The sequence below is a fragment of the Helicobacter pylori genome, assembly GCF_014496485.1.
Lineage (GTDB): Bacteria > Campylobacterota > Campylobacteria > Campylobacterales > Helicobacteraceae > Helicobacter > Helicobacter pylori_DD.
In genome coordinates this window covers 57672-115342 of the sequence record NZ_JACTAX010000003.1, presented here as the reverse complement: position 1 = coordinate 115342, position 57671 = coordinate 57672, and the positions used below count along the sequence as shown (strand labels likewise).

General features: G+C 39.1%; 58 protein-coding genes and 1 other RNA gene (2 of these 59 cut by a window edge). 22 read left to right on the top strand and 37 right to left on the bottom strand.

Going from position 1 to position 57671, the window contains the following annotated elements; all coding sequences use genetic code 11:
• The 5 genes from tyrS to IC572_RS02605 form a co-directional block, all read right to left on the bottom strand.
• Positions 1–722, bottom strand: partial view of a tyrosine--tRNA ligase gene (tyrS, locus tag IC572_RS02625; protein WP_187854974.1) — the 5' portion only. The gene continues 487 nt to the left of window position 1, outside the view; 722 of the gene's 1209 nt are visible here — the first part of the coding sequence; its start codon is at positions 720–722; the stop codon falls past the left edge of the window.
• A gap of 19 nt (positions 723–741) precedes the next feature.
• Positions 742–3072 carry a RelA/SpoT family protein gene (locus IC572_RS02620; protein WP_187854973.1) on the bottom strand — a complete coding sequence of 777 codons (2331 nt, stop codon included), beginning with the start codon at positions 3070–3072 and terminating at the stop codon, positions 742–744.
• Entirely contained in the window at positions 3059–3283 is a 225-nt protein-coding gene (locus IC572_RS02615; RefSeq protein ID WP_000712202.1) for a DNA-directed RNA polymerase subunit omega, read from the bottom strand. The genes IC572_RS02620 and IC572_RS02615 overlap by 14 nt, the downstream gene beginning before the upstream one ends.
• A gap of 41 nt (positions 3284–3324) precedes the next feature.
• Positions 3325–4047 carry a UMP kinase gene (gene pyrH, locus IC572_RS02610; RefSeq protein ID WP_001148056.1) on the bottom strand — a complete coding sequence of 241 codons (723 nt, stop codon included), beginning with the start codon at positions 4045–4047 and terminating at the stop codon, positions 3325–3327.
• 108 nt (positions 4048–4155) lie between these two features.
• Entirely contained in the window at positions 4156–4839 is a 684-nt protein-coding gene (locus tag IC572_RS02605) for an MqnA/MqnD/SBP family protein (protein ID WP_187854972.1), read from the bottom strand.
• Between the two features lie 130 nt (positions 4840–4969).
• Here IC572_RS02605 and acnB point away from each other — a divergent pair, with 130 nt between their 5' ends.
• From acnB to hofE, 4 genes are all read left to right on the top strand, one after another.
• Positions 4970–7528: a bifunctional aconitate hydratase 2/2-methylisocitrate dehydratase gene (gene acnB / locus IC572_RS02600; RefSeq protein WP_187854971.1), complete on the top strand. Its 2559-nt coding sequence runs from the start codon at positions 4970–4972 to the stop codon at positions 7526–7528.
• 81 nt (positions 7529–7609) lie between these two features.
• Positions 7610–7876: a hypothetical protein gene (locus IC572_RS02595; protein ID WP_000725285.1), complete on the top strand. Its 267-nt coding sequence runs from the start codon at positions 7610–7612 to the stop codon at positions 7874–7876.
• Between the two features lie 260 nt (positions 7877–8136).
• Entirely contained in the window at positions 8137–9426 is a 1290-nt protein-coding gene (locus tag IC572_RS02590; protein WP_187854970.1) for an IS701 family transposase, read from the top strand.
• Positions 9427–9518: 92 nt separating this feature from the next.
• Positions 9519–10886: an outer membrane beta-barrel protein HofE gene (gene hofE / locus IC572_RS02585; protein ID WP_187854969.1), complete on the top strand. Its 1368-nt coding sequence runs from the start codon at positions 9519–9521 to the stop codon at positions 10884–10886.
• A 6-nt stretch (positions 10887–10892) separates the two neighbouring features.
• Here the strand turns inward: hofE and IC572_RS02580 are convergent, their stop codons facing one another.
• The 3 genes from IC572_RS02580 to lolA form a co-directional block, all read right to left on the bottom strand.
• Positions 10893–11420, bottom strand: a complete 528-nt coding sequence (locus IC572_RS02580) for a hypothetical protein (RefSeq protein ID WP_079295514.1) — start codon at positions 11418–11420, stop codon at positions 10893–10895.
• Between the two features lie 46 nt (positions 11421–11466).
• Positions 11467–11852, bottom strand: a transfer-messenger RNA (tmRNA) gene (gene ssrA / locus IC572_RS02575).
• Between the two features lie 55 nt (positions 11853–11907).
• Positions 11908–12462: a LolA-like outer membrane lipoprotein chaperone gene (lolA, locus tag IC572_RS02570; RefSeq protein WP_187854968.1), complete on the bottom strand. Its 555-nt coding sequence runs from the start codon at positions 12460–12462 to the stop codon at positions 11908–11910.
• 145 nt (positions 12463–12607) lie between these two features.
• Here lolA and secA point away from each other — a divergent pair, with 145 nt between their 5' ends.
• The 3 genes from secA (at position 12608) to hofF (ending at position 18208) form a co-directional block, all read left to right on the top strand.
• Positions 12608–15205 (top strand): preprotein translocase subunit SecA, encoded by a 2598-nt coding sequence (gene secA / locus IC572_RS02565; RefSeq protein WP_187854967.1) that lies wholly within the window; start codon positions 12608–12610, stop codon positions 15203–15205.
• Positions 15195–16427 (top strand): ABC transporter permease, encoded by a 1233-nt coding sequence (locus tag IC572_RS02560; RefSeq protein WP_187854966.1) that lies wholly within the window; start codon positions 15195–15197, stop codon positions 16425–16427. The genes secA and IC572_RS02560 overlap by 11 nt, the downstream gene beginning before the upstream one ends.
• Before the next feature lie 281 nt (positions 16428–16708).
• On the top strand, positions 16709–18208 hold the full coding sequence (hofF, locus tag IC572_RS02555; protein WP_187854965.1) for an outer membrane beta-barrel protein HofF: 1500 nt from the start codon (positions 16709–16711) through the stop codon (positions 18206–18208).
• A gap of 415 nt (positions 18209–18623) precedes the next feature.
• On the opposite strand, the gene IC572_RS02550 is transcribed toward hofF, so the two are convergent.
• From IC572_RS02550 to IC572_RS02475, 16 genes are all read right to left on the bottom strand, one after another.
• The gene (locus tag IC572_RS02550; protein ID WP_187854964.1) at positions 18624–19856 is read right to left on the bottom strand and encodes a restriction endonuclease subunit S; all 1233 of its coding nucleotides are present in this window, start codon (positions 19854–19856) and stop codon (positions 18624–18626) included.
• A 98-nt stretch (positions 19857–19954) separates the two neighbouring features.
• A complete protein-coding gene (locus tag IC572_RS02545) occupies positions 19955–22015 on the bottom strand; it encodes a heavy metal translocating P-type ATPase (RefSeq protein WP_187854963.1) in 2061 nt (686 codons plus the stop codon).
• Between the two features lie 24 nt (positions 22016–22039).
• Entirely contained in the window at positions 22040–23560 is a 1521-nt protein-coding gene (locus tag IC572_RS02540; protein ID WP_187854962.1) for a YifB family Mg chelatase-like AAA ATPase, read from the bottom strand.
• A 5-nt stretch (positions 23561–23565) separates the two neighbouring features.
• Positions 23566–24090 carry a peptide deformylase gene (gene def / locus IC572_RS02535; protein WP_127957734.1) on the bottom strand — a complete coding sequence of 175 codons (525 nt, stop codon included), beginning with the start codon at positions 24088–24090 and terminating at the stop codon, positions 23566–23568.
• Positions 24091–24094: 4 nt separating this feature from the next.
• Entirely contained in the window at positions 24095–24682 is a 588-nt protein-coding gene (gene clpP / locus IC572_RS02530; protein WP_000540573.1) for an ATP-dependent Clp endopeptidase proteolytic subunit ClpP, read from the bottom strand.
• 20 nt (positions 24683–24702) lie between these two features.
• Positions 24703–26058: a trigger factor gene (gene tig / locus IC572_RS02525; protein WP_187854961.1), complete on the bottom strand. Its 1356-nt coding sequence runs from the start codon at positions 26056–26058 to the stop codon at positions 24703–24705.
• Between the two features lie 112 nt (positions 26059–26170).
• The gene (locus tag IC572_RS02520) at positions 26171–27007 is read right to left on the bottom strand and encodes an outer membrane protein (protein ID WP_187854960.1); all 837 of its coding nucleotides are present in this window, start codon (positions 27005–27007) and stop codon (positions 26171–26173) included.
• 28 nt (positions 27008–27035) lie between these two features.
• Positions 27036–27818, bottom strand: coding sequence for a flagellar sheath lipoprotein HpaA (hpaA, locus tag IC572_RS02515; protein ID WP_187854959.1), 783 nt, complete (start codon positions 27816–27818; stop codon positions 27036–27038).
• Between the two features lie 118 nt (positions 27819–27936).
• Complete coding sequence (gene moaC, locus IC572_RS02510; RefSeq protein ID WP_187854958.1) at positions 27937–28413, bottom strand: cyclic pyranopterin monophosphate synthase MoaC; 477 nt, start codon at positions 28411–28413, stop codon at positions 27937–27939.
• A gap of 9 nt (positions 28414–28422) precedes the next feature.
• Positions 28423–28953, bottom strand: a complete 531-nt coding sequence (mog, locus tag IC572_RS02505; RefSeq protein WP_001193317.1) for a molybdopterin adenylyltransferase — start codon at positions 28951–28953, stop codon at positions 28423–28425.
• A 12-nt stretch (positions 28954–28965) separates the two neighbouring features.
• Positions 28966–29403: a molybdopterin synthase catalytic subunit gene (locus IC572_RS02500; protein WP_187854957.1), complete on the bottom strand. Its 438-nt coding sequence runs from the start codon at positions 29401–29403 to the stop codon at positions 28966–28968.
• A complete protein-coding gene (locus IC572_RS02495; protein WP_000230569.1) occupies positions 29404–29625 on the bottom strand; it encodes a MoaD/ThiS family protein in 222 nt (73 codons plus the stop codon).
• Between the two features lie 77 nt (positions 29626–29702).
• On the bottom strand, positions 29703–30281 hold the full coding sequence (gene ribA, locus IC572_RS02490) for a GTP cyclohydrolase II (protein ID WP_000825011.1): 579 nt from the start codon (positions 30279–30281) through the stop codon (positions 29703–29705).
• 88 nt (positions 30282–30369) lie between these two features.
• The gene (locus IC572_RS02485; RefSeq protein WP_332246565.1) at positions 30370–31146 is read right to left on the bottom strand and encodes a DUF3943 domain-containing protein; all 777 of its coding nucleotides are present in this window, start codon (positions 31144–31146) and stop codon (positions 30370–30372) included.
• A gap of 151 nt (positions 31147–31297) precedes the next feature.
• Complete coding sequence (locus tag IC572_RS02480) at positions 31298–32332, bottom strand: bifunctional 3,4-dihydroxy-2-butanone 4-phosphate synthase/GTP cyclohydrolase II (RefSeq protein ID WP_187854955.1); 1035 nt, start codon at positions 32330–32332, stop codon at positions 31298–31300.
• A 176-nt stretch (positions 32333–32508) separates the two neighbouring features.
• Positions 32509–33369, bottom strand: coding sequence for a glycosyltransferase family 25 protein (locus IC572_RS02475; protein WP_078242946.1), 861 nt, complete (start codon positions 33367–33369; stop codon positions 32509–32511).
• An 81-nt stretch (positions 33370–33450) separates the two neighbouring features.
• Here IC572_RS02475 and IC572_RS02470 point away from each other — a divergent pair, with 81 nt between their 5' ends.
• The gene (locus IC572_RS02470) at positions 33451–34071 is read left to right on the top strand and encodes a M48 family metallopeptidase (protein ID WP_187854954.1); all 621 of its coding nucleotides are present in this window, start codon (positions 33451–33453) and stop codon (positions 34069–34071) included.
• 10 nt (positions 34072–34081) lie between these two features.
• Here IC572_RS02470 and IC572_RS02465 read toward each other — a convergent pair whose 3' ends face one another.
• From IC572_RS02465 to IC572_RS02440, 6 genes are all read right to left on the bottom strand, one after another.
• Complete coding sequence (locus IC572_RS02465; protein WP_187855027.1) at positions 34082–36478, bottom strand: TonB-dependent receptor family protein; 2397 nt, start codon at positions 36476–36478, stop codon at positions 34082–34084.
• A gap of 201 nt (positions 36479–36679) precedes the next feature.
• Positions 36680–37030, bottom strand: a complete 351-nt coding sequence (gene acpS, locus IC572_RS02460; protein ID WP_187854953.1) for a holo-ACP synthase — start codon at positions 37028–37030, stop codon at positions 36680–36682.
• 6 nt (positions 37031–37036) lie between these two features.
• On the bottom strand, positions 37037–37588 hold the full coding sequence (gene fliL / locus IC572_RS02455; RefSeq protein WP_000797032.1) for a flagellar basal body-associated protein FliL: 552 nt from the start codon (positions 37586–37588) through the stop codon (positions 37037–37039).
• 8 nt (positions 37589–37596) lie between these two features.
• Positions 37597–38199 carry a 16S rRNA (guanine(966)-N(2))-methyltransferase RsmD gene (rsmD, locus tag IC572_RS02450; protein ID WP_187854952.1) on the bottom strand — a complete coding sequence of 201 codons (603 nt, stop codon included), beginning with the start codon at positions 38197–38199 and terminating at the stop codon, positions 37597–37599.
• The gene (locus IC572_RS02445) at positions 38178–38504 is read right to left on the bottom strand and encodes a dihydroneopterin aldolase (RefSeq protein ID WP_187854951.1); all 327 of its coding nucleotides are present in this window, start codon (positions 38502–38504) and stop codon (positions 38178–38180) included. The genes rsmD and IC572_RS02445 overlap by 22 nt, the downstream gene beginning before the upstream one ends.
• Positions 38505–38984: 480 nt before the next feature.
• Complete coding sequence (locus tag IC572_RS02440) at positions 38985–40010, bottom strand: class I SAM-dependent methyltransferase (protein ID WP_187854950.1); 1026 nt, start codon at positions 40008–40010, stop codon at positions 38985–38987.
• A 108-nt stretch (positions 40011–40118) separates the two neighbouring features.
• Between IC572_RS02440 and IC572_RS02435 the strand changes: the two genes are divergently transcribed.
• The 7 genes from IC572_RS02435 to egtV all read left to right on the top strand — a co-directional run bounded on the left by IC572_RS02435 (position 40119) and on the right by egtV (position 45894).
• Positions 40119–40736: an MBL fold metallo-hydrolase gene (locus IC572_RS02435; RefSeq protein WP_000404711.1), complete on the top strand. Its 618-nt coding sequence runs from the start codon at positions 40119–40121 to the stop codon at positions 40734–40736.
• Entirely contained in the window at positions 40737–41504 is a 768-nt protein-coding gene (locus IC572_RS02430; RefSeq protein ID WP_187854949.1) for a HesA/MoeB/ThiF family protein, read from the top strand.
• Positions 41505–41519: 15 nt separating this feature from the next.
• Positions 41520–42293 carry a flagellar motor stator protein MotA gene (gene motA / locus IC572_RS02425; RefSeq protein ID WP_000366184.1) on the top strand — a complete coding sequence of 258 codons (774 nt, stop codon included), beginning with the start codon at positions 41520–41522 and terminating at the stop codon, positions 42291–42293.
• 2 nt (positions 42294–42295) lie between these two features.
• Positions 42296–43069 carry a flagellar motor protein MotB gene (motB, locus tag IC572_RS02420; RefSeq protein WP_115044103.1) on the top strand — a complete coding sequence of 258 codons (774 nt, stop codon included), beginning with the start codon at positions 42296–42298 and terminating at the stop codon, positions 43067–43069.
• Between the two features lie 5 nt (positions 43070–43074).
• Entirely contained in the window at positions 43075–43512 is a 438-nt protein-coding gene (locus tag IC572_RS02415) for a hypothetical protein (protein ID WP_000802458.1), read from the top strand.
• Between the two features lie 68 nt (positions 43513–43580).
• Positions 43581–45242, top strand: a complete 1662-nt coding sequence (gene egtU / locus IC572_RS02410; protein WP_187854948.1) for an ergothioneine transport permease/ergothioneine binding protein EgtU — start codon at positions 43581–43583, stop codon at positions 45240–45242.
• A gap of 1 nt (position 45243) precedes the next feature.
• Positions 45244–45894: an ergothioneine transport ATP-binding protein EgtV gene (egtV, locus tag IC572_RS02405; protein ID WP_187854947.1), complete on the top strand. Its 651-nt coding sequence runs from the start codon at positions 45244–45246 to the stop codon at positions 45892–45894.
• Between the two features lie 3 nt (positions 45895–45897).
• Here egtV and IC572_RS02400 read toward each other — a convergent pair whose 3' ends face one another.
• On the bottom strand, positions 45898–46077 hold the full coding sequence (locus tag IC572_RS02400; RefSeq protein ID WP_001847249.1) for a hypothetical protein: 180 nt from the start codon (positions 46075–46077) through the stop codon (positions 45898–45900).
• On the opposite strand from IC572_RS02400, the gene IC572_RS02395 reads away from it, so the two are divergent.
• From IC572_RS02395 to IC572_RS02365, 7 genes are all read left to right on the top strand, one after another.
• The gene (locus tag IC572_RS02395) at positions 46069–46530 is read left to right on the top strand and encodes a hypothetical protein (RefSeq protein ID WP_187854946.1); all 462 of its coding nucleotides are present in this window, start codon (positions 46069–46071) and stop codon (positions 46528–46530) included. The two genes, IC572_RS02400 and IC572_RS02395, sit on opposite strands and share 9 nt — an antisense overlap.
• Positions 46531–48315: an excinuclease ABC subunit UvrC gene (gene uvrC / locus IC572_RS02390; protein WP_187854945.1), complete on the top strand. Its 1785-nt coding sequence runs from the start codon at positions 46531–46533 to the stop codon at positions 48313–48315.
• 10 nt (positions 48316–48325) lie between these two features.
• Positions 48326–49591, top strand: a complete 1266-nt coding sequence (locus tag IC572_RS02385; protein ID WP_187854944.1) for a homoserine dehydrogenase — start codon at positions 48326–48328, stop codon at positions 49589–49591.
• On the top strand, positions 49592–49936 hold the full coding sequence (locus IC572_RS02380; RefSeq protein ID WP_187854943.1) for a YraN family protein: 345 nt from the start codon (positions 49592–49594) through the stop codon (positions 49934–49936).
• An 88-nt stretch (positions 49937–50024) separates the two neighbouring features.
• Positions 50025–50345, top strand: a complete 321-nt coding sequence (trxA, locus tag IC572_RS02375; RefSeq protein WP_000020204.1) for a thioredoxin — start codon at positions 50025–50027, stop codon at positions 50343–50345.
• A gap of 5 nt (positions 50346–50350) precedes the next feature.
• A complete protein-coding gene (gene trxB / locus IC572_RS02370; RefSeq protein WP_000564425.1) occupies positions 50351–51286 on the top strand; it encodes a thioredoxin-disulfide reductase in 936 nt (311 codons plus the stop codon).
• 357 nt (positions 51287–51643) lie between these two features.
• A complete protein-coding gene (locus IC572_RS02365; protein ID WP_187854942.1) occupies positions 51644–52465 on the top strand; it encodes a glycosyltransferase family 25 protein in 822 nt (273 codons plus the stop codon).
• Positions 52466–52682: 217 nt separating this feature from the next.
• On the opposite strand, the gene IC572_RS02360 is transcribed toward IC572_RS02365, so the two are convergent.
• From IC572_RS02360 to IC572_RS02335, 6 genes are all read right to left on the bottom strand, one after another.
• Positions 52683–52931, bottom strand: coding sequence for an RNA-binding protein (locus IC572_RS02360; RefSeq protein WP_000790557.1), 249 nt, complete (start codon positions 52929–52931; stop codon positions 52683–52685).
• Between the two features lie 323 nt (positions 52932–53254).
• Positions 53255–53935, bottom strand: a complete 681-nt coding sequence (locus IC572_RS02355) for a F0F1 ATP synthase subunit A (RefSeq protein ID WP_000401206.1) — start codon at positions 53933–53935, stop codon at positions 53255–53257.
• 121 nt (positions 53936–54056) lie between these two features.
• Positions 54057–55502, bottom strand: a complete 1446-nt coding sequence (gene guaB, locus IC572_RS02350) for an IMP dehydrogenase (RefSeq protein WP_001221704.1) — start codon at positions 55500–55502, stop codon at positions 54057–54059.
• A 9-nt stretch (positions 55503–55511) separates the two neighbouring features.
• The gene (gatA, locus tag IC572_RS02345; protein ID WP_187854941.1) at positions 55512–56873 is read right to left on the bottom strand and encodes an Asp-tRNA(Asn)/Glu-tRNA(Gln) amidotransferase subunit GatA; all 1362 of its coding nucleotides are present in this window, start codon (positions 56871–56873) and stop codon (positions 55512–55514) included.
• A 58-nt stretch (positions 56874–56931) separates the two neighbouring features.
• Positions 56932–57522, bottom strand: a complete 591-nt coding sequence (gene coaE / locus IC572_RS02340) for a dephospho-CoA kinase (RefSeq protein ID WP_187854940.1) — start codon at positions 57520–57522, stop codon at positions 56932–56934.
• Between the two features lies 1 nt (position 57523).
• A protein-coding gene (locus tag IC572_RS02335) for a spermidine synthase (protein WP_187854939.1) crosses the window boundary here: on the bottom strand, positions 57524–57671 show its end. It continues 641 nt past the right edge of the window; only the last 148 of its 789 coding nucleotides appear in the window; its start codon lies off the right edge, out of view; the stop codon is at positions 57524–57526.

Here is a 57671-nt window from a genome sequence, read left to right as displayed (position 1 = left end):
ACATAATTCCCCAAGCTTTTACTCATTTTTTGCACCCCATCAAGCCCTTCTAATAAAGGCATGGTGATGATAGATTGCTCTTTATTCAAGCCATAAGCTCGTTGCAAAAAACGCCCCACCAGCAAATTAAACTTTTGATCATTGCCCCCAAGCTCAATATCCGCATCCATCGCCACTGAATCATAGCCTTGCAACAAAGGGTATAAAAATTCCACGATGCTAATGGGGCGGTTTTCTTTGTAGCGTTTAGCAAAATCGTCCCTTTCTAGCATTCTAGCGACTGAAAACTTCGCGCACAATTCTATCATGCCCTTTGCGCCTAAAGCATCCAACCAAGTGGAATTAAAGCACACTTCGGTGTGTTTTTGATCTAAAATTTTATAGATTTGCTCTTCATAAGTTTTAGCGTTTTCTAAGACTTGCTCCCGGTTTAAGGGCTTCCTCGTTTCATTTTTCCCTGTAGGATCGCCTATCATAGCGGTAAAATCCCCAATCAAAAACTTAACCCTAGCCCCATATTGCTGCAATAAAGCCAGTTTTTGGATCAATACCGTATGCCCTAAATGCAAATCGGGAGCGGTAGGATCAAACCCGGCTTTAACGATAAAGCGTTCATTGGTTTCATAATATTTTCTCACCAGCTTTTCAATGTATTCTAATCCAATGATTTCATTAGCGCCTCTTTTGATCTCTTTTAAGGCCACACTGATTTTTTGTTCCATGTTTATCCCTTAATTAGGCTTATTGTAACTCATAAGCGTCATCTAGACTGGATAATTCTACAATCCTATCCTGATATTTGCGATTGATTAAAGCCCTCATCCAATCCGCCTTATCCGTGGCTATTTCAAAACTCACTTCGCAATGGCTAGAATATTTGTCTTTATAGCCTAAGTAAGACACGCCCACAATATTGCATTCATTCCTGTTTAAAAAAGTCAATAAACTCGCTAAAACCGACTTTTTTTCGCCTAAATAAAACATCATTTTATAAATCGTTCGATCCCGCTTGTGCCATTCTATATAAACCATCGGCGCTTTAGCGTCCACTTCCGCTATCGCTTTTTTGCAAAATTTATGGTGTGCAACCGCCTTTGGATCTTTCAAATCCGTTACGATCGCAATGATTTCATCGCCATATTTAGGGTAACAACAATCATTCAATAACACCTGTTTGATTTCTAAAGCGTTGCTTGAACAAACGCTAAAATGTTCCAATTCCTTACATTGCCATTGCCGGTTGGGGGTTAAAAAATTCAAAACATTGGTTTTAAAACCCAAATACCTCAAACCTCGAGTCCATAAACTCATCTCTTGGTATTCTAAAATCGCGTCTTCTTTTAAAGAAAACACCTTATTTTCAATCTCTTCAGTGAGTTTAGCCAAATTTTCAAAGCTTTTCATCGCTTCTGTTAAGGTGGTCTCCACCCCACAATCTGTTAATTTTTCTTCAAAGTTTTTATAATCCTTCAAATCCATGTCTTCAAAAACAGAGCGCCCAAAAAAAGTCGCTAAGATATTGATCATGCTCTTAGTGTCAATCTCTTTCAAGCGGTTTCTTCTTTGGATGCGCAAATGGTTTTTAGCCTTAGAAGTTTTAAGCTGATCCATCCAAATGAAACGAGGTATTACTTTATCGCCTTTAATGATTTTAACCACATCCCCACTCCTTAATTCTTGATTGAGTAAGGCTTTTTTACTATTGATATAAGCTTCCGTGGCCTTATCGCCCAAATCGCTATGCACCATGTAAGCGAAATCTAAAGCGATCGCCCCCACCGGTAAAGTGTAAGTGTCCCCATGAGGCGAAAAAACGACAATATCCTCACGATACAAATCGTTCTTAGCGAGTTCGTAAAATTCCTTAGGGTCGTTTTTTAGATCGCTGTCATGGTATTTAAAATTTTGCAACCACCGCATGCCCTCATGATGTTCTTCATTATCCACGCCCCCGGCTTTATACTTCCAGTGGGCTGAATTACCATACTCCGCCCCCATGTGCATATCAAAGGTGCGGATCTGCACTTCATAAACAGAAGATTCATCAAAAATCGTCGTGTGTATCGTCTTATAGCCATTTTCTTTGGGCAAAGCGATGTAATCTTTAAAACGAGAGACAATGGGCTTGAAATTCAAATGGATGATCCCTAAAACTTTATAACAATCAATCGGGTTTTTCAATAAAATCCTAATGGCTAACAAGTCTAAAATTTCATCAATATTAACCGCACCTTTCCGTTGCATCTTAAGATAGATAGAATAGGGGCGTTTCACCCTTGTAACGAGTTTGAAATCCGAATGGCTAAACCCGCTGTCAAAAAGCTTTTTTTCTAACTTGCTCGCAAAAGCGTTGAGTTTTAAGAGTAAAGACTGCTTGTTTTTGTGCAAATATTCCTTGATATTTTTATACTCTTCTGGATAAATATAATAAAAGCTCTTGTCTTCTAATTCATTTTTGATTGAAGACATGCCCAATCGGCTCGCTATGGGAGCATACACCGCTAGAGTTTCTTTAGAAATACGCACCTGCTTGTCATGAGGCAAGGCGTCTAAGGTGAGCATGTTGTGCAACCTGTCGCTAATTTTTACCACTAAGGCTCTTGGATCTTGTATCGCGCTAATAAGGATCTTTCTAAAAGTGAGCGCTGAAACCACCATTCTGGGATCTTGAGAGCTCACTCCTAATTCTTCTTTCCTGATTTCAGTGATTTTAGTGAGCGCATCCACTAAATTAGCCACATCTTGCCCAAATTCTCGCTCAATCGTTTCAATCTCACAAGGCGTGTCTTCTACCACATCATGCAAAAGCGCAGCGCACACCATCGCTTCATCGCCCCCACAAAACGCCACCACGCTTGCCACACAAATAGGATGGACGATATAAGGCTCGCCGCTCTTTCTGTATTGCCCCTTATGGCTTTTGGTCGCTAAATTTAGGGCGTTTTCAATTTTGGGCGTGAAATCAATTAAAGTCCTTAAGATTTCAATGCCACCCTTTGGGGTCGTAACTTTTTTAATAACATCAAGAATCCGTAAGAATCCGATATCAACGGATTTGTCAATTTCGTTCATCTATCCTGTCTATATCAATTTTCCCTTCAGCGATTTCTCTAATGGCAATATCCACTAATTTATGACGCTTAGGGTCCATATTCACTAAAGTTTTGGCTCCGGCGTTTAATTGCTTCACACGAGCGAAAACTAAATTATCTAGCATGTAGCGGTCGTTTCCGATATTTTTTAAGGCTTGAGCGACTAAACTCTCTGTTCTCTCTTTTTTCAAACTGATCCTTTTATTTTGAGCTCTATCCAATTTTAAAGGGCTTATTTTACCATAGAAAACACGCCTTGTTGGTGCTTGATCACTTGCAATAAATTCCCTTTTTTAAACATGTTACACACCACAATGGGGAGCTTATTGTCTTTAGCTAAAGAAATAGCGGTATCGTCCATCACTTCAATATCCCCTATCAAGGCATCGTTATAGCTTAAAGTGTCTAATTTTTTAGCGTCTTTGAATTTGTTAGGGTCTTTATCATAAATGCCATCCACTTTAGTCGCTTTAATGATTAAATCCGATCCAATTTCAATCGCTCTTAAAGTGGCGGCTGTATCGGTGGTGAAAAACGGGTTTCCCGTGCCAGCACCAAAAATCACCACCCTACCCTTTTCTAAATGCCTGATCGCTTTCCTGTAAATATAACTTTCACAAATCTCTTTAATTTCAATGGCGCTCTGCACTCTTGTGTCTAAACCGATATGTTCTAAAGCTTCTTGCATCGCTACCGCATTAATCACGGTGGCTAACATGCCCATATAATCCCCACTAGTGCGCCTGATAATCCCCCCTTGAGCCGCACTAACCCCCCTAATGATATTGCCTCCACCAATCACAATACCCACTTCAATATCGTTTTCCACTAAGCTTTTGATCTCTTTAGCGATGTGATCTAACACATGGATGTCAATCCCAAACTGGTTGTCCCCAGCTAACGCTTCCCCAGAAAATTTCACCAAAACCCGTTTGTTTTTTATTTTTGCTTGCATGATCCCTTCTTAATTAATTAATAAAATTTTAATAAAACTTGTGATTGTAACCTAATCTTGCTTAAAAACATCCTTTCTGAATTTTAAGCCTACATTCTCAGCGAATCGCTAAAACCGCTTGGGTTTTTGGATGCGTTTGAATAACAATTCACGATAGAACGCTTTAAGGCCTAGTTGTTCTTTTTTGCCTAAAGTGTAGTAAATTTTTTGCAAGTAGTTTAAAATATCTTGGCGTTTCAAGTTGGTTTTTAAAGCGGCTTCTTTAAGGATATAGTAAGGGATTTTTGTTTTTTGATGCTTGAAAGCTAAAGACAAACGCTTGTAAAAATCCTTGTTTTTATAGTAACACAAACGCCCAAAAACAAACGGCAAGCGTTTTTTTTCATACCAAAGAGCGGCTAAATCTATAAAATCTTTTTTAGGGTTGGAATAATAAAACTGCAGCGCTTTATTACCGATTAACACTTCGCCTTTTAACCCTAACACTTTAGAGAGAGCGTTTGAAGAAGCGCTTTCTTTGTCAAAAGCGTTTTTTGCATCCACAACCAGCACGCTTAAAACTTCTTTATAAGCGACAATGCCTAGAGAATAAGGATAAAGAGCGAATGAATAGCCGGCGATAGAAGAAATAAACCCCGCATCAATGCGCCTGAATAAAAAACTTTGATTGAGTTTGGAGGGGTAGGTTTTTTTAAGCCGTAAAAATTGTTTGAAATAACAAGGGGTGGGGTAGGATTTGATAAACACATCAAAAGGGAGCATGTTCAAATAATCAATTTTACCAAAACGCACTTAAAATCCTTTTTTGTATCGCATGGTAGCTAAAGTTTCTTACAACTTAACTAAAAGTAAAAAGAGTTTTGTTATCATGGGGCAAACGATTAGGGCATTAGCAAATAATGCTATTTAAAAAGGAGAAATGATGAAAGATTTTTTAGAAGATTACAAAAAAAGCGTTTCAGAAAGAGGAAGTGAGGGTATCCCACCACTCCCCTTAAGCGCTAAACAAGTTCAAGCCGTCGTTGAGATTTTAATGAAAGATCCCACAAACGCCGCTTTCGCTAAAGAATTACTCATTCACAGGGTAAGCCCTGGGGTTGATGAGGGGGCGAAAGTGAAAGCGGAATTTTTAGCCCAATTGTCTCAAAAAAAACTAGAATGTGCGCACATTAGCGCTTTAGAAGCGACCACTCTTTTAGGCACGATGCTTGGGGGGTATAATGTAGAGCCTTTGATTATGGGATTAGAAAGTCAAGATATAAACATCGCTAAAGAGAGCGCGAAAGCTCTAAAAACCACCCTTTTAGTCTATGGATCGTTTGATAAAATTGCGGCAATGAGCAAAACTAACGCTCTGGCTAAAGAAGTGTTAGAGTCTTGGGCGAACGCCGAATGGTTTTTGAATAAAGAGCCTTTGAATGAATGCATTGAAGCGTGCGTGTTTAAGATTGATGGCGAAACCAATACCGATGATTTAAGCCCAGCGAGCGATGCTTTCACACGAAGCGATATTCCTTTACACGCCAAAGCCATGCTAAAAAACCGGATTGAAAATTACGAACAACGCATAAAAGCCATTAAAACTAAAGGCGTTCCTGTAGCGTATGTGGGCGATGTGGTTGGCACAGGAAGCTCTAGAAAAAGCGCGACAAACTCTATCATGTGGCATTTTGGTAAGGACATTCCTTTTGTGCCTAATAAAAGGAGTGGGGGCATTGTGATTGGAGGGGTGATCGCTCCGATTTTCTTTGCGACTTGTGAAGATAGCGGGGCGTTACCCATTGTGGCTGACGTTAAGGATTTAAAAGAGGGCGATTTGATTAAAATCTATCCTTATAAAGGCGAAATCACGCTGAACGATAAGGTGGTTAGCACCTTTAAATTAGAGCCTGAAACTTTGTTAGATGAAGTTAGGGCTTCTGGGCGTATCCCTTTAATCATCGGTAGGGGTTTGACTAATAAGGCGCGTAAATTCTTGGGGCTAGGCGAATCGGAAGCGTTCAAAAAACCATCCGCTCCTAAAAGCGACGCCAAAGGCTACACTTTAGCCCAAAAAATTGTAGGGCATGCTTGTGGGGTGAAAGGGATCTTACCTGGTGCTTATTGTGAGCCAAAGGTTACCACCGTGGGCAGTCAAGACACCACAGGGGCGATGACTAGAGATGAGGTTAAAGAATTAGCGAGTTTGAAATTTGATGCGCCTTTTGTGTTGCAAAGTTTTTGCCATACCGCTGCTTACCCAAAACCTAGCGATGTGAGTTTGCATGCGAGCTTGCCTAGCTTCATCACTCAAAGAGGTGGTGTGGCGTTGCATCCGGGCGATGGCGTGATCCATACATGGCTGAATCGCATGGGATTGCCTGACACTTTAGGCACAGGGGGGGATAGCCACACCCGTTTCCCTTTAGGCATTAGTTTCCCGGCAGGGAGCGGGCTAGTCGCTTTTGCAGCCGTTACAGGCACGATGCCATTGAACATGCCAGAATCCGTGTTAGTGCGTTTTAAAGGGGAAATGAATCCTGGGATCACCTTAAGGGATTTAGTGAATGCGATCCCTTATTATGCCATTAAAAAAGGGTTACTCACGGTGGAGAAAAAGGGTAAAATCAATGTCTTTAACGGGCGTATTTTAGAGATTGAAGGCTTGCCTGATATTAAAATGGAGCAGGCTTTTGAACTAAGCGATGCGAGCGCAGAAAGGAGTGCGGCCGCTTGCGTGGTGCGTTTGAATAAAGAGCCGATGATTGAATACTTGAAATCCAATATCAAGCTCATTGATGAGATGATTGCAAGCGGTTATGAAGACAAAGAGACTTTGAAAAAACGCAGAGATGCGATGCAAGCTTGGGTGGATAATCCGGTATTGTTAGAGCCAGATAGTAACGCTCAATACGCCGCTGTCATTGAAATTGATGTGGCAGAAATCACTGAGCCTATTTTGGCTTGCCCTAATGACCCTGATGATGTCGCTACTTTGAGCGAAGTTTTAGCGGATACGACCGGCAAAAGACCCCACGCTATTGATGAAGTGTTTATTGGCTCTTGCATGACGAATATCGGGCATTTTAGAGCCTTTGGCGAAATCGTTAAAAACGCCCCCCCCAGTCAAGCACGCCTTTGGGTAGTGCCACCCAGTAAAATGGACGAACAAGAGCTGATTAATGAGGGCTATTATGCGATTTTTGGGGCTGCCGGGGCAAGGACTGAAGTCCCAGGCTGTAGCTTGTGCATGGGCAATCAAGCGAGGGTTAGGGATAATGCGGTCGTCTTTTCCACTTCCACGCGCAATTTTGATAATCGCATGGGTAGAGGGGCTAAAGTGTATTTAGGCAGCGCGGAGCTTGGGGCGGCGTGCGCTTTACTAGGGAGAATCCCCACTAAAGAAGAATACATGAATTTAGTGAGCGAAAAGCTAGAGAGCCAAAAAGACAAGATCTATCGCTACATGAACTTTAACTTAATGGAGAATTTCAGACTCTAGTTTTGTTTCCATTAAAAGGGAATGATCCCTTTTGTTTGGCTATGGCTGAGTGTTGAGAGAGGATAAAAAAGGAGAGTGGCGATGAAAAAAATCGTTGTGAGTTGGTGTGCAGCGTTGGCTTTTTTGAGTGCGGATCCAGAACAAGCCAATAAAGCGATCAGTAATGCGGATTTGATTAAAGAAATAAGGGATTTAAAAAAAGTCATCAGCGCGCAAAACACTGAGATCAACAATTTAAGAAAAGTGCAAGAAGTGTTGTCTGGACAATTAGGGGACATGCGTAAGGATATATTAAGCACTAGAGATTATTGCATTAGCTTAAGGCCTTATATCTATAATTGGCGCTAGGGGATCATCAAAGCATGAGAGCATGCGCCATTCAATGATGCAATCCCTTAATGGTTGAAAAATTAAAGTTGGGGGGTTTGTTTCTCGCTCTGTATCCTTGTAATGGGGATTTTATAGGGTTTGAGTGTTTAAAAGTGCGTTTGATCCCACACGCCTTAAAAAAATCCTCTTGTTAGATTGTAGGGGTAAAATCAGTCCCCTTTTAGGGTTAAATATTCTATAATAAAATTTTAGGAAATTCAGTTTAAAGATATTAAAAAATGCCATACGCCTTAAGAAAAAGATTTTTCAAACGCTTTGCGCTGATTGTTTCCACTTTTTGTGCGATAAGCTTGAACGCTAAAAGCTATCTGTTTTCCCCTTTGCCCCCAGCGCACCAGCAAATCATTAAGACAGAGCCTTGCTCTTTGGAGTGCTTGAAAGACTTGATGCTGCAAAATCAAATCTTTTCTTTTGTTTCTCAATACGATGACAATAACCATGATGAGAGCCTTAAAACTTATTACAAGGACATTTTAAACAAACTCAACCCTGCATTCATCGCTTCTCAAACCCCAACCAAAGAAAGCTATGAGCCTAAGATTGAATTAGCGATTTTACTGCCTAAAAAAGTCGTTGGGCGTTATGCCATTTCGGTGATGAACACCCTTTTAGCGTATTTGAACACCAGAAACAACGATTTCAATATCCAAGTCTTTGACAGCGATGAAGAAAGCCCTGAAAAATTAGAGCAAACCTATAAAGAAATTGAAAAAGAAAAATTCCCTTTTATCATCGCTTTATTGACTAAAGAGGGCGTGGAAAATTTGCTCCAAAACACGACGATTAGCACCCCTACTTATGTGCCTACGGTGAATAAAACGCAATTAGAAAATCATACCGAGCCTTCTTTGAGCGAGCGCTTGTATTTTGGGGGGATTGATTATAAAGAGCAATTAGGCATGCTCACAACTTTCATTAACCCTAATTCGCCCGTGATTGAATACGATGACGATGGCCTGATAGGCGAACGCTTGAGGCAAATCACGGAGTCTTTAAACGTTGAAGTCAAACACCAAGAAAACATTTCTTACAAGCAAGCCACGAGTTTTTCTAAAAATTTTAGAAAAAACGATGCGTTTTTTAAAAATTCTATTTTGATTTTAAACACCCCTACCACTAAAAGCGGTCTTATTCTTTCTCAAATAGGGCTTTTAGAATATAAGCCCTTTAAAATCCTTTCTACACAAATCAATTTCAACCCCTCTTTACTCTTACTCACCCAGCCTAAAGACAGAAAGAATTTATTCATTGTCAATGCCTTGCAAAATAGCGATGAAACGCTGATAGAATACGCTTCCTTATTAGAGAGTGATTTAAGGCATGATTGGGTGAATTATTCCAGCGCGATAGGGCTAGAGGTGTTTTTAAACACGCTAGATCCGCATTTTAAAAAGTCTTTTCAAGAAAGTTTAGAAGACAATCAAGTCCGTTACCACAATCAAATTTATCAGGCTTTAGGGTATTCTTTTGAGCCGATACAAAATGAAAGCGAAACAAAAAAAGAATGATATTGAGATAATTATTTGAATACTTTTATTTTTAATGGGTTTTTAATAAAATTGGAATATGATACGAGCGAAAATTAAACAAAGGTTATTCTGTGTTAAAATTTCAAAAATTATCTCTATTGTTTGTTTCCATTCTTTACAATCAAAGCCCTTTATTGGCTTTTGATTATAAGTTTAGCGGGGTAGCGGAATCCTTTTCTAAAGTGGGGTTTAACCATTCCAAACTCAATTCCAAAGAAGGGATTTTCCCTACAGCCACTTTTGTAACCGCCACGATCAAGCTTCAAGTGGATTCCAATCTGCTCCCTAAAAACATTGAAAAACACAGCTTAAAAATAGGCGTTGGCGGGATTTTAGGAGCGCTCGCTTACGATTCTACCAAAACGCTCATAGACCAAGCTACGCATCAAGTCTATGGCTCAGAACTTTTTTACTTCATAGGGCGTTGGTGGGGGTATTTAGGTAACGCTCCTTGGAAAGACTCCCGCATAGAATCTGACGCTCACACTCGTAATTATGTGCTGTATAATTCCTATTTGTTTTATTCTTATGGCGATAAATTCCACCTAAAGCTAGGGCGTTACCTTTCTAATATGGATTTTATGAGCGGTTATACGCAAGGCTTTGAACTGGATTATAAAATCAACTCTAAAATAGCGTTAAAATGGTTCAGCTCTTTTGGGAGGGCTTTAGCCGCGGGGCAATGGATACGAGATTGGTATGCCCCTATTGTAACTGAAGATGGCAGAAAAGATGTTGATTATGGCATCCATGCGGTGCAACTCTATTTTTCTAGCAAACATGTTCAAGCCACGCCCTTTTTTTATTTTTCACCTAAAACTTACGAAGCGCCCGGGATTAAAATCCATATTGATAACAACCCGAAATTTAGAGGTTTAGGGTTGCGATCTCAAACCCTTATCAATGTGATTTTCCCCGTTTATGCTAAAGATTTATACGATGTGTATTGGCGTAACTCTAAGATTGGCGAATGGGGCGCATCGCTTTTAATCCACCAACGCTTTGACTACAACGAATTTAACTTTGGCTTTGGTTATTACCAAAATTTTGGCAACGCTAACGCAAGGATTGGCTGGTATGGTAACCCGATCCCTTTTGATATAAGAAGTAACAGCATTTATGGTTTGGTTTTTAGTAACGCTGTTACCGCAGACTCTGTTAGCGGATATGTCTTTGGTGGGGGGGTGTATAGAGGGTTTTTATGGGGGATTTTAGGCAGATACACTTACGCCACTAGAGCGAGCGAAAGATCCATTAACTTGAACTTGGGTTATAAATGGAATTCTTTTTTTAGCGTTGATGTGAATTTACAATACTATGCGGTGAGCATGCACACTGGCTATAAGGTTAATGATCTCACTAGCCCTTTTGATAAAGCCTTTAAGGCGAATACACAAGACAGGAGTAACCTTATGGTTAGCGTGAAATTCTTTTTTTAAACCCTATCAATTAGGTTTGGTAGAATTGAGCCATTGTTTTTGGAAATCAATGGCTTTTCTCAACTCGGCTTCCAGCTGGGCTAAAACATCTTTTAAGGGCTTAACATTAATCAAATTGTCTTGCTTGAAAGAATCCAACTGTTTGTCAATTTGCAAAGCGGCATCTAGCGCGTCTTGGGGGAATACCGGCTCGCCTAAAGCCTTCTTAACCGCTTCGCCGATTTCAATCGTTTCAGAGCCTTGATGATCTTTTAAGTTAGGATTATTTTCTTTGTCCTTAGGCTTAGGCTCTAAAATCAAGCGCAAATGTTTGATTTTTTCATGCAAATCGCTAAGATCTTTTAAGTGATCGGTATTTCGCCCCCTATCCACCGCTTTTTCTAAAAGCTTATCGCTCAGGCTCACTAACTGATCGCTTAATTTCACGCTGTTAGCTTGAGCTTCTGTCACTTCATCAATATCAATCGCTGCTAAAGCGCTCACAAAATAAAAGGGCAATGCCCACCTTCTAAAACGAGAGAAAAACTTCTGCATTTACCTTCCTTAAATACGCTATAAAAATGATACTTTTTTAATAATATGGTGGAGCTGTGGGGAATCGAACCCCAGTCCAAAAATCTTGTCCTAAACACAAACTTCTACAATGCTTAGAAAATTGGTTAGTTTTTTAGCCTTAAAACTAGCTCTGGTCCAACTTTCTAAAACCTTGAGGTAGTTTCAAGAGTTCTTGTTTCTTAGTTTAAAAGGCGAACCACCTTTTAAAAGCGTCTAGCTTAAGGTTATGGAGCGATTAAAACGCTAGAAATTCTAATCAGTCCAGCTCCAAAAGGAGATTAACTCACGCAGCTTTAGCGTAAGCTGGAGCGTAATCTGCGTTGTTTACAGTTATTTTTGTTGCTGTTTTACAAGCAGCGCTTGGCATGCTATCTGCGCGACAAGAAATCTGTCGAAATCCAAGTCAGCCCCATGATTTTAAAAGCTTGGTTATTGTAACTAACTTTTATTAATGAGCGGCTAAAAATCATTGGCGCACAATATCAATATTTTCATCTTTAGGCTTAAAAACAAAGATTTCATCAGCAATGGTGGGGTTGATTTCTGCTTGAGAAAAAGTGATCGTTACAAGATTGTTCATTCCATCTTTAAATTCCAGCGAAAAAGGCTTGCCGTCTTTAAAAACCAAACGATAAGTGGTTTTGTTGATAGTCGTTTTAAACGATCCGTCATCTTGCTTTTTCAAGCGCTTGAGAATGGTGAAAAAATCCGTCTTGTCTTTTAAGGGTGTGATGGTCGCTTGAAACAAATTAGGCTCATAAATTACCACTTCTTTATCGTTCATGTAAATTTCTTTTTTTAAAGGCTTTTCATAAACCCATAAAGCCCAATTAGGGGCTTTAGCCTTTAAAACCCCGTAATAAACTAAAGGCTTTTCATTTTTTAAAACCTGCTTGAAATGCGCGCTAAAACTTTGCAAATGCTGCAAAACCTCTTCTTCTTTAGAAAGCGTTGAAGGATTTTTAGCATGAGCGACGCTTATAAAAATTAAAACCATTACAATCTTTAAAAAAGCTTTCATTATTCAAACCTTAAAACAATCTCTCATCTTTAATAAAACCCTTTATTTTACAAGACTTTTATTTTATCCATGCTAAAATGGGATTAAAAACTAACGCTTTATTATATTAAAATATTGAAGCACTTTTAATAAGGTTATTACTACTATGATAAAAGCAATCATTGGAAAAATCATTGGCACCAGAAACGATCGCTGGATCAAACAATACAAAAAACAAGTCCTAGCCATCAACGCCTTAGAGCCTGCTTATGAAAAAATGAGCGATGTTGAATTACAAAACGCTTTTGAAGAATTAAAAAAACGCGTGCGATCCACAGAAAAAGATTTGCAAGAAAAAACCCTTTTAGAAGTCCTACCTGAAAGTTTTGCTATCACTAGAGAAGCGAGTAAAAGGATCTTAAAGATGCGCCATTTTGATGTGCAACTCATTGGGGGCATGGTCTTAAACGATGGCAAAATCGCTGAAATGAAAACCGGCGAGGGCAAGACTTTAGTCGCTACTTTAGCGGTGGCTTTGAACGCTTTAAAGGGCGAGAGCGTGTATGTGGTAACGGTCAATGATTACCTAGCGCATAGGGATTCTAAAGAAATGGAGCCGTTGTATCATTTCTTAGGTTATAGCGTAGGCACGATCACTGCAAGCGTGCGCGATGATGATGAGCGCTTAGAAATTTATTCTAAAGACATTGTTTATGGCACTAATAATGAATTTGGCTTTGATTATCTAAGGGATAACATGAAATATTCTTTAGAACATAAAGTGCAAAAATCGCATGCGTTCGCCATTGTTGATGAGGTGGATTCCATTTTAATTGATGAAGCGAGAACCCCTTTAATCATTTCAGGGCCTGTGGATAGGCGCATGGAAAATTACAACAAGGCTGATGAAGTCGCTAAAAGCATGCAAGTGGAAACCGATTTCACCATAGATGAAAAAAACCGCGCGATTTTAATCACTGAAGAGGGGATTAAAAAAGCCGAAAACCTCTTTGGCGTGGATAATTTATACAAGATTGAAAACGCCGCCTTATCGCACCATTTAGACCAAGCTTTGAAAGCGAATTACCTCTTTTTTATTGATAAAGATTATATTGTAGCCAATAATGAAGTGGTGATTGTAGATGAATTTACCGGCCGCTTGTCTGAGGGGAGGCGCTTTAGTGAGGGCCTGCATCAGGCTTTAGAGGCTAAAGAGGGCGTGAGCATTAAAGAAGAGAGCCAAACCTTAGCCGATATTACTTTCCAAAATTATTTCAGGATGTTTTCTAAACTTTCAGGCATGACAGGCACGGCCCAAACCGAAGCCACAGAATTTTTAGAAATCTATAATTTGGAAGTGGTGTCTATCCCTACTAATCTAGCGATCAAGCGGAAAGATTTGAACGATTTGATCTATAAGAGTGAAAAAGAAAAATTTGACGCTGTGATCCTTAAAATTAAAGAATTGCACGATAAAGGTCAGCCCGTTTTAGTTGGCACGGCCAGCATTGAAAAGAGTGAAACCCTGCACACTTTACTCAAAAAAGAACGCATCCCTCACACCGTTTTAAACGCCAAGCAGCACACCAAAGAAGCTGAAATCATCAAAGACGCTGGGCTTAAAGGGGCGGTTACGATTGCGACTAACATGGCAGGCAGAGGCGTTGATATTAAACTCACTGATGAGATTAAAGAGCTTGGGGGGTTGTATATCATTGGCACTGAAAGGCATGAGAGCCGTAGGATTGACAACCAATTAAGGGGGCGAAGCGGGCGCCAAGGCGATCCGGGAACAAGCCAATTTTATTTGAGTTTAGAAGACAATCTGTTACGCATTTTTGGGAGCGATAGGATTAAGGGGGTGATGGAAAAATTAGGGCTTAAAGACGGCGAACACATTGAATCCAAGCTTGTTACAAGAGCGGTGGAAAACGCGCAAAAAAAAGTGGAGAACTTGCATTTTGAAAGCCGTAAGCATTTGTTAGAATACGATGATGTGGCTAATGAGCAACGAAAAAGCGTGTATAAATTTAGAGATGAATTATTAGATGCCAATTACGATATTAGCGCTAAAATCGCTGAAAACAGAGAATACGCGCTCAATCAAATCTTTTCTAAACTCAAAGCCTTTGACCATCAAAACCTGTCTGAAGAGGAACTTTTAGGGCTTAAAAACATCTTAAAAGAAGATTTTAACGCTCATGTTTCATTAGAAGATTTAAAAAAAGCCTCCCCTATTGAAAAATTTGTGGCTGAAAAATTAAAAAGCGATTATGAAAACAAAATGAAAGTTTTGGATAGCGAACAAAGAAGCCGGATTGAACGCATCGTGTATTTGCAGATTTTAGACAACGCATGGCGAGAGCACCTTTATACGATGGATAATCTCAAAACCGGTATTAATTTGAGAGGCTATAACCAAAAAGACCCCCTTGTAGAATACAAAAAAGAGAGTTACAACCTTTTCTTAGAACTCATTGAAGACATTAAAATAGAAGCGATCAAAACCTTTTCTAAGATCCAGTTTGAAAATGAGCAAGATTCTAGCGATGCGGAGCGTTATTTGGATAACTTTAGCGAAGAAAGAGAGCATGAGAGCGTAACTTACCGCCATGAAGAAACCTTAGATGAAGATTTGAATGTGGCCATGAAAGCTTTTTCTAAAACCCCTAAAAGAAACGAGCCTTGCCCTTGTCAAAGCGGTAAGAAATATAAAGATTGTTGCGCTAAAAGCGGGCCTAAAAAGGGCTTATTTGCCAAGTAGATCCTTAATCTTTTTCCTTATCAAGCGTTATTTGCGTTTTGATAAAAGCCAGCCATTTATTAGCATCACCGCTTTGTTAGCCTTTTTTGGCGTGGCGGTTGGCGTGATGGTTTTAGTTGTGGCTATGGCGATCATGAACGGCATGAGTAAGGAATTTGAAAAAAAGCTTTTTGTGATGAATTACCCCTTAACGCTCTATACCACAAGCCCTTATGGGATCAGCGAAGAAGTGGTTCAAGCTTTAGAAAAAAAGTTCCCTAATTTGCTTTTTAGCCCCTATTTGCAAACCCAAAGCCTAATCAAGAGCACGCATTCCATGAATGGCGGCGTGGTGTTTGGGGTTGATTTTTCTAAAGAAAGGCGCATCAATGAAGTTTTAAACGACGCTTTAAAAAACACCAATACAAACGATCTTTTTAAAAACCCTTTTAATTTGATCGTGGGGAAAAGCTTGAGATACAGCTTGAATTTAGATCTCAACCAAAAAGCCGATTTGTTTTTCACCGAATTAGAGCCAACAGGTCTCACGCTCTCCCCTATCATGAAGCGTTTTACTATCAAAGGCGATTTTGATTCAGGGCTAAAATCTTACGACATGAGCTACATGTATACTAGCCTTCAAGCCATAAGCGCGATCAGGAGGTTACCTTTAGGGCTTTATGATGGGGTGCATGTCTATTCTAAAACGCCCATGAAGGATATTGAAATTTTACGCAACGCTTTAAAAACCATCAACCATCATGGCATAGGCATTGAAGGGTGGTGGCAACAAAACGGGAATTTTTTCTCGGCTATGGAATTAGAAAAAAGAGCGTTATTTATTGTGCTAATGCTCATTATTTTAATGGCGTCTTTGAATATCATCAGCTCGCTTTTAATGGTGGTGATGAACAGACGTAAAGAAATCGCCCTACTCTTTAGCATGGGGAGCAGTCAAAAAGAGATTCAAAAAACCTTTTTTTATTTGGGTAATATCATTGGTTTGGGCGGTGTGATTCTTGGGGTGGTTTTAGCGTTTTTAAGCATGTATCTTTTAAGCGTGTTCCCTATCATCTCGCTCCCGGCGGATGTCTATGGTATTAACACCTTGCCTTTAGATTTGTCTTTAATGGATTTTACGCTCACTCTAATAGGCTCTGTGATTATCGTAGCCCTTTCTTCTTATTACCCGTCTAAAAAAGCTTCTACTATTGACGCTTTAAGCGTATTAAGGAATGAATAAATTAAAAAATTAAATAATATTGAGATTAAATAAGGCTTTGAGTGTCTGTATTTTACTAACAAAGAAAAATTTTATTCTCAAAATTAAAAAAAACCATAATATTATGCTAGTATTAACGCACGACTTAGTTAAGAATTAACTTTGTAAGTCGGACTTCGTAGCAAAAAGGACGAAAGATGAACAGACTGATTAGATGTTTAAGATCTGTAAGAAAAAATTTTCTTTGAACGGTGTTGGCTTACTCTATTTAGAATTTTTGGTTTATACTAAAGGTTAAACACATGAACTATAAGGTTGCATCTGCTAAAAATATCGCAACGCTTCTTTTTTTATTCTCTTCTCAAAGTGAAGCTCTTGATTTGGGTAAAATCGCTAAAATTAAAGCGGGTGCTGAAAGTTTCTCTAAAGTCGGTTTCAATAACAAACCTATCAACACTAATAAAGGGCTTTACCCTACCGAAACCTTTATGACGGTCATGGCTTACATGCAAGTGGATTTTACGGAACTCTTGCCCAAAAGCGCTACGGCTAACGGGCACCATTTAGATGGGAGTCTTGGGGGTTGGGGGGGTGCTGTAATTTATGATACCACTAAGGATTTTATTAACGAAGTTACAGGGAAAACCTATGGGGCTATGGCGTGGAACTATGTGGGCTATTGGGGCGGTCTTGTGGGGCAAAAACCATGGGCTAGTTGCGGGTTAGCCACAGGGAATTTAACCCAAGGCCAATACGATAAGATGACTCAAGCTGAAATGACGCAGTTGTCTAATCAAGAAGCTTTAGAGGCTTCCACTTGTGCAAAAACCTATGCCGATCACACGAGAAACTATGTGATTTATAACGCTTACTTGCGCTACAACTACAAGGATATTTTTGAAATTAGGGGCGGAAGATACGAATCCCCAGCGGATTATATGAGCGGTTACAACCAAGGCTTGGACATGACCCTAAACTTAGGGAATTTCAAATTCTGGTGGTTTAGCTCTTTTGGTCGTGGTTTTGCCTATAATGAGTGGCTTTATAATTTCTATTCGCCTAAAACCTACACCCTTAAAAACGGGCAAACCATAAACCCTGGGGTGCATGCCTTTTATATCATTTGGAATTACAAGGGTTTCAGCATTCAGCCTTTTGTCTATTTTTCACCCTTTAACGAATACGACCCTAACTTTACGATCACTTATGATAGCAACCCCACTTTTACCGGATTAGGGTTTCGCTCTCAAACGGATATTACCGTGCTTAATCCCTTTTATGCTAAAAGATTTTGGGACACCTATCAATTTGGCATGCCAGCCGGTAAGAACGCGCACAGCTTGATGATCAAACAAAAGTTTGAATGGAATGAATACAATTTTGGTTTTGGGATTTATAAATCCTTTGGGAACGCTAACTGGATGATAGGCTACCATGGTAACCGCTTGGGCTTTGACTTTTGGACGAACACCGTTTATGCAAACACCCTTAACTCTTTGTCTTACATGATGGATGCGAACGCTTTCACCGTGTTTGCCTTTGGCGGTGGGGTGCATAGGAAATTCCTTTGGGGTTTATTGGGGCGTTTGACTTATGGACCTAGGGCTAATGAGCAAGTCTTATCGCTCAACTTGGGCTATAAATTCACTAAAAATTTCTCAGCCGACATTAAATTTGAATATTATAATGTGTTGATGCATCAAGGCTATAAAATGGGGTGGAATGGGCCAAAATTAGACAGCCAACCCGCCACCGATCAAGACAGGAGCCACATTTTTACCGAAATCGTGTGGAAGCTTTAAACCCTCTTTAAATAACAACCCTTTAAGGGTTGGCTAAAAACGCCCAGCCATAAAACAGCCATTAAAAACCGCTTTATCGCCTATTTTAGGGCTTGTTTTTAAAAAGCGTTAGAATTTTAAACTTTTTTATTTCATTACGCTATGGGTATTTTTAACTCTGTGATACTAAAACTTTTTAAAATGGGCTTTTTTTGCTTTGTCATTTTAAAACTCATTTTAAAAATATTTAAAACTCATTTTATAAGGGGATAGGGTGGTATTTTGAAATAACTCTCCCCTTACAACCCCTTTAAGTATCCCCCTAACCCCAAGAAGACTGCCTTAAGAAATTATCGCTTGATTAAAATCAAGCTCTTTTATTATTGATTTTAAAAATACTTTTAGCCTTTTTTAGGTTTTATTCTTGTTGTAAAACTTATTTGTTTAAAACCCTGATTTTAGCGCTCATTAAATCGTGGTTTAAAGCTTTTTTGATGTTTTCAAATTGGCGTTTTTTGTTTTTAAGGCTAATGATTTCATTATCCAAAGCGCTTAAAACGTTAGCGATAGCGATTTGTTCGTTTAGAGGGGGTAAAATAAGGCAAGCATTATTAAAACCACTCTTTGATAAATTGTATCGTGTTGAACCTTGTGCTAAATTTTCAAAAGCTTTTCTGCCTATTTCGCTATTAATTAAGTATGATAAAAACAAGCTATCAACTGCCTTGTCAAATATTCTAAAACCAAAACAAAAACTATTCAAAAAGACTTGGTCTATATCATCTAAAAGCACGGCACACATGCCTACTTCTTTTGGAGTTTCTGAAGAAGTATTAAAAAATAAATCATATTTTTTAAAGGAATTTTGTTTTTCATTTGGGTATATTTTTACATTTTCTAGTATAGAAGTATCTATTATGACATTATTTAAAACATTCAAAAATGTAATATATTTAGCATTGCCATTGATAAAATCTTGCTTTGTTTTTCCTGCTAATCCACTTATAGTTATTCCTATATCCCCAAGCCTTACTTTTTGCCAAGCTTGATTGAAGCCTTTCAAGCGTTTTCTTTGGCTCAATAGTTCAAAGCTTAAAGCTTTTTTAACGCTTTCTTTTTTAAGAATGAGGGCGTCTAAAGAATAAAGATAACGATCCACATCGCTTAAAACGTTAGCGATAGCGATTTGTTCGTTTAAATCTTTGGGGCAGAAAACTTCTTTATTTTTAATTAAATCTACATTTAAATTTACTTGTGAGCCTTGTTGCCCACTTTCTAGCCATTCTTTTTCTATATAACATAAAAAATAATATAAGTAATTTAAATCTATTTTTGGATTTTCAAAAACTACAAAACCATCATGAATACAAGTATCAATTTTAGTGATAATAGGCTTACCAATTGTCGCGCACATGCTCATAATCAAACTATTTTGTTTGATAAACCTGCTTTTTTCAATGCCTTTTTTAGAAAGTTTTTGGGCTGTTTTGTATAAAAAACGGCTATTTTTTGAAATGTCTGAAATTCTTACCCACCCTACATTAGAATTAGTGCAAAACCATTTAGGATTTTCAATAGGTCTAGGCGATGCCCCCCTTTTAATCTCGGCAATATCCCCAAGCTTTACTTTTTGCCAAGCCTTTGGTAAGGGCGTTGTTAACGCGTCCATGCATTCTCCTAAATGGTTTTAAAAAAGATAACGCACTCTATTTTGTTCATTTTGCCCCCTTTAAGCTTCTAAAACGCTAGCGATAAAAAGGCTCTTTTTTAAGCCCTCATCGCGCGCATGGAATTGGCTAAGGCTAAAAGCGTAACCCCCACATCGCCAAAGACCGCCTCCCACAAGCTCGCTACCCCCATAAGCCCTAGCACGATAAAAACCGCCTTAATCCCCAAAGCGAACAAGATATTTTGCCAAATAATGCTTTTCGTTTTTTTAGCGATCGCTAAGACTTTCACTAACGAATTTAAAGAGTCATTGGTGATCACAATGTCCGCGCTTTGCTTGCTCAATTCTGAGCCTTTCCCCATGCCAATCCCCACATCAGCGCTCGCTAGAGTAGGAGCGTCATTGATGCCATCGCCTACAAAAATCGCCGGGGCTTTATAGCGTTCTTTAAAAGTTTTAAACACGCTCGTTTTTTCTTCAGGCAACAAGCTCGCATGATATTCACAGCCTAGAGTTTGAGCGATGCTCTCAGTCGCGCTTTTTCTGTCCCCGCTCAAAATGCAAAAATTTTCTATCCCTTGCGCTTTTAAATCCCTTAAGCACTCTATAGCGTCATCTTTAATCTCATCGCTAATGACGATATAGCCGATATAAGTTTGGTTAAAAGCCACATGCACGATCGTGCCGTTTTCTTTGGAAGGGCTGTGCGCGATATGGAATTGATCGAGCATTTTTTCATTCCCTGCGATGATTAGATCCGTATGGCATTGCGCTTTAACCCCCATCCCGCTCAATTCTTCGTAATTTTTAATGTCATGCTGGTGCTTATCGTCCTTTAACATTTCTTCGCATGCTTTTTGAATGGATAAAGCGATAGGGTGCGTGGATAGGAGTTGCGAACAAGAAGCGTAATGCAAAACTTCTTCTTTAGAATGCCCGTTTTGCGGCACAATATCTGTTACTTTAAAAACGCCTTTAGTCAAAGTGCCGGTTTTATCAAAGGCGATGCTTTTAGCTTGGGTAAGCACTTCTAAAACATGCACGCCTTTCATTAAAATCCCCTTTCGGCTCGCCGCTCCCACGCCCCCAAAATACCCTAAAGGCACAGAAATCACTAACGCGCAAGGGCAGCTCACCATTAAAGCCACAAGCCCCCTATAAATCCACTCATCAAAGCTCCCCATAGAAAACAAGGGCGGTAATATGGCGATCATTAAGGCAATGAATAAAACGCTTGGGGTGTAGTAGCGTGAAAATTTAGTGATAAATTTCTCCGTTTCGCTCTTTTCATTCGTGGCTTGTTGGACTAAATCCACCACTTTAGCGATAGAAGAATCTTTATACATTTTTTCCACTTGAATTTCAAGGACCGCTTTTAGATTCAAGCTCCCCCCTAAAACTTTAGAGCGTTCGCTGACATTAACAGGCATGGACTCCCCACTCAACGCCCTTTCATCTAGCAAGCTTTCGCCCTTAACTACCACGCCATCCACAGGCACTTTTTCGCCGACTTTCACCACCACAATGTCATTAATTCTTAAATCTTCAGGTGCAACGCTCACTAATGCATCGCCCTTTTTCAAATAAGCCAGATTAGGAGCGACATCCACCAAAGCCTTAAGGGATTTTTTAGAGCGAGCGATAGCGAGTTTTTGCAAAAATTCGCCCGCTGAATAAAACACCATAATAGACACACTCTCTTCATAAGCCCCCACGCAAAAAGCCGCAATAGTCGCAATGAGCATCAAAGCGTTTTCATCAAAAAATTGCCCTTTTCTAAGCCCACGAAACGCCCCTAAAATCACATCTTTACCGCTCACTAGATACACTAAGGCTAGCACCACAAACACCGCTTTTTCAATCAAAGGGCTAGGGTTTAGGTGTAAAATTAAAATCGCGCCTAAAAAGACAGCGATCGTAACAATGAGTGGCGTAAAACTCAAGGGCTTTTCTGCGGCCTCTTTAAAAGACAGGCTCAAATGCGGTTCATTTTGCTTGATAAAAGCCTTAACTTTTTCAAAATCGCTCGTATCCAAAAACAACTTACTGGTGCTGAAATTGATTTGAGCTTTTTTCACATAGTCTAATTTATTTAAATCCCTTTCTAATTTAGACGCGCAATCAGGGCAATCCAAATTATGAATGTGGTATTCTTGCATTTTCTCTCCCTTATAAAAATCCTTTTAAGAAATCTTTCTAAAACTCAGCGCTTTAAGCATGTGAGATTTTTCTATATTCTCGCAAGCGTTTAAATCCGCAATCGTCCTAGCGACTTTTTTGACCTTATTAACAGAACGCATGGACAGATTAAACCTTTCAACCGCTTGTTCTAACAACTTTTGCGCTTCAAAATTTAAAGGGCAAAATCGTTCGATCTGCTCTTCATTAAGCTTACCATTAAAAGCGCTCTGTTTTCTTAACTTTTGCTGTTTGAAAGCTAATAACACTAACTCATGCATCTCTTTTGAAGTCCAAGAATGCGACGGCGTGTCTTTATAATTCCCCTCTTCCATTTGCACAAACAAATCAATCCTATCCAAAAAAGGCTCGCTCAAGCGGTTTTTATACTGCGTGATTTCTCTGTCTTGGCAACGGCATGCTTTGGTAGCGCTGAGCAAATTCCCGCACAAGCAAGGGTTTTGAGCCCCTACAAATAAAAAAGAGGTGTCGTATTCAATCTTGCTATGCACTCGTGAGATCACTAATTTATTGTTTTCTAAAGGCTCTCTCAAGGCTTCTAAAATATCCTTTTTAAAATGAGGCAATTCATCAAAAAAAAGCATGCCGTTATGCGCTAACGCGATTTCGCCGGGTTTTGGCTCTCTTAAAGAGCTTGAGCCTAAAATGCTGGATTTTGAAGCGCTCTGGTGAGGGTTTCTAAAGCTCCTTAAGGGGTAATAGGCGCTGTCTTGCTCGCTTAAAATGCGTAATTTTGTCGCTTCTAAGATTTCATTCAGGCTCAAGGGAGGCAAGATATAACGCATGCGATTAATGATCATGCTTTTCCCACACCCTGGACTTCCCTCTAAAATCAAGTTATGAAACCCAGCGCTAGCGATCAAAGCGGCTTCTTTAGCGACAGCTTGCCCCTTAACTTCTTTAAAATCTAAGGCATAGGCGTCTGAAAAATAATACTCTTTATCGTTCAATTCTATCGTTTTAAAGGGTAGTTTTTTCGTGTGGGTGTCTGCTTTGGTTTCAGGGTTTTGCAAGATTTCTAAAGCTTCTTTAAAATGCCCCACAAAAAAGCATTGCAAATTAGGGATGAGCGAAAAAAGCTCTTCATTCGCCTTAGGCGCAATGATTTTGGCATGGGGGCGCTTAACGGCAATGTCTAAAAGCATGGGGAAAATGTTAGGATTGGGTTTGATCTTGCCATCAAGCCCCAACTCCCCAAAAGCAAACCACTCTTTAAAAGCCAATTCTTGTTTTTGCAAAGCGATTAAAAGAGCGATAGGCAAATCAAAATGGCTCCCGGATTTAGGCAAATCTGAGGGGGAAAGGTTGATGGTGATTTTCAAAGGCGGGAAAGTGAAATCGTTATTTTGTAAAGCCGATTGGACCCGCTGTTTGGCTTCTTGGATAGAGTTATTAGCTAGGCCTGAAATCACAAACGCCGGCAAAGCCCTTGTGAAAGTCGCTTCCACAGCTACGATTTCCGCCACCCCCCTTTGCATGGTCGCGCAAAATATCGTGTTGATCATGGTTGTTACTCGCGTTTTTGTTTTTTTTGCAGCTCTTTGAGTTCTTTTTCAAATTTCTTACGCTTCAAAATGGATAATTTATCCACGAATAACACGCCATTAAGGTGATCGATCTCATGCTGAATGGCTACCGCTAAAAGTTCGCTCGCTTCTAAAATTTTCACTTCAGCGAAGCGGTTTTGATACTCTATTTTAACCTTTTCAAAACGCTCCACCTCTTCATAAAACCCCGGCACAGACAAGCACCCTTCTCTATACATTATTGTCCCTTTAGTTTCTATCCATTTAGGGTTAATGATTTCTAGGCAATCCTCTTTGTGTTGCACGCCGTCTTCTTGCGGGAGATTGATAATGAGCATTCTTAAGGGTAAGCCCACTTGAATAGCGGCTAAGCCTATCCCCTCACTAGCGATCATGGTTTCATGCATATCGTCTAGTTGTTGGTGGAGTTTTGAATCAAAAGAAACGACTTCTTTAGAAATCGTTCTTAAGATTTTAGAAGGGTAATGGATAATCTCTAATAACGCCATGCAATCACTTCACATTTTTCTGCAACACTTTATCAATCAAGCCATACTCTTTAGCTTCTTTAGCGCTCATGTAAAAATCCCTGTCCGTGTCTTTAGCGATTTGCTCCAAACTCTGCCCTGAGTTTTGAGCTAGAATAGAATTCATCAAACCTTTAAGCCTGAGAATCTCATTAGAAATGATTTCAATATCGCTCGCTTGCCCTTGAGCCCCCCCTAAAGGCTGGTGGATCATAATCCTTGAATGGGGCAGTGAAAAACGCTTGCCCTTAGCCCCACAGCTCAGTAAAAACGCCCCCATAGAAGCCGCTTGACCGATGCAAATCGTGGAAACATCAGGGCGGATAAAATTCATGGTATCATAGATGCTAAGACCGCTTGTTATCACCCCACCGGGAGAATTGATATACAAGCCAATGTCTTTTTCAGGGTCTTCAGCTTCCAAAAACAAGAGTTGGGCCACGATAGAAGACGCCACGCTGTCATTAATTTCACCGCTCAATAAAACAATGCGATCCTTTAAAAGGCGCGAGTAAATATCATAGCTACGCTCCCCACGATCGGTATTCTCTATTACATAAGGAATGTATCCCATCATCTCTCCTTTTTAGCTGTTCAACCCACTTGAGTTTTTTGAGCGTTAGGCCTCATTTTTTCCAAAATTTCTTGCTGTTCTTTAGGCAGGTTTTTATCCAACAAATAAGCTAACACCCTATCTTCAATCATCGCCATTTTCACCGCCGCTAACATGTTATTTTTGCGGTATTGTTCAATGAGGCTTTCTGGGTTTTGCCCTGTCATCATCGCTTCATAATACAAGGTTTGAAAGACTTCATTGTCATGCACGCCAATTTTTTCTTCCTTCGCTAAAGCGTCAATGATGAAAGTGATTTTCACGCTTTTTGTCGCATCGTTCCTAAAGCTCTCACGCTTTTCTTTGGCTTTTTCTTGACTTTCTTGTAAGGATTTGACTTCTTCAGCTTGCATGGAATAAAGAGCGTTCCTGAACAACAAATCCATTTCTTGCTCTATGATCGTTTTAGGCAAATCAAAAACGATCTTTTCATCTAAATTTTCAATCAATTTTTCTTTCAGCTCTTCATTATAGAGCCTGGCTTTATTTTCTAAAAACAACTGCCCCTCAACCCTTTCTTTTAAAAGCTTTAAAGTCGCATTCTCTTCATTAGCTAGCACGATTTTAGCGAGTTCGTCATTGATTTCTAACGCTTCACGCGCTTGAATCTGGTGCAATTTCACTTTAAAAAGGGCTTCTTTGCCGGCCAAATGCTCTGCGTGGTATCCGCTAGGGAAAGTCAAAGGGAATTCTTTTTCTTCGCTAGCTTGCATGCCTAAAAGAGCCTTTTCAAAATCTTCTAGCATTTGCTTATTGCCTAAAATCAAAGTAAAATTCTCAGCCTTGCCCCCTTCAAAAGGCGTATTATCTATAAAGCCTTCAAAATCAATCGTCAATTTATCGTCGTTTTGGGCTTTTCTTTGAGCGTCAGCATCCACAAATTTCGCATAATCTTTAGCGAGCTGTTTCAAACGCTCATTAATTTTTTCTTCATTTGGAACTTCCACTCCCACGCTAGGCACGCACTCTTTGATCTTGTCTAAAACAATCGTGGGTTTTAAGCCGATGTCCGCTTCTATTTCAAAATGCGTGTCTTTTTTTTCAAATTTAGTGAGATTGGGGCTACCGATGAGATCCTTATTTTCAATCCCTAATTCCTTAAGAGCGTTTTTTAAAACCTCTTGAATCATTTCTTCTTGAGCGTCTTGTTCAATTTGGGATTGATAACGGGTTTTCACTAAACTAAGGGGGACTTTACCTCTTCTAAAGCCATCAATTTTAACTTTTTGGGCGATTTTTTGAGCGATTTTATCATAACGCTTTTCTAAATATTCAATGGAAGGTTTAGCACTCAAACGGGCGTTAGCGGTGTCAATTTTTTTCACTTCAAGATTCATTTCTTTCCTTAATGGTTAAAAAATTAAAGTTTTATAGTCATTATATCTTAATTTGTTTTAATTCCGGTTGATAAAAAGCGGTTTTAATTCTAGTTTTCAAAAATTTAAAAAACTAAAAATCATAAGTTGAAGTGAGATAGACAGAAATATTGCGCTTGAAATGAAGGGTGTATAAAGGGGTTTTAAAATAATCATTGGTTAAAAAAGGGATACGCGCGCCAAATTCTATCGCCCAATTCTTATACCTTGAAAAGCGGTAGCGATACCCTATATTTAACATCACTTGAAACATGTAAGGGTGATAAACGCTTGAAGGATCTTTAGCCCACTTTTTAAAAATCTTTGTTTCATAAAACCAGGTTTCTCCCACGAGATTTACCCCTAAAATCAATGTCCCAAAAGCGCGTTTGTATAAAAAGTCAGCCCCCACGCCATAAAAAATAGCGTTGATAAAAGTCTCTTTTCTTTGTAACTTTTCTCTATAGCTTTTAGGGATTTGCGAACTCTCCCTCAAACTATCGCCTAAAACGCCTTTATTTTTAAGAAAAAAGCCATAAGCGTAATCCAAAGAAATATAAAAGCGGAAGCCGTAGCGCTCTTTTTTAGGAAAAAATTGTTTATAGCCATAAATCAAACTGACTTCAGCAAAAGGAATGTCTCGGTATTTTGAATGGTTTTCAAATTTTTCCCTGCTCTGTAGCCATGACATTTGCACCACGCTTGTGCCATAATAGTGGGAGCTTTTGTCTATGTTAAAAAGTTTTTTTTTGGGCTTTTTAGACTCAGCAAAACATGGAGGGTGGGTTTTACCCCTTAAACACTTCTTGGCTAAAAACCGCTGGTATCCTAGATCTTCTTCTTTGGCGATCGTATAAGTAACCAAATCATCAGCCTTTAAATACACGCTCAAAAAAAACGCTAAAAACCCCCTTTTAAGCAGTTTGTTCAAGCGTTCTTTATCTTATGCGTATTTGTTTTTATCGGTTTCTTTTGCCTTTTAATTCCTTGGCGTCTTTTTGATAAGATTCTAAATTCTTTTGAGTGAGCTTTTTGTCTATTTCTTGCATGATATTTGCAAAAATCTTGTTCAAAGCGCTCTTGATCGCGTCATTAGAATTATCCGTTCCCTTAACCATAGTGCTAACTAACCCCCCACTATGGCTTGAATGGGTGGTTTTTAAGAATTTTTCTTGGATGTCCAACTCGCTCAAATCCATCGTAAAAGAATCCAAAGATTCCCCACTCATAGGCTCTAGTATGGTAACCTTGACAAAACCGGCCGGGATTAAAACCCCTTCCATTTTATCCAAACCAGTGGAGAATAATAACCCGGGTTCTGATTTTTTCTGTATGGTTCTTTTAGGATCGGGGCGTAAAACAATTTCGCCATTCATAGCGACAGCCAAATACCCTTCTTTTTTTTGCGCAAAAGAAAAATCGTCTTTATCGCTACTATCCACATTGATAACCTTGTAGCCCTGATTTTGCAAGATCTCTTCAACCTTGAGCACGGTTTGATTCTTGAATTTATTTTCATACTCTTTAGCAATATTATCGCTGTATTGGAAAGCTGGCTTTAAAAGTAGAACCTTTTCATCTAACGCTTGAACTTTCTCGCTAGCTGGATGGTAATTCAATTTCAAAGCGACTTCATTGGTTTCAATAATATGCGGGCTACACCCCACTAATAAAGCCGCCACGCTCGCGCCTAAAAGGCATTTTTTCCATGCAAAATCTTTAAAATGATTATTTGCTTTCATCGTTCTATCCTTGATTGTAATATTTTAGACTTCTATAACAACAAACCCGAAGCAACCAACACGCTTTTGTTGTCAAAATGTTATTTTACCCTAACATCTTTAGATTATCAGTCTTTTTCTATTTTTTAGCGTTATAATCCCCGCTTTTACCTCCACTTTTATATTCCAACATCACACCGCTAATTGTCATGCTCTTGTCAATGGCTTTCACCATGTCATAAATGGTTAAAAGCCCTATGCTCACACTCATTAGCGCTTCCATTTCCACGCCCGTTTTAGCTTGAGTTTTGACTCTGGCATAGAGTTTAAAACTACAAGTCTCTTCTTCTTCTAAAATGTCAATATCCACCCCATTGAGCATGATTGGATGGCACATGGGAATGAGCTCGCTTGTCTTTTTAGCCGCCATAATCCCAGCAATAATAGCAGTTTGTAACACTGGACCCTTTTTAACGCCATGATTGATAATAGCGTCATAAGCCTCTTTATTCATGCTGATACGACCGCTTGCTAGAGCGATTCTTTCAGTGGTTTCTTTATCCCCTATATCCACCATTTTAGGCTGATTTTCTCCATTCAAATGAGTGAGCGGCATTTTTTTATCCTATTGTTTGGGGCGAAACGCTTGAATGTTTTTTTCATTCACTTGCATATAATTCCCTAAAATCAAATCCACGCAATAAGGAACCGCTGGAAAAACCGCCTCTAAACATTCTCTAATGCTTTTTGGCTTACCAGGAAGATTGATGATCAAACTCTTATTCCTAATGCCAGCACTCTGGCGCGATAGAATCGCTGTAGGCACGTATTTTAAGCTAGTCATTCGCATAAGCTCTCCAAACCCAGGAAGCATTTTTTGGCACACTTTTTCTGTGGCTTCTGGGGTTATGTCTCTTAAAGCAGGGCCTGTGCCTCCTGTAGTAACGACTAGATCGCATTGGTATTCATCGCACATTTTAATGAGCGATTTTTCAATCAAGTCCCTTTCATCAGCGACAATTTCATAATGAAATTCTAAAGGATTGAGCAGATATTCGCTCAACACTTCTTGTATCGCCTTCCCGCTTAAATCTTCATAAATACCTTTTGACGCCCTATCGCTCGCGCTCAAAACGCCTATATGAATCGTTTGCACTTTAACTCCTTTTTAAGCTAAAAGCCCACTCCCTTTTAAAAGGTGGCTTCTTTCTTTGGCATAGATGCGTTCATTATCAATCAAATCGTATTTCCAAATAGGGGCGTTACGCTTGAAATCTTCAATAAAATCTTGGTATAGTTCTAAGGCATTTTTTCTATTCTTTCCCATTAAAACGCATAAAAATGAGCTTTGCCCTATCAAAACATCGCCCACGCTGTGCGCCATTTTTAACACCACGCCCAAACCTTTGGCTTTATGGCGCCATTTTTCAAACCAAGTCTTTAATAGCGCCTCATAAATATCAAAACTCAAGCCTTGAATGTTATCCTCTTCCCTCACAATCCCCACAAACACACAAAACGCTCCAAAGTTTTTCGCACAAGCTTCCTCTTGATAGGCTTTTAAAAGCTTCTCAGTATCTAATGCCCCTTGAATGATTTTTAACACCTAGCCCCCACAAACCGGTGGTAACAAACTGATCACATCGCCATCTTTTAAAGGCGCATCTAAATTGTCTATTAAGTGATCATTAAGGGCTATCGCGCAAACGCCCAACCACTCTTTTAAGCCCTCTTTTTCTTGTAAAATCGCTCTTAATTCCTTTAAATCATTCGCTTTGATGAAAAAATTTTCTTCTTTTATGGGTCCAAAAAATCGCACTTCTACCATCATTTACCCTTATATTCAATCTTTTAAAGCATGATTTTAAATATTTTTAAAACCTCTTTGAAAAGCGCTTTTAGTTTTCACAATAAATGCCCCATTTTGAGCTTTTTGACTTCCAAATACCCTTGATTGTGTTCGTTAGCGCACACGATCAAGCTCTCTCTTGTAACTTCAGCGTATTTTTCTAAAGCGGCGATTTTTTTAGGGTTGTTCGTGAGCAAGCGCATTTTTTTAATATGGTAATATTCTAAAATCTCACCCGCAATACTATAATCCCTTTCATCGTCTTTAAACCCTATCATTTCATTGGCTTGAATGGTATCATAGCCCTTATCTTGTAAGGCGTAGGCATTGACTTTATTAAATAGCCCTATCCCACGCCCTTCTTGGCGCAAATAAATCACTAGCCCCCCTTCTTTAGAAATCCTTTCTAACGCCATTTGCAACGCCCCTCCGCAATCGCATTTTTGAGAGCCTAGAGCATCACCCGTTAAGCATTCTGAATGCAGGCGCACTAAGGGGTTTTGAGGAAAATTAGGGGTGAAAATGACTAAATGATCTTTAGAGCCATTAGAACCCTTTTCTCTAAAACACTGGATACAAAACTCCCCAAATTGAGTGGGTAATTTGGCTTGGTTAGAGACTTCTAATCGTTTCAAGGATACTCCTAAAATTAGTTTTAAAACGCGTCTTTTAAAAAAAGGTATTCTATCAAAACTCTTTATAATTTTCTTAAATTTTAAGCTCTTAAAATTTGTAAGTCAAATTCAAGCCATTAGGGCTTAAACCAGAACGGATTTCATGTTTATTATAAATCCCTAAAGCTTCCCCAAGCCCTAAATCCCTAATGATAAAACCGATAGGATCCATAAGAGCGATAACCAAACGCCCTAAAAATAAAGAGCCAAAAAGCTTGCCTTCATTGCGTTGGATATAGCGCGTGAGCTGGTAAAACCCTTCCCCTAAAATGGAGCCTAATAAAGGCGTGATCACTAAATCCTGCCAGCTAGGCACTTCCACAAACGCTTCCAAGCCATATTCCCAAAAAAGCGTGGAAGTGATAAAAGAAAAAAACGCTGATGCCATCCAGCTAAACCCAGCCATGCGCGGTTGCATATAATACATAGCCCCAAAATAAGGGTGCAAAATTTCATTAAAAATAAAACTATCATTGTCTAGTTTTGGCCCCATGCGGACATTTTCAAACCAACTTTTGATCCCAAACTTTTCTCTATCCCAATTCGTTACGCTCTCTGGCATGAGATACAACCCCACAATCCCTATCACCAAAGACACGCCCAAAATCCCTATACTTGTACCTAAATATTTCCAACGGCTATTAGGGGCATAAGGGATAGTGTTGCTCTTTTTAAACTTCTTTTTAAAGTGTTGCCAAATAAGATTTTTAGGATTTCGTCTGAGCGTTTCTTCTAATTGAATGCTGTTAGCGTTTAAAAAACTACAGCCTAACCCCCAAACCACCACGCAAACTACCCAAATCTTTTGAAAGGTTTTTAGGAATATTTTCAATAATATTTTTAGGAATGTTTTTAATGAAATCAGCATAAACTTTATTATTACTCTCATTAGGTTGCAAACTTTATTGCTTGACTTAGAAAGAGTTTATTATACCTTAAAAACATTACAACACATTCAATAAAACTTAACAAGCCTCTTAAAGGCTAATCGTTTCTACAAGCTTAAGCCCAAACCCGCTCAAAGCCTTATACTGCCTGTCTTCACAAGAGCTTAAAAGCCTAAAATCCTTTATCCCCAAATTTTTTAACACTAACGCCCCGATCCCAAAATCTTTAACGATATTGTTTTGTTCAGAATGGGTGTTCATAAAGATCAAATAGCCCCCTTCGCGCTTCAAATATTCTAAAGCTTTAAAAAACACTTCAAACGCATCAGTCGTTAAAAAATCAAAATCCTCTTTGATAGGGTGGAAACGCACTAAAGGGGCTAAATCATGGGTTTTTGCACTTTTAAACTTAAAAGCGTAATGGTTTTTTTGCTGGTGGTCTAAAAAAGTGTAGCATTTCGTTTGGTGTTTTAAAAATTCTCTTTCTTCTTGGCAAAACATTTTCAGCAAACTTTCATTTTCCAAACGATAGCTAATCAAATCAGAGACATAAAGGGTTTTAAGGTTGTGCTTAAGGGCAAAGTCGCTCAAAAATTTATCCCCTCTCCTCGCCATAGAGCCGTCTTCTTTCATGATTTCACAAATCACGCTCACCGGCTTTAATCCAGCTAATTTGCACAAATCCACGCTCGCTTCAGTATGGCCCGTGCGCGCTAGCACGCCTCCATCTTTTGCAATCAAAGGGAAAATATGCCCCGGGCGCACAAAATCGCTCGGTTTGGTGGTGTCTTTACACAACAATTCAATCGTCAAATGCCTTTCAAAAGCAGAAATCCCGGTTTTGGCTTCTTTAGCGTCAATAGAAACCGTGAAAGCGGTCTCATGGTTAGAATCATTCACGCTAACCATAGGGGGCAATTCAAATTTTTTCGCTAAATCTTTGGTCAAAGACACGCAAATCAACCCCCTAGCATGCGTGGCCATGAAATTGATTTTCTCAGGGGTAGAAAAAATCCCAGCCAAAACCAAATCCCCCTCATTTTCTCTGTCTTCATCATCCATGACAATGAGCATTTCGCCATTTTTATACGCTTCTAAAGCTTCAGTAACTCTTCTTAAGATCATTCTAACTCCCTAGTTTTATTCAATAATATTGAGTTTTATAGAAAAAAGAAATATAGCATGTTTAATAACGATTATTACTTTATTGCTTTATTTAGCAAACCGCATTTAGCAAACCGCTAAAGCCTTTAAATCAATTGAATGAAACTTCCCCTATCATGCAAGAAATACTAAAAGACTTATTCTAATGTTTGCCAATTCTGATTAATTTTTGGGCTATACCTAAAAACTTTATCCAAGATTTTAATTGTGCTTTTGTGTAAAAAACGGCCAATCCTAATACTTAAAGGTAATTTTTTAGGCCTTTGTTTTTCTGTGTTGGAGTTTTGAGCGTTCATCTCATCGCAAGCGATCGCAAATTCTTCTAACACATAGTTTTTAACCCCATGCCAATAATGCCTATCCATCACGCAATCTATAGGCATCACCCATTCTTTCGTGCTGTATTTCAATAATTTTTGCGCGGCTTTGGGGGCTAAAACATACCCTTGAGTGCCAATGCCATCTTTAAAATTTAAAATTTGAGAAACCCCTTTAACGGGAGTCTTTTGTTTAGCCACATTTTCTTCTAAATGCATCAAGCGGATATAGCCTAATTCGTTGATGTGTTTATCACAAAACTCCAGGCTCTCTTTAAAACGATCTTTTATAATAATATCGTCTTCTAAAATACAGATCGCTTCATTGAGTTCTATGCATTTTTGCCACAAGGAATAATGGCTCGCATAGCACCCAAGCTCCCCAAACCCCATCCTCTTCCCGCAATGCTTGAGCGCGTAAAAGAAATTTTTTAACGCGCAAGGGGGGTGTTTTTCATTCTTACAAAAAGCCAATAAATCTTCAACCATAAAAGAAGGGTGCAAATGTTCTAAGACCAAGGGGTGTAATTGAGTGGGAGAGATTTTAGAATAGATCGCATCAAAAATTTCATAAGAGATCCCTTGAAGTTTAAGGCTCTCTAAAAGGGGGGTTATATGAGTTTCTTTTAAAGAAAAATTTTGACAGGTTTTGGGGCTTAAATGAATAATAAAAACACGCATGTTAGCCTTAATTCTTAATACAAATAAAATCAATATTAAACAGATTTACATTCTAGCGCAAATTTTAGTAAAATACGCATCATGTTAGATGATATTCCTATTACCATTCAAAAAAGTGAAAAAATCAAAACCCTAAGCTTGAATATCACGCCCTCTTTAGAAGTGATTCTAAAAATGCCCAATTCTTGCTCTCAAGCTAGAGCGAGCACTTTTTTAAAAGAACAAGAATCTTGGCTAAAAAAAACCCTTTCAGCCATGCAAGAAAAACACTCGCTCTTGCACGCTAACCTAGAAAAATATAAAAACAAAATCCTTGTGTTTGATGAGGTGAAAAACGCCAACGATTACACCCTAACAGATCTTAAAAAAATCTTAAAAACTTATTTGGAGCAAAAACTCCCTTTGATCGCTCAAAAAATGCAAACTTCATACACCCATTTCAGCATTAGAAATAACGCTAAAGTTTTGGGGAGTTGCTCCTATCATAACCGCTTGAGTTTTGCTCTTTTATTGGTTTGCGCCCCAAAAGAAGCGATTGATTATGTCATCATCCATGAGCTCGCCCACACGATCCACAAAAACCATTCCAAAAATTTCTGGCGTTGCGTTCAAATCTTTTGCCCTAATTACCGCACTCTAAGAGAGCATTTAAAACAAAGAGTTGTTTTTTATACCCAACTGCTCAAGCAACTACAGCCCTAAAGATTAAACCTTAAAAATGATAACTCACATACGCTGTGATGCTCCTAGGAGGCGCGGCTTCTTTCCCGTTAGGGCTAGTGCCTATCCCGCTAAACCAATATTTCATGTTAAAAATGTTATTGATTTGCAAGCTCGCATTAACGCTTTGATTTTTGCGTTCCCACAAAGTGCTAGAAATTTGCAAATTCCACACCCAATACCACGGCGTCATGCCCGCTGTTTTGGTAGTGATAGCCCCGTTTTTAATCGTGGGCGCGTATTCTGTGAAAGGCACGGTGTTTAACACATCTGTATAAGTTCGGCTATAAAAGAAAGAGCTCAACCCAATCGTGGTTTTGGCGTAAGTGTAACTCGCGTCTAAAATGAATTGGTGCGGGCTGACAAAAGGGAGTTTTTTGCCAAAAATATCTTTTTTAGGCCCTTTAGGATTAGCAGGGTTAGTTACCATCGTATGGCTGGTGATATTAGCGTCTATGAAAGTGTAAGCCGCATGGAAATTAAGCCCTCTAATAGGCGTGTAATACAATTCCAACTCCACGCCTTGCGATCTCGCATTGACCGGCTCTCTATTATCCCCGTAGCGCCCGGTAAAATAATTATTCGCAAAAATCACAAAATAATTCGCGTTAAAACTTACTTGATTGTTGAAATAATATCTTGAGCCGCCTTCCATGACATTAAAGATTTGAAAATAATCCGTGCTTGTGCCTGTAAAACTACCTATATTGCTGAATTGGGGCGGGATGTAGCTTCTTTGATAATTGAAATAAAACAACCAATCCTTAATGGGTTTATAGCCGACATTTAGCGCCGGATTCCATTGGTTATAACGATCTTTAATGGTTTTTCCTGTTTGGCCTGCTTTAAAAGGGGGAGCGTCTTTTTTTTCGTAATTTAAAAAAGTGTATCTCAAGCCCGGCGTGATCGTTAGCATGCCGTTATTGAAATTGATTTCATCGCTGGCATACACAGCGGTATAATTGTTGAAATTATTGAGTGAAGTTCCTGCATCAAACCCACTCCCATTATTAGGCACGCTAGGGTTTTTCCTAGTGGTGGATCGGCGGTATAAATCTTCGGTTAAAAACCGCATTCCCATGTTAAAAGTTTGTTTGATTTTACCGGTATTGACAACGAGATTGAGTTTTGGCTCAAAGGCATTCACCACGAAGCGGCGGATCTGATCAAAAAATTGCCAGCAAGGGCTATTCGTATCGCTATAAGAATACAGACCGCAATTAGGGTTAGTCGCACTGATTTCCCCCTTGCCTTTAAAGGGTAAAATCTTGTTTTGACTGCTCATATACACGCTTTGGTATTGGTTGGAAAACCCAAAATCCCTGCTCATGTCATGCGTGAAATAAGTGAATTTAAAATCGCCCCCCACTTTCCTATCCGGATCGCCAAAATAGTTTTGATACACGATCCCAAAGCGCTTGGCTCGCCCTCCATCTTGATTGTCAGGGCGCTCGTTGATGAAGCGGTTATAGGCATAATCTTGCGCGCTCAAAGTGCCTGGATGGTAAGAGTTGTATTGATAATACTGGTAATAAGCTTTAAAAGTATTGGTCGCATTAATCTTATAGATCGCATCCAACAAGTAGTTTTGCACCTTTGTAGGGCTGTTTTGCCTAAAACCTTGCCCATTAATCCAATTGCCTTGGGCGCTAATACCTATATACTTACCCAACATCCCGGCCGTTCGCCCATAAGTGTTAAACAGCATCTGATTGCCTAAAGTTTGGGCTAAAGGCTTGCCTTTTTCTTTGGGATCTACAAAACCCCCTGTGGATGAGCGCCCCCAAAAAGTGATCCTTTCAGCCGCTTGATTTTCCCACTCTTTTGGGATTTCTTTAGTGATAATATTCACCACGCCTCCAAAAGTGTTAGGCCCGTATTGGACGCTTGTGCCGCCCTTAATCACATCAATCCTATCCACTGACTGGAAAGTTACAGGGAAAATCGCCAGTTCAATATTAGAATACGGCGCGCCATAAATGGGGATACCATTGACTAAAATCATGCCCGTATTGCTATGCCCGTTACCGCCCCCACCAAAACCGCGCACTGAAATTTTAGGCAACACGCCTGTGCCTGTAGCGTCTCTGATTTGAATCCCTGGCACATTTTGCAAGGCGTTTTCAATATTCAAATTACCCGTTTTTTTGAGTTCTTTGTTGGAAATCACCGTGCGAGAGCTTGTGGAATTACGAACCTCTTCGCTTTGCCATGAAAGCGGCGCGCTGGAACTGAATTTTTGCTCGGTGGTTGTAACTTTTTTTAAAAAATGGTGCTTATCTTTCGCGCTCATAAAAGAATTAAAAGTCCAAAAAGTCAAAACGACCGACGCTAAAAAATACGGGGTTTTTACCCTCAAATAACCATTCATTATGATAACCTTTCTTATTTAATTCAAACCGATGCATATTATAAAAATAATTATTATAATTAACTTAAATTTTGAAGTTTGATTCTATTGATTTACAATTTGTTATCAAAACGATTTGAAAAAGGTTTTTAGTGTTTTTTATTTTTTTTTGCAAACAGCCGCTAAGCGTTTTTTAAAACAGAATGTTAGGGGGGTTTTAGGGCATGTTATTGATAAATTTTACGGAGAGATCATCACAACCGCTATCGCAAAACCAGCGTCATGGCTGATGCTCGCGCTCAAGCCTTGGATGTTAAAATAATCCATTTTTTCTTTAGAAAGGGTGATTAAGGGGGCGTTTTTAGGGCTTTTAGAAATACGCATATCTAAAAAGCTCAATTCCTTACCAATGCCCACTTGAAGGGCTTTAGAGCAAGCTTCTTTAAGCGCAAAAAACCCGGCGATACTGCTAGATTTGTCCTTACACAAAACAATCTCACTTGGCGATAAAAAACGCTCTAAAAACCTCATTTTAAAGCGTTTCACGCACTTTTCTATCCTAGCAATAGAGACAATATCTATGCCAATCATTTAAAACTATTGGATGATAAAATCAGTGAAAAAGACATTTTTAATAAAGCCATCAATCAAAAACGAATTCAAATGGCTCTTAATTTCATCTTTAAGCTTGTTTTTGCCTTTGTTAGTAACCACTTCTTCCACGCTTTTAGACGATAGAATCTCTATAATCGTGTCTTTAATCGCTGTGTCCTTAACCTTGACTTCATTTAAAAGCTTTTCATTACTCAATTCTAACGAAATGGAAGCCTTAAGGTAGCGTCTGCCATTTTGAGAGACCAAATTCACCGCAAAAGGCGCATCAATCGCATACAAAGGTCCAAGCACTAAATATTGCTGGATATTAGAGCCTTCTTTGGCTTCTTGATTTTTGTTCGCCATAGGATTAGCTTGAACTTCTTGGGTGTTTTTAGAAGCGTTTTCTTTGGATTCTTCCTTATTCCCCATAAGCAGCATGATAATCACCCCCACCAACAAAAGCATCACTAGCACGCTTCCAATGATGACAAATAAAAGGGCTTTGCTTTTTTTTTGGGGTTGTTGTGCGGTATTTTCTTGTTCTTCTGCCATGCCTATTCCTATTGAAAATAAGTTAAAGTGGTTTTCCCGAATTTTTTCTGTTTGATTATAGCTAAAGTTGCGAGACTTTTAGGCATTTCATGCAGGCTTTCATGCTCAAAAACCACTAAAAGATTTTTTGAATGAGAGCGGTTTAATAACCTTTCTAAAGCTTGGAAACACTTTTCATAAACCCCTAAAAACCCGCTTGTTTCAAAAGGAGGATCTAAATAAATAATATTTAAAACGCCATCTTTTAAGCACAGCGTGGGTAAAAGCTTGAAAGCGTCATCTAAAAAGGTTTGAATTTCCATTTCCTTTTTCAGGCGGTTTTTAAAGAGGGCGATATTTTCTAAAAGCGTGGCGTAAGCGCTTTTATTTTGCTCAAAAAACACCGCGCTTTTAGCCCCCCTACTCAAAGCTTCTAAACCCATAGAAGCGCTGCCTGAAAACACTTCTATAAAATGCGCTCCTATAATTTCTGCTTGCAAGGTGTTAAAAAACGACTCTCTTACGATCGCTTTGGTGGGGCGCGTGCTAGAAGTTTTAGGCAGATTCAAGCCCAATCCCTTACAAGCCCCTCCAATAATCTTAAATTTTTTTACTGACTGATGATTTGGCATAGTTTTTGGGTGTATTCTTCTAATAATTGCTTAATCTTTTGCTCTTTAGAAATTTTCATTTCTTCGCAAGGTTTTTCGCTCTCTTTTAAAGCACGATAATAATTCTCTGTATCTTCTTTCACGCTCTGTTTGGTGAAAGGCTTTCTTAAGCGTTCTTCTATAAAGCATAGGGGCTTATTAATCTCTAGCGTTTCATCATCGCTTAAAACAAAATCGCAAACTCCCATAGGAGAAAGGCAATCGCTCAAATAAAATTCCAAACTCTTTTGGATCAACAAAGACTTACAAGAAAGAAAAATTTTCAAAAAACCCCCTTTATCCCATCAATAGACTTAAATGGTTTCAAATTATAGCGATTCTTTCTTTTAAATACCAATATTAAATAAACTCAAAAATTGTTTCATTTTGTAAAAAAGAAAAATAGAATGTTAAAAATAAAGCTCAAATAACATCTTTTTTTTTTTTTGGTATAATGGCCGGCGAAGGTAAGAGCGAAGGGCGTATCATATTCCTTCCTTCTTTACTATAACTTAGCATTTTAATCAACTTTTTCATTAAAATGTCCTGACGCTCTTACCTTACTTAAACTTAGAAAGCGGGTTAGTTCCTCTCCAACTTTTCAAACAAACCGAGTCCCAAAAGCGTAGCGTTTAGTAGTAAATACTTAGTATTTAATATTTTAAAGATCCAAGATACCAATCCCCCCCTTAAAACGCAAATTCTTTATTATTAATAATTATTTTGTTATTAGATTGTAAAAATACTTTTGATCATTTTTTTATATTTTATTTTTTCACGAATTCTAACGCTTTAAAACGCTCCCCCAAACCCCCAGGGCTAATTAGGGGCTTGATTTTAGCCGCTTCTTTTAAATACCTTTCATAACTCACGCTCTTTGAAAACATTTCTAACAATCCCATAAGCCCCATATCCAGCAAAGCGTTAGCCTGCGATTTGAAGAATGAAAATCGCGCATGGTGTTTTTCAAACAAAAAGCGCACCAAAGAAAAATTGACATCATAAGTCAAATCGCTTTGCTGATACAAAGAAGCCAGATGGTTTAAAATATCCTTAAAATCCAGCGCTTGGTGGTTTTTAAAAGCCCTTAAATGCAAGTCCTTTCTCTCTGTTTCATCGCCATAATCAAAGCTCAAAAACACCCAAGAAGAAGCCTCGTTCAATTTTTCTAACAAATTTTTAATGAAAGCCTCTAAAAATAACGGCGCGCACCCTTCTTTTAAATTCAAATTTTTAAGAAGTTCTTTAGTGGGTTCATCAATACCGCCCCAAACGCCCTGATGATCATGGGTGATAAAAAGCATTTGATTGTCTTTAATGATCTCGCAAGCGAACGCGTCAAACAATTCGTTAGAGACAACGAACGCGCTTTTTTTTTCTTTAAAATCAAGCTCTTCTAAAGTGCAACTGATTAGATCCAATTGCGTGGCTTGCTTGAAAATAGTTCGTTGGATATTTTGCAATTCCTTTAAAGGCTCACAGCTGACAAATTCGCATTTTTCCATTACGCCCACGCTCAAAGCGTTTAAAAAACTGGCTATATCGCTTAAAAAATGCCCATGATGAGAGCCAATTTCTATAATTTTTAAAGGCAAAAATAATTTTTCTTCTTCTAAAAGCCTAATGATATAAAACGCAATAGCGCCCCCAAAAAACTTACTCAAAGACACCGAAGTGTAAAAATCCCCTTTTGGACCGATTAGCGCCTTTCTGTAATACCCCTTTTCGCCATAAAGCCACTCTTGCATGTAATTCCCAAACGATCGCACGATTTCCCTTTTATTCAAACTCATTTTAACCAACCATAAGAGACCGCTATTCTAGTCAAAATCGCCTTATTTTTGCGCTATGATATTCAATAATAATGACTTTTTAAGCTAGTTTAGTAGGGAGTTAGTAGTGTGGAAATTTTAAGGCGAGAATGCGGGGCGGTGGAAGAAAACGCTTATATTGTGAAGCTTTCTAGTGGGATAGATTTTATTATCGATCCCGGATTTTCTAGCAGCGAATGGGTGTTAGAAAACGCTAAAAACCCTAAGGCGATTTTAATCACGCATGGGCATTATGATCATGTATGGGATAGCGCTCAATTGTCAAAAACCCTTAAAGACACCCCCATTTACGCCCCCAAAGACGATGTGTTCATGCTAGAAAATGATATTTTCCATTTAGGCATGCCGGTTTTTAGCCCCAATTTTAGCGTGCCTTGCAATAAGGGTTGCACCACTTTAGAGATAGCAAACACCACCATTAAATACTGGCATTTTCCCGGACACACGCCCGGTTGCTCTATCATAGAAATTGAAGGGGTAATTTTTAGCGGGGATTTTATCTTTTATCGCAGCATTGGCCGTTATGATTTCCCTTATTCTAATGAAAAAGACATGAAAGAGTCCCTGTTAAGGTTTCAAAATTTAGATTTCTCTAAAGACATAGAGATTTATCCAGGGCATGGGGATAAAACAAGTTTTTTTGCCGAAAGAGAGCATTCTAAAATTTGGGTTTCAAGGATGGCTTAATTGTTAAGCCGGCTAGACAAAGAGCGTTATTTGCGCCATATCATGCTAGAAGATGTGGGCGAAGAAGGCCAATTGAAGCTTTTAAAATCTAGCGTTTTAGTCATTGGAGCCGGGGGGCTTGGATCGGCGGTTTTGATGTATTTGTGTGCCGCTGGGATAGGAAAAATAGGTATTGTGGATTTTGATTCAGTAGATATGAGTAATTTGCAACGCCAAATCATCCATTCACAGGATTTTTTAAACCAACCTAAAGTCTCTAGCGCGAAAGCGCGCTTAAAACAACTCAATGCTAGCATTGAAATAGAGGCTTTTGAAGAACGCTTTAAGGCTCATAACGCTCTTTCTCTCGTAGAGCCTTACGATTTTATCATAGACGCTACAGACAATTTCAACGCTAAATTTTTGATCAATGACGCTTGCGTGTTAGCCCAAAAACCCTATTCGCATGCCGGGGTTTTAAAATACAGGGGGCAAAGCATGAGCGTTTTACCCCATAGCGCATGCTTAGCATGTGTTTTTGATAAGCCCCCTAAAAAGGGATTAAATCCTATTTCAGGACTTTTTGGGGTCTTACCTGGGGTTTTAGGGTGTATCCAAGCGAGCGAATGCCTTAAATATTTTTTAGGGTTTGAAACTTTACTTATAAATACTTTACTTATAGCCGATATTAAAACGATGGATTTTAAAAAAATTCAAGCACCCAAAAACCCTGATTGTAGGGTTTGTGGCACGCATAAAATCACGCATTTACAGGATTATGAAATTTAGATTAAGGGGTAAGTTTTGGATTTATCAACCATACTAGGCTTGGTATTGGCGGTCGCTTCTATTTCGCTAGGCGATATTTTAGAAGATGGCAACCCGTTGCACATTATCCATTTGAGTTCAGTTATTATCATTGTGCCTACTTCGCTTTTTGCCGCCATGACAGGCACGCATGCTCGTTACGTGAAAGCCGCTTACAAAGAGATAAAAATTGTTTTTTTAAACCCTAAAATCAATTTAAACGAAACCATTAAAAATTTAGTGGAATTAGCCACTCTGGCTAGAAAAGATGGGGTGTTGAGTTTGGAGGGGCGAGTGGCGCAAATTGAAGACGATTTCACCCGTAATGGTTTGTCTATGATCATAGATGGCAAGGATTTAAAATCCGTTAAGGAAAGCTTAGAAATCAGCATTGAAGAAATGGAAGAGTATTACCACGGCGCCGCTCATTATTGGGAGACTGCCGGTGAGACCGCTCCTACTATGGGGTTAGTGGGGGCGGTTATGGGGCTTATGCTAGCCTTGCAAAAACTGGATAACCCGGCTGAAATGGCAGCAGGGATCGCTGGGGCTTTTACGGCCACTGTTACAGGGATTATGTGCGCTTATGCGATTTTTGGCCCTTTTGGGCATAAGCTCAAGGCTAAGTCTAAAGACATTATCAAAGAAAAAACCGTTCTTTTAGAGGGGATTTTAGGCATCGCTAATGGGGAAAATCCAAGGGATTTAGAAAACAAACTCTTAAACTACATCGCTCCCGGTGAGCCTAAAAAATCTCAATTTGAGGGCTAAACATGGCTAAGAAAAACAAACCCACCGAATGCCCCGCCGGTGAAAAATGGGCGGTTCCTTATGCGGACTTTTTATCGTTGTTGCTCGCGCTTTTTATCGCTCTTTATGCCATTTCAGCGGTCAATAAATCCAAAGTGGAAGCCTTAAAAACCGAATTCATTAAGATTTTTAATTACGCTCCCAAGCCAGAGGCGATGCAGCCGGTTGTAGTGATCCCCCCTGATTCAGGGAAAGAAGAAGAGCAAATGGCGAGCGAAAGCTCCAAACCGGCTTCGCAAAATACCGAAACAAAAGCCACTATCGCTCGCAAAGGCGAGGGCAGTGTTTTAGAGCAAATTGATCAAGGCTCTGTTTTAAAGCTCCCCTCTAGTTTATTATTTGAAAACGCCACTTCAGATACTATCAATCAAGACATGATGCTTTATCTTGAACGGATCGCTAAAATCATTCAAAAACTCCCTAAAAGGGTGCATATCAATGTGAGAGGTTTTACGGATAATACGCCTTTAACTAAAACCCGTTTTAAAAGCCATTATGAATTAGCCGCCAATCGCGCTTATAGGGTGATGAAAGTCCTTATACAATACGGCGTAAATCCTAACCAATTGTCTTTTTCTTCTTACGGATCTACAAACCCTATCGCGCCTAATGACTCCCTAGAAAACAGAATGAAAAACAATCGTGTGGAAATCTTTTTTTCAACCGATGCGAACGATTTGAGTAAGATCCATTCTATTTTAGATGAAGAATTCAATCCCCACAAACAGCAAGAATGAATCGCATGAAACCAATTTTTTTGTTAATCTTTTTGTTGTTAGCGAGCCTTATTGCTAGAGAAAAGGACGCTTCTTCAAACCTTTTTGATTTGATTGATAAGGGGATCAACAGAGAACAAGAACTAAAAGAGCAGGAGCAAAAAACGCGCTTGAAACTGGCTCAAAGCCCTTTAGTAGCGTTAGAGATTGTCCCCCAAGAAACGCCCTATTTAGAATGGCAAGGGGCTAGGGAGTCGTATTATTTAAAGGTGAGCGCTGTAGTGGAGAGCGTGGTTATTTTAAAGATTGACATCAATCAAGGGCGTTCTTGCTCGCTCTACCCCACGCCTAAAAGCGTTTCTTTAGTGAGGAATCAAAGCGTAGCCTATGAAATTTTATGCGAAAACCAGCCGCTATGGATAGAAGTGAGCACCAATTTAGGCAAACGCACCTTTCAGTTTTAACCTGCAACCAACATTAAAGAATGCCTTCAGCATTTTAAAACCCCTTTATTCAAATAAGTTTGGTTATAATGCCAAGCATGGGCGTTTTTAAACAATTGATCAAAGAATTGTATGAATGGTTGCTCCATTTTGTAGATGTAATGACGCAGCATTTAGTTGCCATAATGTTAAAAATAAGCGTGGTAAAATATTTGGTAAAAGAATTTCATGATCGCTTCATTTATTTTATAGACTTGATCGCACAGCATTTTATCATCGTTGCGCTTTCTAGTCTTCTCGTGCTGGTGTTTGGGGTTTTGATTGGGGTTTTTGTGTTTTATAATTCAAAGGCTAGGGCGTTCTTGCTCCCTGTGGTGAATTTCCTTTACACCATCCCATCGCTAGCGTTATTCGCCTTATTCATTCCTGTGATTGGGGTGGGGTTAAAAAACGCGCTTTTAGTGTTGGTCTTATACGGCTTATTGCCCATTGTCCATAGCACTTATAACGCTTTAAAAGAGGTGCGAGAAGAGGTCATTAAAGCCGCTATTGGGCTAGGGTGTAACCCCAAAGAGTTGTTTTTTAGGGTGTACTTCTTGCTCGCTATCCCCCAAATTTTAGTGGGTTTAAGGATTGCGGTGGTGATGTTAGTGGCGATGGCTGGGATTGGAGCGCTCATTGGGGCTGGGGGCTTAGGGCAGGCGATTTTTAGAGGGCTAAACACGCAAAACACCACGCTTTTAGTAGCAGGCAGTTTGATCATAGCTCTTTTTAGCGTTTTAGCGGATAAATTTGTGAGCGTCTTTCAGCATGAAAACGCTTTGCAACGCCTATTTTCTCAAAACGCCACCCAAAAACAAAAAAGAAGAGTTTATCTTAATTTAGCGGTGTTCCTTTTTTTATTGCTAGCGAGCGCTTTATGGCTCATTCCTAGAAACGCCATAGAAGAAAAGCCCTTAGTCGTGGCTACAAAACCTAGCAGCGAGCAGTATATTTTGGGCGAGATTTTAAGCCTTTTGTTAGAAAAACACCACATTCCTATCAAGCGGGCGTTTGGCATTGGTGGGGGGACGATGAATATCCATCCGGCATTAATTAGAGGCGATTTTGATTTGTATGTGGAATATACCGGCACCGCTTGGGTGAACACGCTCAAAAACCCTTTGACGCAAAAAGTGGATTTTGAAACGATTAAAAAGCGTTATGAAAAGGAATTTAATCTTTTATGGGTGGGGCTTTTGGGCTTTAATAACACCTATTCCTTAGCGATTTCTAAAGAAGACGCTCAAAAATACGCGATTGAAACTTTCAGCGATTTAGCCCTTCATAGCCCAAATTTTGATTTTGGAGCGGAGTTTGACTTTTTTGAAAGAGAGGACGCTTTTAAGGGCTTAGTGAAAGCTTATCGCTTTCATTTTAGAAGTTTGCATGAAATGGATATTAATTTGCGTTATAAAAGTTTTGAATCCCATAAAATCAACGCTTTAGATGTCTTCACCACAGACGCTCAAATCAAAGAGCTGGATTTAAAGGTGCTTAAGGATGATAAAGGGTTTTTCCCTAATTATCAGGCCGGTATTGTTATAAGAAAAGAAATTATCAAAAAGTATCCTGAAGCACTAGAAATCTTAGAAAAATTGGATTCAAAAATTAACGATGAAATGATGCAAGATTTAAACTATCAGGTGGAAGTGTTGAAAAAAAGCCCTAAAATCGTAGCTAAAGATTTTTTAGAAAGCTTGGGGTTATAGCATGAAAGAAATCGTTACAATAGAGAATGTGTCTTTTAACTACCACAATCGCACTGTTTTTAAGGATTTTAATTTAAGCATTGAAAAAGGGGATTTTTTATGCGTTTTAGGGGAGAGCGGGAGCGGCAAAAGCACGCTTTTAGGCTTGATTTTAGGGCTTTTAAAACCTAATCTTGGGAGCGTTAAAATCTTTAATGAGACCCTTTCAAACAACGCTTTTTTACGCCAAAAAATAGGCTATATCGCTCAAGGCAATTCCTTATTTTCTCATTTAAACGCCTTACAAAACATGACTTTTTGCCTTAATTTACAAGGCATAAACAAACAAGCCGCTCAAAAAGAGGCCAAAGCCTTAGCGTTAAAAATGGGGTTAGATGAGAGCCTTATGGATAAATTCCCTAATGAATTGAGTGGGGGGCAAGCCCAAAGGGTGGGCATTATTAGGGGGATTATCCACAGGCCAGAACTCATTTTATTAGACGAGCCTTTTAGCGCTTTAGATAGTTCCAATCGTAAGAATTTACAGGATCTCATCAAAGAAATACACCAAAATTCTCACGCCACTTTCGTTATGGTAACGCATGATGAAAGCGAGGCGCAAAAGTTAGCCACAAAAACCCTAGAAATCAAAGCCCTTAAACAAGAGCAGTGATTTTTAAGGCTCGTTTAAAAATTCTGGCGTGGTGCTGTTGGTGGGCGTTTGCATAGAAGAATTAGAGCTGTTTGAAGTTTTTTTAGCGGGTTTTTCATTGAATGGGGGGGCTTTATAGCCGCAAGCTTGAATCGTTATTGCCACAAGCGTTAAAAAGCATGTTAAGATCAGTTTATGGAACAAAATATTTTCTCCTTACTCATTCAAAAAAAGTCTTATAAAAAGCTTGAAACTCTTTTGAAACTCAAAAAGCTTAAGGTTTTTATGCCTTTAAGTTTACAAGAAAATTTGCTTTTTATCTTCATAAAAGATTCTAAATTGCTTTTTGCGTTTAAAGATCTTTGGGCTTCTAAGGAATTTAACCAGCGATTCGCTAAAGAAATCAGCCATTTTTTAAACACGCAAGGGCATGCTTATGGGTTTGATGAATTTAGCGCATTAGAAATTTTAGGTTATGTGCCTAAAGATTCCTTAGAAAAAGCCAATTTTTATGCCCCTATTAAAAAACAAGCCCGTTTTTTTCGCCCTAGTGCTTTAGGGTTGTTCCATAACCCCATTAAAGACGCTCGTTTGCATGAATGTTTTGAAAAAGCGCGCGCTTTGATCCACTACCAACGAAGTCTTTTTGAGAAGTGAATGGCTGATTTATTGTCCAGTTTGAAAAACCTTTCTAATAGCAGTGGGGTGTATCAATATTTTGATAAAAACCGCCAACTGCTCTATATCGGTAAGGCGAAAAATTTAAAAAAGCGCATCAAAAGCTATTTTTCCATCCGTAATAATGAAATCACGCCCAATCCTCGCGCAAGCTTACGCATTCAAATGATGGTCAAACAAATCGCTTTTTTAGAAACCATTTTAGTGGAAAACGAGCAAGACGCTTTGATTTTAGAAAACTCTTTGATCAAGCAGCTCAAGCCCAAATACAACATTCTTTTAAGAGACGATAAAACTTACCCTTATATTTATATGGATTTTTCCACCGATTTCCCTATCCCTTTAATCACACGAAAAATTTTAAAACAGCCTGGCGTTAAATATTTTGGCCCTTTTACGAGCGGGGCTAAGGATATTTTGGACAGCTTGTATGAATTGCTCCCATTAGTTCAAAAGAAAAATTGCATCAAGGATAAAAAGGCATGCATGTTTTATCAAATAGAGCGTTGTAAAGCCCCATGCGAGAATAAAATCACCAAAGAAGAGTATTCAAAAATCGCTAAAGAATGTTTAGAAATGATTGAAAATAAAGACAGACTCATCAAAGAGCTTGAATTAAAAATGGAGCGCCTTTCTAACAACTTGCGTTTTGAAGAAGCCCTAATTTACAGGGACAGGATTGCAAAAATCCAAAAAATCGCCCCTTTCACTTGCATGGATTTGGCCAAACTCTACGATTTGGATATTTTTGCTTTTTATGGCGCAAGCAATAAGGCGGTGTTGGTGAAAATGTTTATGCGTGGGGGTAAAATCATTTCTTCAGCGTTTGAAAAAATCCACTCCCTCAATGGGTTTGACACTGATGAAGCGATGAAACAAGCCATTATCAACCATTACCAATCGCATTTGCCTTTGATGCCTGAACAAATCTTATTGAGTGCTTGTTCTAATGAAACGCTTAAAGAATTGCAAGAGTTTATCTCTCATCAATATTCTAAAAAAATCGCTCTTAATATCCCTAAAAAAGGCGATAAGCTCGCTTTAATAGAAATCGCTATGAAAAACGCTCAAGAGATTTTTAGCCAAGAAAAAACCTCTAGTGAAGATCGGATTTTAGAAGAAGCGCGATCGCTCTTCAATTTAGAGTGCGTGCCTTATAGGGTGGAAATCTTTGACACAAGCCACCATTCAAACAGCCAATGCGTGGGGGGAATGGTCGTGTATGAAAACAATGCATTTCAAAAAGATTCTTATCGGCGCTACCATTTGAAAGGCTCTAATGAATACGCTCAAATGAGCGAATTGCTCACCAGAAGGGCTTTAGACTTTGCTAAAGAGCCACCGCCTAATTTGTGGGTGATCGATGGAGGGAGGGCGCAATTAAACATCGCTTTAGAAATTTTAAAAAGCAGTGGGAGTTTTGTAGAAGTGATCGCTATTTCTAAAGAAAAAAGGGATTCTAAAGCTTATCGCTCTAAAGGGGGCGCTAAAGACATTATCCATACGCCTAGCGATACTTTTAAATTACTCCCTAGCGACAAACGCTTGCAGTGGGTGCAAAAATTGCGCGATGAAAGCCACCGGTATGCGATAAACTTCCACAGATCCACTAAACTTAAAAACATGAAACAAATCGCTCTTTTAAAAGAAAAGGGCATAGGAGAAGCCAGCGTGAAAAAATTATTGGATTATTTTGGGAGTTTTGAAGCGATAGAAAAAGCGAGCGAACAGGAAAAAAACGCCGTTTTGAAAAAACGAAATTAAAGGAAAAGGCATGAAAAAAAGATTGAATATAGGGCTTGTGGGTTTAGGGTGTGTGGGGAGCGCGGTCGCTAAAATCTTACAAGAAAATCAAGAAATCATTAAAGACAGAGCCGGTGTGGGAATTAAAATTAAAAAAGCGGTGGTGCGAGACGTGAAAAAGCACAAAGGCTATCCTTTTGAAATCAGTGATGATTTAGAAAGCTTGATAGAAGATGAAGAAATTGATATTGTCGTGGAGCTTATGGGTGGGGTGGAAGCGCCTTATCTTTTAGCTAAAAAAACTTTAGCCAAGCAAAAAGCTTTCGTTACAGCCAATAAAGCCATGTTAGCGTATCACCGCTATGAATTAGAGCAAATCGCTAAAAACACCCCCATAGGCTTTGAAGCGAGCGTGTGTGGGGGTATTCCTATTATCAAGGCTTTAAAAGACGGCTTGAGCGCTAATCATATCCTTTCTTTTAAAGGGATTTTAAACGGCACGAGCAATTACATTTTAAGCCAGATGTTTAAAAATCAAGCGAGCTTTAAGGACGCTTTGAAAGACGCCCAACATTTAGGCTATGCGGAATTAAACCCTGAATTTGACATTAAGGGCATTGATGCGGCGCACAAATTATTGATTTTAGCGTCTTTAGCGTATGGCATTGATGCGAAATTAGAAGAAATCTTGATTGAAGGCATTGAAAAAATAGAGCCAGACGACATGGAGTTTGCTAAAGAATTTGGTTATAGCATCAAACTTTTAGGCATCGCTAAAAAACACCCAGATTGCATTGAATTAAGGGTGCATCCAAGCATGATCAAAAACGAATGCATGCTCTCTAAAGTGGATGGGGTAATGAACGCTATCAGCGTTATAGGGGATAAGGTGGGCGAGACTTTGTATTATGGGGCTGGGGCTGGGGGAGAGCCTACCGCAAGCGCGGTCATTAGCGATATTATAGAAATCGCAAGGAAAAAAAGCTCTCTAATGCTAGGCTTTGAAACCCCTCAAAAACTCCCCCTAAAACCCAAAGAAGAAATCCAATGCGCTTATTATGCGCGCTTATTAGTGAGCGATGAAAAAGGGGTTTTTTCTCAAATCAGCGCGATTTTAGCTCAAAATGATATTTCGCTCAACAATGTTTTGCAAAAAGAAATCCCGCAATCCAACAAGGCTAAAATCTTATTTTCCACGCACACCACCAACGAAAAATCTATGCTGAACGCCCTTAAAGAGCTTGAAAATCTAAAAAGCGTGTTGGATACCCCTAAGATGATTCGTTTGGAAAATTGAATGCGTTTTTTGAATAACAAACATAGAGAAAAGGGCTTGAAGGCTGAAGAAGAGGCTTGCGAATTTTTAAAAACGCTAGGCTTTGAAATGATAGAAAGGAACTTTTTTTCACAATTTGGTGAAATTGATATCATCGCTTTTAAAGAAGGGGTTTTGCATTTCATTGAAGTCAAAAGCGGGGAAAATTTTGATCCCATTTATGCGATCACGCCGAGCAAATTAAAAAAGATGATTAAAACGATCCGCTGTTATTTGTCTCAAAAAGATCCCAATAGCGATTTTTGCATTGACGCCCTTATTGTGAAAAATGGTAAATTTGAGCTTTTAGAAAATATCACTTTTTAGATTTTTATCCAAAACCCATGCGTTTTCATTAACATTCTTAAGCTAATATAATTCTCGTTAATCAAAATCATATATTTAGGAGTAACCAATGAGTCACTATATTGAATTAACTGAAGAAAATTTTGAAAGCACCATTAAAAAAGGGGTTGCGTTAGTGGATTTTTGGGCACCATGGTGTGGTCCTTGTAAGATGCTATCCCCTGTGATTGATGAATTAGCTAGCGAATATGAAGGTAAGGCTAAGGTTTGTAAGGTCAATACCGATGAGCAAGAAGAATTGAGCGCGAAATTTGGGATTAGAAGCATTCCTACGCTTCTATTCACAAAAGATGGCGAAGTTGTCCATCAGTTGGTGGGCGTACAAACTAAAGTTGCTTTAAAAGAGCAATTGAACAAACTTTTAGGCTAGTAGCCATGATAGATTGCGCGATTATTGGAGGTGGTCCTGCAGGTTTGAGTGCGGGGCTTTACGCCACTAGAGGCGGTGTCAAAAACGCCGTTTTATTTGAAAAAGGAATGCCTGGGGGGCAAATCACTGGCAGTAGTGAGATTGAAAACTATCCGGGCGTTAAGGAAGTGGTGAGCGGGTTGGATTTCATGCAACCATGGCAAGAGCAGTGTTTCCGCTTTGGCTTAAAGCATGAGATGACCGCTGTTCAAAGGGTTTCTAAAAAAGACTCTCATTTTGTTATTTTGGCAGAAGATGGCAAGACTTTTGAAGCTAAGAGCGTGATTATCGCTACTGGTGGTAGCCCTAAACGCACAGGCATCAAGGGCGAGTCAGAATATTGGGGTAAAGGCGTGAGCACTTGCGCGACATGCGATGGCTTCTTTTACAAAAATAAAGAAGTAGCGGTGCTTGGTGGAGGCGATACCGCCGTAGAAGAGGCGATTTATCTAGCCAACATCTGCAAAAAAGTCTATCTCATCCACAGAAGAGATGGTTTTAGGTGTGCGCCTATCACTTTAGAGCATGCCAAAAACAACGATAAGATTGAGTTTTTAACCCCTTATGTGGTGGAAGAAATCAAGGGCGATGCTTCTGGCGTGTCTTCTTTAAGCATTAAAAACACAGCCACTAATGAAACAAGAGAATTAATCGTGCCGGGGTTTTTTATTTTTGTGGGTTATGACGTGAATAACGCCGTGTTAAAACAAGAAGATAACTCCATGCTATGCAAATGCGATGAATACGGCTCTATTGTCGTGGATTTTTCCATGAAAACGGATGTTCAAGGCTTGTTTGCAGCAGGGGATATTCGCATTTTTGCCCCTAAACAAGTGGTTTGTGCTGCAAGCGATGGCGCTACGGCAGCCTTAAGCGTGATTTCTTATTTAGAACACCATTAAATCAAGCTTATAGCCCTAGATTTTAGGGTTATGGGTTCTCGCTTCAAACATTCATTGGATTTTCAAAACTTCTAAGGTATTTTAGGTTTTTGTTTAATTGCAATGCGATTTCGTTCTCTTGCTTTATTTTAATTAAATATTGATCACAAAATTTAAAAATGCTCAAAACATTTTTTACAATCAATATAATAAAAGAACTTGTTTGATCAAAAAAGCGCTCCTTAGGGGGTTGTGGGGATTTAGTTGGGGGTTGTAGGGGGGAGAACTATTTTAATACCCCCTATTCTCTTAAGAGTTTTATTGTAAAACAGAGCCTAAAAACGATATACTCTATTAAAAATTATGGGAGTTTAAGCTTTGCATGTTTTTATCATTTCTTTAAATCAAAAAGTGTGCGATAAATTTGGTTTGGTTTTTAGAGACACCACGACTTTACTCAATAACATCAACGCCACCCACCACCAAGCGCAAATTTTTGATGCGATTTATTCTAAGACTTTTGAAGGCGGGTTGCATCCCCTAGTTAAAAAGCATTTACACCCTTATTTCATCACGCAAAACATCAAAGACATGAGGATTGCAACCAATCTCATCAGTGAGGTTTCTAAGTTTTATTACGCTTTAAAATACCATGCGAAGTTTATGAGCTTGGGGGAACTTGGGTGCTATGCGAGCCATTATTCCTTGTGGGAAAAATGCATAGAACTCAATGAAGCGATCTGTATTTTAGAAGACGATATAACCTTGAAAGAAGATTTTAAAGAGGGCTTGGATTTTTTAGAAAAACACATCCATGAGTTAGGCTATGTGCGTTTGATGCATTTGTTGTATGATGCCAGCGTGAAAAGTGAGCCTTTGAGTCATAAAAACCACGAGATACAAGAGCGTGTGGGGATCATTAAAGCTTATAGCGAAGGGGTGGGGACGCAAGGCTATGTGATCACGCCCAAGATTGCCAAAGTTTTTTTGAAACACAGCCGAAAATGGGTTGTTCCTGTGGATACGATAATGGACGCTACTTTTATCCATGGCGTGAAAAATCTGGTGTTACAACCTTTTGTGATCGCTGATGATGAGCAAATCTCTACGATAGCGCAAAAAGAAGAACCCTATAGCCCTAAAATCGCCTTAATGAGAGAACTCCATTTTAAATATTTGAAATATTGGCAGTTTGTATAGCGAATAATAAAAATACTAAAAAGCGTTTTAAAGCGTTAATTTGCCCCTATTTGATTAGAACAAAACTTAACCGCCTTTTTAAAAATGGATTAAAATTTCAAATGGATTTTAAAAGGGTTTTTAACCCCTTTTAGCTTCTATAAGCAATCTAAATAAGACGCATTAAGAGAATGAAGTGCATTAGAAAATTATTTTCTAATTTTCTAACGCTTTAAGATTAAGATTTTTTAGGATTGGCTTCGGTTACCCTAATCGTTCTGCCCATAAAATCCGTATTATCCAATTTAGCAATCGCTTCGCTAACGCCCTCTTCTTGCATTTCTACAAAGCCAAAACCTTTAGGTTTCTTCGTTTCTCTGTCATAAATCAGTTTGACATTAAAAACTTTACCAAATTGACTGAAAAGCTCCTTGACTTGCTCACTGGTAGCGCTATAAACCAAATTCCCTACATAAATGTTTTTCAAGATAAAATTCTCCGGTAAAAAAATGACAACATACCCATAAGAATATGAAAAAGTTATAAAAAAGTAACACTTCTAAAACCCAAACACATCCAAAACAGAAGTATGGTGGATTTTATCTAATGATTGCTTAAAAAATTATAAAAGCTATTAAAATTGGGTATTGATAATAAAATAGAACTTACACAAGCAAGCGGTAATTGTAAAAAGCGTTATCAAAGGATAAGGAGAACATGGTTTCAAAACCACCCCCCTATCCTTTTAAAAGCTTTACCATAAAACAAAGTTTTAAAAAACAATATTAAAGCCAAACAAGAATGTTTTGCTTAATGCCCTTCATCGGTTAAAACAGCCCCTGCCAAATACACATAAGTGAGGATCATAAAAACAAAAGCTTGTAAAATCCCCATAAAAAACAACACCATAAAGGGCGCTACAGGAACCGCCCAAGGCACCAATAAAAGCATGATGAGCAAAAACATGTCATCGCCCTTGATATTCCCAAACAAACGAAACGATAAAGACACGATCCTAGAAAAATGCGAGATGATCTCAATAGGGAACATGAAAGGAGCGAGCCACTTCACAGGGCCTGCAAAATGAGCGAAATACTTGAAAAAGCCCTGCACTCTAATGCCTTCAAAATGGTAATAAAAAAACACAATCAGCGCTAAAACCAGCGTAAAACTCCAGCTAGCCGTAGGGGATTCAAAACCTGGAATGATGCCTATCATGTTGGAAAAAAAGACATACAAAGCGATCGTGCCTGCTAGCGGGAAGTATTTGCGGGCTAATTCTTCGCCTATAATATCCTTAGCCACGATCAAAATCGCACTAATAATGCTCTCATACACATTCTGCAAACCCATAGGTACCATCTGCATTTTGCGCGACGCGCCAAGCGAAATGAAAAACATCAAAACCGCTGTCAAAACGACAAAAAACCCGGTGATAAAATCATGATTGGAGCTAAAAAAATTAGCAATAGTAAATACTCTGTGTTCCATGAAAAAGTTTCTCTAAGCCTTATTGAAAATTTCCTTAATTGTAGCAATTAAGTTTTAAAAACTCATTAAATCAAGCTTTTTAACGAGTTTTTTAACGATTTGTCTTGTTTTCTTTTAAAATTCACCCATAATAATTAGGGGCTTCTTTAGTAATATCCACGCCATGCACATGGCTTTCTTTTAATCCTGCACTAGTGATTTCTACAAATTCAGCGTTTTGATACAATTCCAAAATATTTTTCGCCCCCTGATACCCCATAGAAGAGCGCACGCCCCCTACTAATTGGAAAATCATATCCGAAACCTTACCACGATAAGGCACACGCCCTTCAATGCCTTCTGGGACTAACTTTTCACTCGCCACGCCCTCTTGAAAATACCTATCAGAGCTCCCTTTAGTCATAGCCCCAATGCTGCCCATGCCCCTATAGCTTTTATATTGCCTCCCTTGGTAAATCATAAAATCCCCAGGAGATTCTTCTGTGCCAGCGAGTAAAGAGCCTATCATCACGCTTGATGCCCCCAAAGCTAAAGCCTTAGCCACATCGCCTGAATAGCGGATCCCTCCATCTGCAATCACAGGAATATCAAATTTAGACGCCACTTCTACGCAATTATCAATCGCGCTCACTTGAGGCATTCCCACCCCAGCCACAATCCTAGTGGTGCAAATGCTTCCTGGCCCAATACCCACTTTAACAGCGTCCGCTCCCGCGCTAATCAAATCGCTTGTGGCTTCTTTAGTAACCACATTCCCCACAATCACATCCACTACCAAGCTTTTTTTAATCTCTTCTAAAGTGTGTAAAATATTAGCTGAATGCCCATGCGCGCTGTCCAACACTAACGCATCTACCCCCGCTTTAACTAACATTTCAGCCCTATCCAACTGCCCCACTCCAATAGCCGCCCCCACTCTCAACCTCCCAAAATCATCTTTATTAGCCTCAGGGTATTCAATGCGTTTTTGAATGTCCTTGATCGTGATCAAGCCTTTTAAAACATTATCTTTATCCACAATGGGCAATTTTTCAATCTTATGCTTGTGCATCAAATCGCTCGCTTCATCCAAGCTAATGCCCACATGAGCGGTAACTAAAGGCATTTTAGTCATCACATCGCCCACTTTTTTACTCAAATCGGTTTCAAAGCGCACGTCTCTGTTGGTTAAAATCCCAATCAACAACCCCTTATCATCTACCACAGGCACGCCTGAAATCTTGTAATTATCCGTTATGACTTTAGCGTCCGCTAGCGTCCTGTGCGCATGGATAAAAATAGGATCATTAATCACCCCGCTCTCGCTTTTTTTCACCTTGGTGATTTCTTTGAGTTGCGTTTGAATATCCATGTTTTTATGCACGATGCCAATACCCCCAAGGCGCGCCATAGCGATAGCGGTTTTATGCTCTGTAACCGTATCCATAGCCGCGCTAATAAAGGGGATATTCAAACGAATGTTTTTAGTTAAGCGGGATTTTAAGCTCACATCTTTAGGTAAAACGCTGGACTTTCTAGGCACCATCAACACGTCTTCAAAAGTCAAAGCCCTTTGTAAAATTCTCATTTTCTATCCTTAATCTAATTTTAAATCTAATTCTTGCTCTAAAGCGTAAGAAACATCTAAAAGGCTTTGCTCATCAAAAGCCTTAGCAATGAATTGCATCCCTATGGGCAAGCCTAAAGGATCTTTAGCGACCGGCAAAGAAAGGGCTGGCAAACCGCTCAAATTCGCCCCAATCGTGTAAATATCGCTCAAATACATTTCTAAAGGGCTTGCATGGTAATTGAATAAATGAGCGCTCGTAGGGGCTACAGGGGTGAAAATCAAATCCACTTCTTCAAAAATCTTGTTGTATTGCTCTTTAATTATCAAACGCATTTGCTGGGCTTTCAAATAATAAGCGTCATAATACCCACTGCTTAAGACAAAATTCCCTAACATGATGCGCCGTTTCACCTCATCGCCAAAACCTTCACTGCGGCTTTTGAGATACAATTCTTTCAAATCTTTAATATTTTGAGCCCTCCTCCCGTAACGAACCCCATCAAATCTGGCCAGATTCGAACTCGCTTCAGCCATGCTGATAATATAATAAATAGAGATTTGATAATGCGAATCCAACATCTTTTTTTCCACAATCTCATGCCCCATTTCTTTCAAGGCTTTAATAGTGTTTTCATAAGCGAGTTGCACTTCATTGCTCGCGTCTTTAATGTGATCCCTTAAGATAGCGATTTTAAAGCGTTTGTCTCTGTTAAGGTTTTTAAAGGTTTGCGTGGGTTTGAGATTTATGCTCGTGGAGTCCTTGCTATCATACCCGCTAATAGCGTCAAATAAAATAGAAGCGTCTTCTACATTTTGCGTGATAGGCCCGATTTGATCAAAACTAGAGCAATACGCTATCAAACCATAACGGCTCACCCTCCCATAAGTGGGTTTTAACCCCACGCACCCGCAATAGCTCGCCGGCTGCCTAATAGACCCGCCCGTATCGCTCCCTAAAGCCGCCACCGCTAAGCCTCCCGCCACGGCTGCCGCGCTTCCTCCGCTACTCCCTCCAGGCACTCTGTTTTTGTCTCGTGGGTTTTTAGTGATCCCATAGCAACTAGACTCTGTGGTACTTCCCATCGCAAACTCGTCCATGTTAGAAAGCCCAAACCCTGCCATGCTGTTTTGGTGCAAGTTTTCCATCACGCTCGCATGATAAGGAGCGATATAGCCTTTTAAAATCTTACTGGAGCAAGTGATTTCCCACCCTTTAACGCTGATATTGTCTTTAATAAGGATTGGCACCCCTTTAGCGCTAGCGCCATTAAGGCTAGGGGCTTTAATATAAGCGTTCAAATCTGAAGCTCTAACCTTAGCGTCAATTTCGTTTTTAAGGGTTTCTAATTCATCTTGGGATAAAGAAAGGGCTTGTTTTAAAGTGATCATGTTTTTAGCCTTACAAAAAATTTAATGGTAGTTTAACATGCTTAGAGACAAAACGAGCTTATAAGAGCGTTTTTAAAAAGCGTTCAACTCGCTTATTTAAATCTTTTAAACTGGAGCTGTTGTCTATAATGTAATCGCTCATGGCGCGTTTTTGCTCTATATCCATTTGACAAGCTAAGCGCTGCAAGATTTCAGCTTCTTTGAGTTTGTCTCGCTCTAAAAGGCGCTCAATTTGTAAGGCCCTAGGCGCATAGACTAAAACCACTTTACTCACAGGATAGCGTTTTTTACCCCCCACTTCAAAAAACAAAGGGATGTCTAAAAAATACGCTTGATGATTTTTCTCTAATTCACAGGCTTTTTTAAGCATGCGTTCACGGATTAAGGGGTGCAAAAAATCCTCTAGCCATTTTAATTCATTAGGGTCTTTAAACACGATCGCGCCAAGTTTTTTTCTGTTTAAAATATCTTTTTCTAAAATATCTGATCCAAAATGTTGGGCGATTTCTAGCCGATGCTCTTGCAATAATTGGTGGGCGATCTTATCCGCATCTAGGATCTTATAACCTTGCGATTCTAATAATTTAAGGGTGGTGCTTTTACCGGTGCCTATCCCCCCTGTGAGAGCGATAGCGTTTTTTAAGATCATTTTAAGATTTGATATTGTCTTTAAAGACTTCTTGTAAATTTTTAGGCAAAGCGAATGCGGCCCTATGAATGTCTTCGTTATAGTATCTCACGCTTTTTAGCGCTTCTACTTTTGGCGTCATTAGATCTTTTAAGGGGTGGTTTTTAAAA

Bases quoted from the DNA above. Each gene is read 5' to 3' on its own strand.
- IC572_RS02620 (WP_187854973.1), bottom strand. From the start codon at position 3,072: ATGAACGAAATTGACAAATCCGTTGATATCGGATTCTTACGGATTCTT.
- pyrH (WP_001148056.1), bottom strand. From the start codon at position 4,047: ATGCAAGCAAAAATAAAAAACAAACGGGTTTTGGTGAAATTTTCTGGG.
- acnB (WP_187854971.1), top strand. From the start codon at position 4,970: ATGAAAGATTTTTTAGAAGATTACAAAAAAAGCGTTTCAGAAAGAGGA.
- IC572_RS02595 (WP_000725285.1), top strand. From the start codon at position 7,610: ATGAAAAAAATCGTTGTGAGTTGGTGTGCAGCGTTGGCTTTTTTGAGT.
- IC572_RS02590 (WP_187854970.1), top strand. From the start codon at position 8,137: ATGCCATACGCCTTAAGAAAAAGATTTTTCAAACGCTTTGCGCTGATT.
- IC572_RS02580 (WP_079295514.1), bottom strand. From the start codon at position 11,420: ATGCAGAAGTTTTTCTCTCGTTTTAGAAGGTGGGCATTGCCCTTTTAT.
- lolA (WP_187854968.1), bottom strand. From the start codon at position 12,462: ATGAAAGCTTTTTTAAAGATTGTAATGGTTTTAATTTTTATAAGCGTC.
- secA (WP_187854967.1), top strand. From the start codon at position 12,608: ATGATAAAAGCAATCATTGGAAAAATCATTGGCACCAGAAACGATCGC.
- hofF (WP_187854965.1), top strand. From the start codon at position 16,709: ATGAACTATAAGGTTGCATCTGCTAAAAATATCGCAACGCTTCTTTTT.
- IC572_RS02550 (WP_187854964.1), bottom strand. From the start codon at position 19,856: ATGGACGCGTTAACAACGCCCTTACCAAAGGCTTGGCAAAAAGTAAAG.
- IC572_RS02545 (WP_187854963.1), bottom strand. From the start codon at position 22,015: ATGCAAGAATACCACATTCATAATTTGGATTGCCCTGATTGCGCGTCT.
- IC572_RS02540 (WP_187854962.1), bottom strand. From the start codon at position 23,560: ATGATCAACACGATATTTTGCGCGACCATGCAAAGGGGGGTGGCGGAA.
- def (WP_127957734.1), bottom strand. From the start codon at position 24,090: ATGGCGTTATTAGAGATTATCCATTACCCTTCTAAAATCTTAAGAACG.
- clpP (WP_000540573.1), bottom strand. From the start codon at position 24,682: ATGGGATACATTCCTTATGTAATAGAGAATACCGATCGTGGGGAGCGT.
- tig (WP_187854961.1), bottom strand. From the start codon at position 26,058: ATGAATCTTGAAGTGAAAAAAATTGACACCGCTAACGCCCGTTTGAGT.
- hpaA (WP_187854959.1), bottom strand. From the start codon at position 27,818: ATGAAAGCAAATAATCATTTTAAAGATTTTGCATGGAAAAAATGCCTT.
- moaC (WP_187854958.1), bottom strand. From the start codon at position 28,413: ATGCCGCTCACTCATTTGAATGGAGAAAATCAGCCTAAAATGGTGGAT.
- IC572_RS02495 (WP_000230569.1), bottom strand. From the start codon at position 29,625: ATGGTAGAAGTGCGATTTTTTGGACCCATAAAAGAAGAAAATTTTTTC.
- IC572_RS02480 (WP_187854955.1), bottom strand. From the start codon at position 32,332: ATGATCTTAAGAAGAGTTACTGAAGCTTTAGAAGCGTATAAAAATGGC.
- IC572_RS02475 (WP_078242946.1), bottom strand. From the start codon at position 33,369: ATGCGTGTTTTTATTATTCATTTAAGCCCCAAAACCTGTCAAAATTTT.
- IC572_RS02470 (WP_187854954.1), top strand. From the start codon at position 33,451: ATGTTAGATGATATTCCTATTACCATTCAAAAAAGTGAAAAAATCAAA.
- acpS (WP_187854953.1), bottom strand. From the start codon at position 37,030: ATGATTGGCATAGATATTGTCTCTATTGCTAGGATAGAAAAGTGCGTG.
- fliL (WP_000797032.1), bottom strand. From the start codon at position 37,588: ATGGCAGAAGAACAAGAAAATACCGCACAACAACCCCAAAAAAAAAGC.
- rsmD (WP_187854952.1), bottom strand. From the start codon at position 38,199: ATGCCAAATCATCAGTCAGTAAAAAAATTTAAGATTATTGGAGGGGCT.
- IC572_RS02440 (WP_187854950.1), bottom strand. From the start codon at position 40,010: ATGAGTTTGAATAAAAGGGAAATCGTGCGATCGTTTGGGAATTACATG.
- motB (WP_115044103.1), top strand. From the start codon at position 42,296: ATGGCTAAGAAAAACAAACCCACCGAATGCCCCGCCGGTGAAAAATGG.
- IC572_RS02415 (WP_000802458.1), top strand. From the start codon at position 43,075: ATGAAACCAATTTTTTTGTTAATCTTTTTGTTGTTAGCGAGCCTTATT.
- egtU (WP_187854948.1), top strand. From the start codon at position 43,581: ATGCCAAGCATGGGCGTTTTTAAACAATTGATCAAAGAATTGTATGAA.
- egtV (WP_187854947.1), top strand. From the start codon at position 45,244: ATGAAAGAAATCGTTACAATAGAGAATGTGTCTTTTAACTACCACAAT.
- IC572_RS02395 (WP_187854946.1), top strand. From the start codon at position 46,069: ATGGAACAAAATATTTTCTCCTTACTCATTCAAAAAAAGTCTTATAAA.
- uvrC (WP_187854945.1), top strand. From the start codon at position 46,531: ATGGCTGATTTATTGTCCAGTTTGAAAAACCTTTCTAATAGCAGTGGG.
- IC572_RS02385 (WP_187854944.1), top strand. From the start codon at position 48,326: ATGAAAAAAAGATTGAATATAGGGCTTGTGGGTTTAGGGTGTGTGGGG.
- IC572_RS02380 (WP_187854943.1), top strand. From the start codon at position 49,592: ATGCGTTTTTTGAATAACAAACATAGAGAAAAGGGCTTGAAGGCTGAA.
- trxA (WP_000020204.1), top strand. From the start codon at position 50,025: ATGAGTCACTATATTGAATTAACTGAAGAAAATTTTGAAAGCACCATT.
- trxB (WP_000564425.1), top strand. From the start codon at position 50,351: ATGATAGATTGCGCGATTATTGGAGGTGGTCCTGCAGGTTTGAGTGCG.
- IC572_RS02355 (WP_000401206.1), bottom strand. From the start codon at position 53,935: ATGGAACACAGAGTATTTACTATTGCTAATTTTTTTAGCTCCAATCAT.
- guaB (WP_001221704.1), bottom strand. From the start codon at position 55,502: ATGAGAATTTTACAAAGGGCTTTGACTTTTGAAGACGTGTTGATGGTG.
- gatA (WP_187854941.1), bottom strand. From the start codon at position 56,873: ATGATCACTTTAAAACAAGCCCTTTCTTTATCCCAAGATGAATTAGAA.
- coaE (WP_187854940.1), bottom strand. From the start codon at position 57,522: ATGATCTTAAAAAACGCTATCGCTCTCACAGGGGGGATAGGCACCGGT.